The 41,319-nt window shown below is 70.7% G+C and carries 38 protein-coding genes and 1 riboswitch (1 of these 39 cut by a window edge); of the genes, 21 read left to right on the top strand and 17 right to left on the bottom strand.

Translation table 11 applies throughout. The annotated features are described in order from the left end of the window. Window positions 1–146: 146 nt before the first annotated feature. The 10 genes from ACHFIV_RS19450 (at window position 147) to ACHFIV_RS19405 (ending at window position 10,148) form a co-directional block, all read left to right on the top strand. Window positions 147–755 carry a CDP-alcohol phosphatidyltransferase family protein gene (locus tag ACHFIV_RS19450; RefSeq protein ID WP_398970418.1) on the top strand — a complete coding sequence of 203 codons (609 nt, stop codon included), beginning with the start codon at window positions 147–149 and terminating at the stop codon, window positions 753–755. A gap of 110 nt (window positions 756–865) precedes the next feature. Beyond that, window positions 866–3,361, top strand: a complete 2,496-nt coding sequence (locus tag ACHFIV_RS19445) for a sugar phosphate nucleotidyltransferase (RefSeq protein ID WP_398970415.1) — start codon at window positions 866–868, stop codon at window positions 3,359–3,361. 99 nt (window positions 3,362–3,460) lie between these two features. Beyond that, the gene (locus tag ACHFIV_RS19440; protein WP_398970413.1) at window positions 3,461–4,381 is read left to right on the top strand and encodes a DUF881 domain-containing protein; all 921 of its coding nucleotides are present in this window, start codon (window positions 3,461–3,463) and stop codon (window positions 4,379–4,381) included. Further along, window positions 4,378–4,710 carry a small basic family protein gene (locus ACHFIV_RS19435; RefSeq protein ID WP_003970459.1) on the top strand — a complete coding sequence of 111 codons (333 nt, stop codon included), beginning with the start codon at window positions 4,378–4,380 and terminating at the stop codon, window positions 4,708–4,710. Before ACHFIV_RS19440 ends, ACHFIV_RS19435 begins: the two co-directional genes overlap by 4 nt. 5 nt (window positions 4,711–4,715) lie before the next feature. Further along, complete coding sequence (locus tag ACHFIV_RS19430; protein WP_398970410.1) at window positions 4,716–5,564, top strand: DUF881 domain-containing protein; 849 nt, start codon at window positions 4,716–4,718, stop codon at window positions 5,562–5,564. Between the two features lie 190 nt (window positions 5,565–5,754). Continuing rightward, complete coding sequence (locus ACHFIV_RS19425) at window positions 5,755–6,540, top strand: FHA domain-containing protein (protein WP_398970407.1); 786 nt, start codon at window positions 5,755–5,757, stop codon at window positions 6,538–6,540. Between the two features lie 42 nt (window positions 6,541–6,582). Next, a complete protein-coding gene (ftsR, locus tag ACHFIV_RS19420; RefSeq protein WP_398970405.1) occupies window positions 6,583–7,326 on the top strand; it encodes a transcriptional regulator FtsR in 744 nt (247 codons plus the stop codon). Between the two features lie 53 nt (window positions 7,327–7,379). Beyond that, window positions 7,380–7,853 (top strand): bifunctional nuclease family protein, encoded by a 474-nt coding sequence (locus tag ACHFIV_RS19415; RefSeq protein WP_030794342.1) that lies wholly within the window; start codon window positions 7,380–7,382, stop codon window positions 7,851–7,853. 167 nt (window positions 7,854–8,020) lie between these two features. Continuing rightward, window positions 8,021–8,638, top strand: coding sequence for a MerR family transcriptional regulator (locus ACHFIV_RS19410; RefSeq protein WP_398970401.1), 618 nt, complete (start codon window positions 8,021–8,023; stop codon window positions 8,636–8,638). Window positions 8,639–8,711: 73 nt separating this feature from the next. After that, the gene (locus tag ACHFIV_RS19405; RefSeq protein ID WP_398970398.1) at window positions 8,712–10,148 is read left to right on the top strand and encodes a DNA polymerase IV; all 1,437 of its coding nucleotides are present in this window, start codon (window positions 8,712–8,714) and stop codon (window positions 10,146–10,148) included. On the opposite strand, the gene ACHFIV_RS19400 is transcribed toward ACHFIV_RS19405, so the two are convergent. Beyond that, complete coding sequence (locus tag ACHFIV_RS19400) at window positions 10,070–10,441, bottom strand: PRC-barrel domain-containing protein (protein ID WP_398970395.1); 372 nt, start codon at window positions 10,439–10,441, stop codon at window positions 10,070–10,072. The genes ACHFIV_RS19405 and ACHFIV_RS19400 overlap by 79 nt on opposite strands. Window positions 10,442–10,574: 133 nt before the next feature. Further along, a riboswitch (glycine riboswitch) is annotated at window positions 10,575–10,670 on the top strand. 195 nt (window positions 10,671–10,865) lie between these two features. On the opposite strand from ACHFIV_RS19400, the gene gcvP reads away from it, so the two are divergent. Next, entirely contained in the window at window positions 10,866–13,751 is a 2,886-nt protein-coding gene (gene gcvP, locus ACHFIV_RS19395) for an aminomethyl-transferring glycine dehydrogenase (RefSeq protein WP_398970392.1), read from the top strand. Window positions 13,752–13,821: 70 nt separating this feature from the next. Here gcvP and ACHFIV_RS19390 read toward each other — a convergent pair whose 3' ends face one another. After that, window positions 13,822–14,028, bottom strand: coding sequence for a DUF5999 family protein (locus tag ACHFIV_RS19390; protein WP_398970389.1), 207 nt, complete (start codon window positions 14,026–14,028; stop codon window positions 13,822–13,824). A 289-nt stretch (window positions 14,029–14,317) separates the two neighbouring features. Further along, window positions 14,318–14,941: a hypothetical protein gene (locus ACHFIV_RS19385; RefSeq protein WP_398970386.1), complete on the bottom strand. Its 624-nt coding sequence runs from the start codon at window positions 14,939–14,941 to the stop codon at window positions 14,318–14,320. Window positions 14,942–15,432: 491 nt separating this feature from the next. Here ACHFIV_RS19385 and ACHFIV_RS19380 point away from each other — a divergent pair, with 491 nt between their 5' ends. Beyond that, window positions 15,433–16,938: a glutamate-cysteine ligase family protein gene (locus ACHFIV_RS19380; protein ID WP_398970383.1), complete on the top strand. Its 1,506-nt coding sequence runs from the start codon at window positions 15,433–15,435 to the stop codon at window positions 16,936–16,938. A gap of 92 nt (window positions 16,939–17,030) precedes the next feature. Continuing rightward, on the top strand, window positions 17,031–17,810 hold the full coding sequence (locus ACHFIV_RS19375) for a CPBP family intramembrane glutamic endopeptidase (RefSeq protein WP_398970380.1): 780 nt from the start codon (window positions 17,031–17,033) through the stop codon (window positions 17,808–17,810). 24 nt (window positions 17,811–17,834) lie between these two features. Here ACHFIV_RS19375 and ACHFIV_RS19370 read toward each other — a convergent pair whose 3' ends face one another. Then, window positions 17,835–18,656 carry a PhzF family phenazine biosynthesis protein gene (locus ACHFIV_RS19370; RefSeq protein ID WP_398970377.1) on the bottom strand — a complete coding sequence of 274 codons (822 nt, stop codon included), beginning with the start codon at window positions 18,654–18,656 and terminating at the stop codon, window positions 17,835–17,837. Window positions 18,657–18,768: 112 nt separating this feature from the next. On the opposite strand from ACHFIV_RS19370, the gene ACHFIV_RS19365 reads away from it, so the two are divergent. After that, entirely contained in the window at window positions 18,769–19,980 is a 1,212-nt protein-coding gene (locus ACHFIV_RS19365; RefSeq protein WP_398970375.1) for a glycosyltransferase, read from the top strand. A 251-nt stretch (window positions 19,981–20,231) separates the two neighbouring features. Here ACHFIV_RS19365 and ACHFIV_RS19360 read toward each other — a convergent pair whose 3' ends face one another. Continuing rightward, the gene (locus ACHFIV_RS19360) at window positions 20,232–20,798 is read right to left on the bottom strand and encodes a DinB family protein (RefSeq protein ID WP_398970372.1); all 567 of its coding nucleotides are present in this window, start codon (window positions 20,796–20,798) and stop codon (window positions 20,232–20,234) included. Window positions 20,799–21,059: 261 nt separating this feature from the next. Between ACHFIV_RS19360 and ACHFIV_RS19355 the strand changes: the two genes are divergently transcribed. The 3 genes from ACHFIV_RS19355 to ACHFIV_RS19345 all read left to right on the top strand — a co-directional run bounded on the left by ACHFIV_RS19355 (window position 21,060) and on the right by ACHFIV_RS19345 (window position 23,490). Continuing rightward, window positions 21,060–21,656 carry a PadR family transcriptional regulator gene (locus tag ACHFIV_RS19355; protein WP_398970369.1) on the top strand — a complete coding sequence of 199 codons (597 nt, stop codon included), beginning with the start codon at window positions 21,060–21,062 and terminating at the stop codon, window positions 21,654–21,656. A gap of 189 nt (window positions 21,657–21,845) precedes the next feature. Next, complete coding sequence (locus ACHFIV_RS19350) at window positions 21,846–22,388, top strand: Clp protease N-terminal domain-containing protein (protein ID WP_398970366.1); 543 nt, start codon at window positions 21,846–21,848, stop codon at window positions 22,386–22,388. A gap of 67 nt (window positions 22,389–22,455) precedes the next feature. Beyond that, window positions 22,456–23,490 carry an EamA family transporter gene (locus tag ACHFIV_RS19345; RefSeq protein ID WP_398970364.1) on the top strand — a complete coding sequence of 345 codons (1,035 nt, stop codon included), beginning with the start codon at window positions 22,456–22,458 and terminating at the stop codon, window positions 23,488–23,490. 146 nt (window positions 23,491–23,636) lie between these two features. Here the strand turns inward: ACHFIV_RS19345 and ACHFIV_RS19340 are convergent, their stop codons facing one another. Further along, the gene (locus ACHFIV_RS19340) at window positions 23,637–24,332 is read right to left on the bottom strand and encodes a pyridoxamine 5'-phosphate oxidase family protein (protein WP_398970361.1); all 696 of its coding nucleotides are present in this window, start codon (window positions 24,330–24,332) and stop codon (window positions 23,637–23,639) included. Window positions 24,333–24,367: 35 nt separating this feature from the next. Here ACHFIV_RS19340 and ACHFIV_RS19335 point away from each other — a divergent pair, with 35 nt between their 5' ends. After that, entirely contained in the window at window positions 24,368–25,699 is a 1,332-nt protein-coding gene (locus tag ACHFIV_RS19335; RefSeq protein WP_398970358.1) for an aminotransferase class I/II-fold pyridoxal phosphate-dependent enzyme, read from the top strand. Here ACHFIV_RS19335 and ACHFIV_RS19330 read toward each other — a convergent pair. After that, window positions 25,686–26,675, bottom strand: coding sequence for a DMT family transporter (locus tag ACHFIV_RS19330; RefSeq protein WP_398970355.1), 990 nt, complete (start codon window positions 26,673–26,675; stop codon window positions 25,686–25,688). The genes ACHFIV_RS19335 and ACHFIV_RS19330 overlap by 14 nt on opposite strands. Before the next feature lie 73 nt (window positions 26,676–26,748). Between ACHFIV_RS19330 and ACHFIV_RS19325 the strand changes: the two genes are divergently transcribed. After that, window positions 26,749–27,663, top strand: coding sequence for a LysR family transcriptional regulator (locus ACHFIV_RS19325; protein WP_398970352.1), 915 nt, complete (start codon window positions 26,749–26,751; stop codon window positions 27,661–27,663). Here the strand turns inward: ACHFIV_RS19325 and ACHFIV_RS19320 are convergent. The 5 genes from ACHFIV_RS19320 to ACHFIV_RS19300 form a co-directional block, all read right to left on the bottom strand. Then, window positions 27,660–28,130 carry a pyridoxamine 5'-phosphate oxidase family protein gene (locus ACHFIV_RS19320; RefSeq protein WP_398970350.1) on the bottom strand — a complete coding sequence of 157 codons (471 nt, stop codon included), beginning with the start codon at window positions 28,128–28,130 and terminating at the stop codon, window positions 27,660–27,662. The two genes, ACHFIV_RS19325 and ACHFIV_RS19320, sit on opposite strands and share 4 nt — an antisense overlap. An 80-nt stretch (window positions 28,131–28,210) precedes the next feature. Then, on the bottom strand, window positions 28,211–28,666 hold the full coding sequence (locus ACHFIV_RS19315; RefSeq protein WP_398970348.1) for a Rieske (2Fe-2S) protein: 456 nt from the start codon (window positions 28,664–28,666) through the stop codon (window positions 28,211–28,213). 416 nt (window positions 28,667–29,082) lie between these two features. Then, window positions 29,083–29,841, bottom strand: a complete 759-nt coding sequence (locus ACHFIV_RS19310; protein ID WP_398970345.1) for a MerR family transcriptional regulator — start codon at window positions 29,839–29,841, stop codon at window positions 29,083–29,085. Between the two features lie 142 nt (window positions 29,842–29,983). Beyond that, entirely contained in the window at window positions 29,984–31,240 is a 1,257-nt protein-coding gene (locus ACHFIV_RS19305) for an SGNH/GDSL hydrolase family protein (RefSeq protein WP_398970343.1), read from the bottom strand. A gap of 223 nt (window positions 31,241–31,463) precedes the next feature. Then, window positions 31,464–32,714 carry a cytochrome P450 gene (locus tag ACHFIV_RS19300; protein WP_398970340.1) on the bottom strand — a complete coding sequence of 417 codons (1,251 nt, stop codon included), beginning with the start codon at window positions 32,712–32,714 and terminating at the stop codon, window positions 31,464–31,466. Window positions 32,715–33,166: 452 nt separating this feature from the next. On the opposite strand from ACHFIV_RS19300, the gene ACHFIV_RS19295 reads away from it, so the two are divergent. Together ACHFIV_RS19295 and ACHFIV_RS19290 are read left to right on the top strand one after the other, a co-directional pair. After that, a complete protein-coding gene (locus ACHFIV_RS19295) occupies window positions 33,167–33,544 on the top strand; it encodes an effector-associated constant component EACC1 (RefSeq protein WP_398970338.1) in 378 nt (125 codons plus the stop codon). Continuing rightward, window positions 33,541–37,926 carry a caspase, EACC1-associated type gene (locus ACHFIV_RS19290; protein WP_398970335.1) on the top strand — a complete coding sequence of 1,462 codons (4,386 nt, stop codon included), beginning with the start codon at window positions 33,541–33,543 and terminating at the stop codon, window positions 37,924–37,926. Before ACHFIV_RS19295 ends, ACHFIV_RS19290 begins: the two co-directional genes overlap by 4 nt. Window positions 37,927–37,992: 66 nt before the next feature. Here ACHFIV_RS19290 and ACHFIV_RS19285 read toward each other — a convergent pair whose 3' ends face one another. From ACHFIV_RS19285 to ACHFIV_RS19265, 5 genes are all read right to left on the bottom strand, one after another. After that, the gene (locus ACHFIV_RS19285) at window positions 37,993–39,309 is read right to left on the bottom strand and encodes an ABC transporter ATP-binding protein (protein WP_398970333.1); all 1,317 of its coding nucleotides are present in this window, start codon (window positions 39,307–39,309) and stop codon (window positions 37,993–37,995) included. A 48-nt stretch (window positions 39,310–39,357) separates the two neighbouring features. After that, on the bottom strand, window positions 39,358–39,864 hold the full coding sequence (locus ACHFIV_RS19280) for a DoxX family membrane protein (RefSeq protein ID WP_398970331.1): 507 nt from the start codon (window positions 39,862–39,864) through the stop codon (window positions 39,358–39,360). Window positions 39,865–40,015: 151 nt separating this feature from the next. Next, a complete protein-coding gene (locus tag ACHFIV_RS19275; protein ID WP_398970329.1) occupies window positions 40,016–40,669 on the bottom strand; it encodes a lytic polysaccharide monooxygenase in 654 nt (217 codons plus the stop codon). Between the two features lie 82 nt (window positions 40,670–40,751). Beyond that, a complete protein-coding gene (locus tag ACHFIV_RS19270; RefSeq protein WP_398970327.1) occupies window positions 40,752–41,186 on the bottom strand; it encodes a DoxX family protein in 435 nt (144 codons plus the stop codon). Between the two features lie 82 nt (window positions 41,187–41,268). Next, window positions 41,269–41,319: the 3' end of a family 49 glycosyl hydrolase gene (locus tag ACHFIV_RS19265; RefSeq protein ID WP_398970324.1), read on the bottom strand. Its footprint extends 2,316 nt past the window's final position; 51 of the gene's 2,367 nt are visible here — the last part of the coding sequence; its start codon lies off the right edge, out of view; its stop codon occupies window positions 41,269–41,271.

Below are 41,319 nucleotides of genomic sequence, written 5' to 3'. Positions count from 1 at the left end.
TATTGCGGACTAGCCCCGTGCCCTTGTGGCACGGGGCTTTTCTGCGTTCACGGCCAGGCGGCTTCCCACCCCTGTGCATCGGCGTCCTGGGGCTGAGGGTAAGGTCAGGGGGCATCATTGGCACGTTCTTCACAGGAGGCCCCCGGGTGGAGGTCCAGGAGACTCGAGTTCAGACGGACCGAGTACTCACCATCCCCAACATCCTCAGCATGGCTCGCCTTGTCGGCGTACCGCTCTTCCTGTGGCTGATCCTTCGCCCCGTGTTCGGCGGGCCCAACAGTGATGGCTGGGCTCTGCTGGTCCTGATGCTGAGCGGAGTCAGTGACTACCTGGACGGCAAGCTCGCCCGTCGCTGGAACCAGATCAGCAAGCTGGGCCGGCTCCTGGATCCGGCTGCCGACCGCCTGTACATCCTGTCGACCCTCGTCGGGCTCACCTGGCGCGAGATCCTGCCGTGGTGGCTGACCGCCGCACTCCTGGCCCGTGAGCTGATGCTCCTCGTCATGGTGGGAATCCTCCGCAGGCACGGCTATCCGCCGCCGCAGGTGAACTTCCTGGGCAAAGCCGCGACCTTCAACCTGATGTACGCCTTCCCCTTGTTGCTGCTCAGCGACGGAAGTGGTTGGCTTGCTTCGCTGGGCACCATTTTCGGATGGGCGTTCGCTGGATGGGGTACAACCCTCTATTGGTGGGCAGGGATCCTCTATGTGGTCCAGGTCCGCCGTCTGGTCAAGGCGGATCAAGTAGCCGATTAGCTCGTTGACGTGGTGCCGTGCAGAGTCGCCGGCCCGCACCCGACAGTTGTGTGTCGCCCCGACGGGCGAAATCGGCAGACCGTCGTCTCTTCGAGGAGGACGTTACCGATATGAAGGCCGTCGTGATGGCAGGCGGTGAAGGCACCCGCCTTCGCCCCATGACCTCAAGCATGCCCAAGCCGCTCCTGCCCGTGGCCAACCGGCCCATCATGGAGCACGTGCTACGTCTGCTCAAAAGGCATGGGCTCAATGAGACCGTGGTCACCGTCCAGTTCCTCGCCTCACTCGTCAAGAATTACTTCGGTGACGGCGAAGAACTCGGGATGGAACTCAGCTATGCCAACGAGGAGAAGCCGCTCGGCACCGCGGGGAGTGTGAAGAACGCCGAAGAGGCTTTGAAGGACGACACCTTCCTGGTCATTTCCGGCGATGCCCTCACCGACTTCGATCTCACCGACCTCATCGCGTTCCACAAGGAGAAGGGCGCACTCGTCACCGTGTGCCTGACCCGGGTCCCCAACCCGCTGGAATTCGGCATCACGATCGTTGACGAAGACGGGAAGGTGGAGCGGTTCCTGGAGAAGCCGACCTGGGGCCAGGTCTTCTCGGACACCGTGAACACGGGCATCTACGTCATGGAGCCCGAGGTCTTCGACTACGTACAGGCCGACACCTCGGTGGACTGGTCCGGCGACGTGTTCCCGCAGCTCATGAAGGACGGCAAGCTGATCTGCGGGTACGTGGCGGAAGGCTACTGGGAGGACGTGGGCACGCACGAGAGCTACGTGAAGGCCCAGGCCGACGTGCTGGAGCGCAAGGTCGACGTCGAACTCGACGGATTCGAGATCTCTCCGGGCGTCTGGGTCGCGGAAGGCGCCGAGGTCCACCCCGACGCGGTGCTGCGGGGGCCGCTGTACATCGGTGACTACGCCAAGATCGAAGCGGGCGCGGAGATCCGCGAACACACCGTGGTGGGATCGAACGTCGTCGTGAAATCGGGCGCGTTCCTGCACCGGGCGGTCGTCCACGACAACGTCTACATCGGACAGCACAGCAACCTGCGCGGCTGTGTGATCGGCAAGAACACCGACATCATGCGGGCCTCCCGCATCGAGGACGGTGCCGTCATCGGTGATGAGTGCCTGGTCGGCGAAGAATCGATCATCCAGGGCAACGTGCGGGTCTACCCGTTCAAGACCATCGAGGCCGGCGCCTTCGTCAACACCTCGGTGATCTGGGAGTCGCGCGGCCAGGCACACCTCTTCGGAGCCCGTGGCGTCTCCGGCATCCTGAACGTGGAGATCACGCCGGAGCTCGCCGTCCGGCTCGCCGGCGCCTACGCGACGACCCTCAAGAAAGGTGCGACGGTAACCACCGCCCGTGACCACTCCCGCGGTGCCCGCGCGCTGAAGAGAGCGGTCATCTCGGCGCTCCAGACGAGTGCCATCGACGTCCGCGACCTGGAGAACGTGCCGTTGCCGGTAGCCCGGCAGCAGACCGCACGGGGCAGCGCCGGCGGCATCATGATCCGTACGTCTCCCGGCGTCCCCGACTCGGTCGACATCATGTTCTTCGACGAGCGGGGTGCCGATCTCTCCCAGGCGGGTCAGCGGAAGCTGGACCGGGTCTACGCCCGTCAGGAGTACCGCAGGGCCTTCCCCGGAGAGATCGGGGACCTGCACTTCCCGTCGAGCGTCTACGACTCCTACACGGGTTCGCTGCTGCGCAACGTCGACACGGCGGGCATCGCCGACGCGGGCCTCAAGGTGGTCGTGGACGCCTCCAACGGCAGCGCCGGGCTCGTCCTGCCCAGCCTCCTCGGACGCCTCGGTGTCGACGCGCTGACCATCAACCCGGGGCTCGACGAGTCCCGGCCGACGGAGTCCGCCGAGTCCAGGCGCGCGGGCCTGGTGCGCCTCGGTGAGATCGTGTCGTCCGCGCGGGCCGCCTTCGGCGTCCGGTTCGACCCCGTCGGTGAGCGGCTGTCCCTCGTGGACGAGCGTGGCCGCATCATCGAGGACGACCGCGCGCTGCTGGTCATGCTCGACCTCGTGGCCGCGGAGCGGCGAAGCGGACGGGTGGCCCTTCCGGTGACCACCACCCGTGTCGCCGAACAAGTAGCGGCCTACCACGGAACGCAGGTGGAGTGGACGACCACGTCCCCCGACGATCTGACCCGTGTCGGCCGCGAGGACACGACGATCTTCGGCGGTGACGGCCGAGGCGGCTTCATCGTGCCCGAGTTCAGCAGCGTCTTCGACGGTGCGGCGGCCTTCGTCCGGCTCATCGGCCTGGTGGCCCGGACGCAGCTCACCCTCAGCCAGATCGATGCCCGCATCCCGCGCGCGCACGTGCTGCGCCGTGACCTGGCCACGCCGTGGGCCGTCAAGGGGCTTGTCATGCGGCGGGTCGTCGAGGCCGCTGGAGAGCGCAGTGTGGACACCACCGACGGTGTCCGGGTCGTCGAGACCGACGGCCGTTGGGTGATGGTGCTTCCCGACCCGTCGGAGGCGGTCACCCATCTGTGGGCCGAAGGCCCTGATGACGCCTCCGCTCAGGCACTGCTCGACGAGTGGGCGGCGATCGTGGACAGCGCGGGCGACTGACCCGCTGAGCCGTGAGCCCGGAAGCCCGTACGCCGCGGCTTCCGGGCCGACGGTGGGGCCATTCGGCGGCAGCGGGCATGACGTGCGACGATGTGCGGCATGCCGCAGCCGCCCCCCGATCGGAGCAGTGCTCCGCCGCGTCCCCGCCCCGACGCCTCCATGTCGCTGCTGACCACGGTGATGGAACACAGCCTCGACGAGGGATACGCCGAGGCCTCGGCCCGTCGTCGCGCCGAAGGCAGTGACGGCCTGCCACGGACACTCAGGGCGAAGCTGGGTCTCGCCGCGGGACTGGTGCTGGCCGCTCTCGTGGTGACACTCGGTGCCGCCGAGGCCCGGGTGGCGGCGCCGGTCGTGGCCAAGGAGCGCGAGGAGCTCATCGACCGGGTCAACGCCGAGACCTCCACGGCGGACACGCTCGAGAAGCAGGTCGAGGAGTTGCGCAAGGACGTCGGTGAGCGGCAGCGCAGGGCGCTTCAGGAGCACGGTGGGGACCAGGGCGGTCTCGTGGCGCTGCTGTCGGGCGCCACCGCTGTCGAGGGGCCTGGCGTCAAGCTCGTCGTGGACGACGCCGAGGACACCGACGAGGGCGGCGGAGGACCCCGTGAGTCCGCCGGTTTCGCCGACACCGGGCGTGTGCGTGACCGGGACATGCAACGTGTGGTCAACGGTCTGTGGCAGTCGGGCGCCGAGGCGGTCGCCATCAACGGCCAGCGGCTGACCGCCCTCTCCGCGATCCGTGCGGCGGGCGACGCCATACTGGTCGACAACAGGCCGCTGGTGCCGCCGTACACGGTGCTGGCGGTGGGGGACGGGAAGAGGCTCGCCACAGCCTTCCAGGACAGTGCGGACGGCCAGTACCTTCAGGCGTTGCACGAGAGCTTCGACATCCGCACCAGCATCTCCGAGCAGGAGAAGGTGCGTCTTCCGGCCGCGCCCAGCCTGATCGTACGTACAGCAGAGCCTCAGGCCGCAGACACGGGCAGTGGTGCGGCAGACACAGGGAAGGGCACATCGTGATCGCCGTACTGGGCCTCGTCGTGGGAGTCGTGGTCGGACTGTTGGTCCGGCCCGAAGTGCCGGCGGTGGTCGAGCCCTATCTGCCGATCGCCGTGGTGGCCGCGCTCGACGCCGTCTTCGGCGGTCTCCGGGCCATGCTCGACGGGATCTTCGTGGACAAGGTGTTCGTGGTGTCGTTCCTGTCGAACGTCGTGGTGGCCGCGCTCATCGTCTTCCTCGGCGACAAACTGGGCGTCGGCGCCCAGCTCTCCACCGGCGTGGTGGTCGTGCTCGGCATCCGGATCTTCTCCAACGCCGCGGCGATCCGCCGGCACGTCTTCCGGGCGTGAGGCCGATGAACAGCGAACAGAACCCGAACAGCGAACAGAGGCTCGGCGGCGGGGGCCCCGCCGGCGCGCTCCCGGCCGAGGCGCCCGCACCGGCCCCGGTGCCGCCCGCGTCCCCGCCGGACGCGCCCGGGACCGTCTCAGGGCGCCAGCGGCTTCGGGCGGGCCTCTGGCCGCCCAGGGTGAGCAGGGCCCAACTGATCGTGGCCCTCCTGCTGTTCGTCCTCGGTCTGGGGCTGGCCATCCAGGTCAGGTCGAACAGCGACAACAGCGCCCTCCGTGGCGCCCGCCAGGAGGACCTGGTCCGCATCCTCGACGAGCTCGACAACCGGACCCAGCGCCTCGAGGACGAGAAACAGCGCCTCGACGACCAGCGCACGGAACTGGAGAACAGCTCCGACCAGGCGGAGGAGGCCCGGAAGCAGACGCTCGAGAAGGAGCGTCAGCTCGGTATCCTGGCGGGAACGGTCGCGGCGCACGGCCCCGGCATCACGCTGACCATCAGTGACCCGAGCGGCGCGGTGGAGTCCGACATGCTCCTGGACACCATCCAGGAGCTCCGGGCCGCGGGTGCCGAGGCGATCGAGATCAACGGCGTGCGGGTGGTGGCCAATACATACTTCTCCGGTGACGGGGGAGAGTTGAGAGTCGACGGCCGCAGGATCGAGGCTCCCTACGAGTTCGAGGTCATCGGCAAACCGCAGGACCTGGAGCCGGCTCTGAACATCCCCGGTGGTGTCGTGCAGACGCTCGAGAAGGAGCAGGCCACGGCCGAGGTGACACGCGCCGAGGACATCGTCGTGGACGCCCTGCGGCCGGCGGAACAGCCCGACCACGCCCGGTCGTCGTCCCGGTGAGGCGGTGGGGCGCGGTGCTCACAGGACACGCACACCGGGTTGCGGGGGGTCGGCGCAACGGATTGGTGGCGCGTGGTGGAAACTGTCGGGTGGATACGGACGTTGTGAAGATGTCCGGGTCGGCAGGTGTGTTCATTCAGGGTTCGTCCTGCCCCACGGGCGGGTCTATTTCGGTCAAGGGGAAACGCCCGTGAAGTTGTTTGCGAAGTTGTTCGGAAAGAGTGCCCGCGAGGACAGCAGCGCTGCCCGCCACCGCGCTCCGCGTCAGGGTCAGGGCGCCGAGGAGCAGGGCTCGGAGCGCCCGCTCTTCCGTGACGAGGTCCAGGGAGGCGCCGTCGGGTCCGGCGCGTCGTCCGTTGACCCCGGGGGTTCTGGACGCATAGGTTTCGGGGAATCATCGACCTCGAGTACGGGTGGAGGGTACGCCCCCGCTCCGGAGGGCTCGTCCATGCCGGTCTGTACGAGGTGCGGGCATCGGAACGCCGAGGCCAGCCGTTTCTGCTCCAACTGCGGTGCGCCGCTGAGGGGCGGGGTGCCCGAGCGCGCCTCGGAGACGACCTCCACCATCTCGATCTCGGGGATCGAGGCGTACGAGGCCGAGGCGACGGGCCAGACGGTCCTTCCCTCGCTCTCCCCGGAGGCCCAGGCCGCCGTGGACGCGCTGCCGGCGGGTTCGGCGCTGCTGGTGGTCCGGCGTGGCCCGAACTCCGGCAGCCGCTTCCTGCTGGACGGCGACCTGACGACGGCCGGCCGTCACCCGCAGAGCGACATCTTCCTCGACGACGTGACCGTGTCGCGGCGTCACGTGGAGTTCCACAGGAGCCCGGACGGTAGTTTCACGGTGGGCGACGTCGGAAGCCTCAACGGCACCTACGTCAACCGCGAGCGCATCGATTCCGTCGCGCTGACCAACGGTGACGAAGTCCAGATCGGCAAGTACCGGCTGGTCTTCTACGCGAGCCAGCGAGGCGTGTGACCCTTCCCCGGACCACGTCCGGGGGGACCACCAGGAAGGTCCATGCTGCGAACACCGACAGGCGGTGCCGGTCACGGCACCGCCGCCGCGGGCGAGCGTGCGATGAGCATCGGCACGGTGCTCCTGCGGCTGCGCGACGAGTTCCCCGAAGTCACGATCTCCAAGATCCGCTTCCTGGAGGCGGAGGGTCTCGTCGAGCCCCAGCGCACGCCATCGGGTTACCGGAAGTTCAGCTCTGCCGACGTCGAGCGGCTGGCTCAGGTGCTGCGCATGCAGCGGGACCACTACCTGCCGCTCAAGGTCATCCGTGAGCACCTCGAAGCACTCGCCCGCGGAGAACAGGCCGCGCTCCCGTCCGGCGGCGGCCAGGGCGAGTCCACGGAGGTCCTGTGGGACCAGGACCTCGGGCAGAACACCGCCTCCCGTATCGGGCGCCCGGAACTCCTCGCCGCCGCCGAGGCCACCGAGGAGCAGCTCGCCGAGTGGGAGTCGTACGGGCTGATCGTGCCCGCCGCCGGAGGCAGCTACGACGCCGAGGCGGTGACCGTGGCACGACTCGTGGCGGACCTGGGCAGATTTGGTCTGGAACCCCGGCACCTGCGCGCCGTCAAGGCCGCCGCCGAGCGCGAGGCGGGGCTGGTCGAGCAGGTGGTCGCACCCCTGCGCCGGCACAGGAATCCGCAGACCAGGGCACATGCGGAGGCCACCGCGAAGGAGCTGGCGGAGCTCTCCGTGCGCCTCCACGCGGCGCTCGTGCAGACCGCTCTGAAGGTCAGCTTCCACTGAGGGCGGACGAGCCCGACTATCCAAACATGGCGGGCACGTCCTAGGGTTGCTGTGTGAACGAGCTCGACGTTGTGGGTGTCCGGGTGGAAATGCCCTCCAACCAACCGATCGTGCTCCTGCGTGAAGTGGGAGGCGACCGGTACCTCCCTATTTGGATCGGCCCTGGGGAAGCGACCGCGATCGCCTTCGCCCAGCAGGGCATGGCTCCGGCCAGGCCGCTGACCCATGATCTCTTCAAGGACGTGCTCGAGGCCGTGGGCCAGGAGCTCAGCGAGGTCCGCATCACGGACCTCCGAGAAGGGGTCTTCTACGCGGAGCTGGTCTTTGCCAGTGGTGTCGAGGTGAGCGCACGGCCGTCCGACGCCATAGCGCTCGCCCTGCGCACCGGCACGCCGATCTACGGCAGTGACGGGGTGCTGGACGACGCGGGCATCGCCATCCCCGACGAACAGGAGGACGAGGTGGAGAAGTTCCGCGAGTTCCTCGACCAGATCTCGCCGGAGGACTTCGGCACGAACAGTCAGTGACCGTCCCGAGGGGCAGCGTCAGCGCATCCGACAAGCCGTTCCCGGAAATCAGTCACGGGAAACCACCCTCAGGGTGATTATCACTCGGCGTGCCGAGTGTGGCGATCGTTGACGCACCCCTGGTGACTGCCTACCTTCGAGGTGGCAGGTCAAGGACGGAGGTCGGCGTGAGAAGCAGCGGCGACGGTACGGCTGAGGGTGGGCCGTACCGGCAGCACGGCAGTGCGGCCGACCACTCCATCAGACAGCCGGTTCAGCCGGCGGTGGTGGCAGCGGACGGTGTGGCAGTGACAGGGGAGATCGGCTACCGGGGGCCGACTGCATGTGCGGCGGCCGGGATCACCTACCGGCAGCTCGACTACTGGGCGCGTACGGGGCTCGTGGAACCGAGCGTACGTCCGGCGTACGGGTCGGGGACGCAGCGTCTCTACAGCTTCCGGGACGTGGTGCTCCTCAAGATCGTCAAGCGTTTCCTGGACACGGGTGTCGCGCTGCAGAACATCCGCACCACGGTTCAGCACCTCAGGGCCCGGGGATTCACCGACCTCGAGCGGATGACGCTGATGAGTGACGGCGCCACGGTCTACGAGTGCTCCTCGCCGGACGAGGTCGTGAACCTGCTCCAGGGAGGTCAGGGCGTCTTCGGGATCGCCGTCGGTGTCGTCTGGCGGGACGTCGACGCGGCACTGTCCCAGCTGCACGGGGAGCGTGTCGACACGGGGGAGACCCTGATCGGCCCCAACCCCGGCGACGAACTGGCACGCCGACGCAATCGCGCGGGCTGAGACACCGGGGCGGGCGGCGTGGCGCACCCGCCGGGCGGAGCGGTTGTCAGTGGCATAGGGCAGCATCGGCCGTGTGAGAGCCGCGCCCACCATCCTGCATCTGGACATGGATGCCTTCTACGCCTCCGCGGAGCAGGCGGCGAAGCCCAGTCTGCGTGGCAAGCCGGTGGTGGTCGGTGGACTGGGCATGCGCGGGGTGGTCGCCACCGCCTCCTACGAGGCGCGCCGTCTCGGCGTGCACTCGGCGATGCCGATGGCGCAGGCGAGACGGCTCGCGCCCAACGCCGCGTACCTGATCCCGCGTTTCGCGCTCTACCGGACAGTGAGCGACCAGGTGATGGAGCTGCTCGGGCGGCTGTCACCGCTCGTGGAGCCGCTCAGTCTGGACGAGGCCTTCGTCGATCTCGAGGCCGGCGGGGTCGCCGACGACTCGGCGTCCGCGCGCCTGGTCGGTGAGCAGTTGCGGACCGTGATCAGGAGCGTCACCGGACTCAGCGGTTCCGTGGGTCTGGCCGGCTCCAAGATGCTTGCCAAGATCGCCTCGGAGGAGGCGAAACCGGACGGTCTGCTGCTGATCGAGCCCGGCACCGAGCGTGAACTCCTGGCTCCCATGTCCGTGCGGATCCTCCCGGGTGTGGGGCCCGCCACCGGCGACCACCTGCGGCGCGCGGGCATGACCGCCGTCAGCCACCTGGTGGAGGCCGGTGAGGCGGAGCTCGTGCGGCTGCTGGGGAAGGCGCACGGCGTCGCGCTCCACCGCATGGCGCGGGGCTACGACGACCGTCCGGTCGTCGCCGAGAGGGACGCCAAATCGGTCTCGGTCGAGGACACCTTCGACGTGGACCTGCACGACCGTGTGCGCGTGCGCACGGAGGTGGAACGGCTCGCGGTCCGGTGTGTGCGACGGCTGCGGGGCGCGGGGCGTTCCGGCCGCACCGTGGTCCTCAAGGTGCGCCGCTACGACTTCTCGACGCTCACCAGATCCGAGACCCTCCGCGGGCCCACCGACGACCCCACGGTGGTCAGGGAGGCCGCCGCGCGGCTGCTGGAGGCCGTGGACACGACCGGAGGCGTGCGGCTGCTCGGCGTCGGTGTCACAGGGCTTGCGGACTTCACGCAGGAGGATCTCTTCGCGCAGGCCGCCGACGCCGAGCACGCCGCCGAGGAGTCCTCCGCCGCCCCGGACGAGGGAGACGGCGCGGCGAAGACGCCGGAGGGCGGGGAACAGCCGGCCTCGCGGCGCTGGCAGGCCGGACACGACGTACGGCACGACGTCCACGGTCACGGCTGGGTGCAGGGCAGCGGCGTCGGCCGTGTCACCGTTCGTTTCGAGGAGCCGTGGTCACCGCCCGGCCGGGTGCGCACGTTCCGTGTCGACGATCCGCAGCTGCGTCCGGCCGATCCGCTTCCGCTGGTGCGTGACGCGGTCGACTACTCCTCCTGGCCCGCGAGCCTGCCGAAGTCCCTGTCGGGACCCGCCCCGGCGGAGGGCGAGGAGTCCAGCCCGTAGTGCCGGTACAACTGCAGTTCCTGTTCGGGGGACAGATGGCGGCCGACACCGAAGTCGGGCGCGTCCTTGATCAGGGACCGGTCGAAGGGGATCACGAGTGATCCGTCGACGAACTCGCTCGGCTCCAGCGGGACGAACGCGTCCCTGGTGAAGAGACCGGTGCGCACGGCGGCCCACTCGGGTACCCCGGTGGCGTCGTCGAGATAGACCTCGTCCACGGTTCCGATCCTGGCACCTCGACGGTCGAAGGCCTTGCGGCCGATCAGGCTGCGCGGATCGATGTCGGCCTGCACGGTGCCTCCCACTGGTCACGACTGCGTCAAGTGGTCGCGGCTGCTCCACAGGCACTACGAAAGGCCAGATCCGGACCGTCGGCCACTCGAGACAGCCCGCGCCGGGCCCGCTGGTAGGCTGGGACACGGCTGCTGACCCTGTGCGGGAGAGTCCTCCGGAGCGATCCGGCGGCGCCGAAGGAGCAACTCCTCCCCGGAATCTCTCAGGCCCCCGTACCGCACGGACGAGGTCACTCTGGAAAGCAGGGCGGTATCCGTACGGCACGTGCCGCGACGGGCGCCGCCCTCACCGACGGTGAAAGCCGGTACGCCCCAGGGCGTGCCGGTGAAGCTCTCAGGTCGAGATGACAGAGGGGGAGGCCGTACGGGCAGCCACGCCGTGGCGCGCCCCTCGCAGGTCGTGACAGACCAGGAGGCCTCCATCATGACCCCCCGTCGCACTCCGCTCGCCCAGCTGGAGCAGGGCATTCCGTTCGAGCAGCGCCACATCGGGCCCGATGCCGAGGCGCAGGCGAAGATGCTCGCCCAGGTCGGCTACGGCTCCCTGGACGAGCTCACCGCCGCCGCGGTGCCCGACGTGATCAAGAGTGCCGATGCGCTGGACCTTCCCGGTGCCCGCACCGAGGCCGAGGTCCTGGCCGAGCTGCGCAGCCTCGCCGACCGCAACCAGGTGCTCGCACCGATGATCGGGCTCGGCTACTACGGCACCTTCACCCCGCCGGTGATCCTGCGCAACGTCCTGGAGAACCCCGCCTGGTACACGGCGTACACGCCGTACCAGCCCGAGATCTCCCAGGGCCGTCTCGAGGCCCTCCTGAACTTCCAGACGATGGTCGCCGACCTCACCGGGCTGCCGACCTCGGGGGCCTCGCTCCTGGACGAGGGCACGGCCGCGGCCGAGGCCATGGCGCTGGCGCGACGGGTCGGCAAGGTGAAGGACGGCGTCTTCCTGGTCGACGCCGACACGCTGCCGCAGACCATCGCGGTGATCGAGACCCGCGCCGAGCCGACCGGGGTCGAGGTCGTCGTCGCCGACCTCACCGAGGGCATTCCCGCGGAGGTGGCCGAGCGCGGGGTCTTCGGTGTGCTGCTCCAGTACCCCGGGGCCTCCGGTGCCGTGCGGGACATCAGGCCCGTCATCGAGCAGGCGCACGAACTGGGCGCGATCGTGTCCGTCGCCGCCGACCTGCTGGCCCTGACGCTGCTCACCTCGCCCGGAGAGCTGGGAGCGGACATCGCCGTGGGCACCACGCAGCGCTTCGGCGTCCCGATGGGCTTCGGCGGACCGCACGCCGGCTTCATGGCCGTACGCGAGAAGTTCGCCCGCAGCCTGCCCGGCCGGCTCGTCGGCGTCTCGGTCGACGCGGACGGCGACAAGGCCTACCGGCTGGCCCTGCAGACCCGCGAGCAGCACATCCGCCGCGAGAAGGCCACCAGCAACATCTGCACCGCCCAGGTGCTGCTCGCCGTCATGGCCGGCATGTACGCCGTCTACCACGGGCCGGACGGGCTGCGTACGATCGCGCGGCGCACCCACCGGTTCGCCGCCATCCTGGCCGAGGGGCTGCGGGCCGCGGGCACGGAGGTCGTGCACGAGGCGTACTTCGACACCCTCACCGTCCGCGTGCCGGGCAAGGCGGCCGACGTGGTCGCCGACGCGCGGGAGCGCGGGGTGAACCTCCGCCTCGTCGACGCCGACCACGTCTCGGTCGCGTGTGACGAGACCACCACCCGCGCCCGTGTCGCCACCGTCTGGGCCGCCTTCGGCGCAGCCGGCGACATCGAGGCGCTGGACGCCGAGGCGGCCGACGCGCTGCCCGGGGGCCTTCTGCGCACCGATGCCGTCCTCACCCACCCCGTCTTCCACCAGCACCGCTCCGAGACGGCGATGCTGCGCTACCTGCGCAAGCTCGCCGACCGCGACTACGCGCTGGACCGGGGCATGATCCCGCTCGGCTCCTGCACCATGAAGCTCAACGCGACCGCCGAGATGGAGTCGATCACCTGGCCCGAATTCGGTGCGCTCCACCCGTTCGCTCCGGCCGAGCAGGCGCAGGGCTTCCTCACCCTCATCCGTGAGCTGGAGGAGCGTCTCGCCGAGGTCACCGGCTACGACGCCGTGTCCATCCAGCCCAACGCGGGTTCGCAGGGCGAGTTCGCCGGGCTGCTGGCCGTGCGCGCCTACCACCGGGCCAACGGCGACCACGCGCGCACCGTCTGCCTGATCCCGTCCTCCGCGCACGGCACCAACGCCGCGAGCGCCGTGATGGCCGGCATGAAGGTCGTCGTGGTGAAGACCGCCGACGACGGCGAGGTCGACATAGAGGACCTGCGGGCCAAGATCGCGAAGCACCGCGACGAGCTCGCCGTACTCATGATCACCTACCCCTCCACGCACGGCGTCTTCGAGGAGCACGTCGCGGACATCTGCGGCGAGGTGCACGACGCCGGCGGCCAGGTGTACGTGGACGGCGCCAACCTCAACGCCCTGGTCGGTCTGGCCAAGCCGGGCCACTTCGGTGGAGACGTCTCCCATCTGAACCTGCACAAGACCTTCTGCATCCCGCACGGCGGCGGCGGCCCGGGTGTGGGCCCGGTCGGCGTGCGCGCCCACCTGGCCCCTTACCTCCCCAACCACCCCCTCCAGCCCGCCGCGGGCCCGGAGAGCGGCGTCGGCCCGATCTCGGCCGCTCCGTGGGGCTCGGCGGGCATCCTGCCCATCTCGTGGGCCTACGTACGCCTCATGGGGGGCGAAGGGCTCAAGCGTGCGACGCAGGTCGCCGTGCTCGCGGCCAACTACATCGCCAAGCGCCTCGAACCGCACTTCCCGGTCCTGTACAACGGCCCGGCCGGTCTGGTCGCGCACGAGTGCATCGTGGACCTGCGTCCGGTGTCCAAGGCGACCGGCGTCAGCATCGACGACATCGCCAAGCGGCTGATCGACTACGGCTTCCACTCACCGACCATGTCGTTCCCGGTGGCCGGCACGCTGATGATCGAGCCGACGGAGAGCGAGGATCTCGCCGAGATCGACCGTTTCTGCGACGCGATGATCGCCATCCGCGGCGAGATCGACAAGGTGGCCTCCGGCGAGTGGAGCGCGGACGACAACCCGCTGCGCAACGCCCCGCACACGGCCGCGGCGCTCGGTGGCGACTGGGCCCACGGCTACACCCGTGAAGAGGCGGTCTTCCCGTCGGGTGTCACGCCCTCGGACAAGTACTGGCCGCCGGTGCGCAGGATCGACGGTGCGTTCGGTGACCGCAACCTGGTCTGCTCCTGCCCGCCGCTGGACGAGTACGACCAGTAGACAGGCGGAAGACGCGTCGGGGCCGGTGCGGAGTGCTCTCCGGCCGGCCCCCGTGTTCCGTCCGCCGCGATCAGGCGGCTTCCTTCACCTGGCCGCTCTTCAGCGAGCGGTGCGGCGCGATGATCTGCCCGTCCGGGAGCAGCTCACCGGTGTCCTCGAAGAGCAGGACGCCGTTGCACAGCAGACTCCAGCCCTGTTCCGGGTGGTGCGCCGTCAGACGGGCGGCCTCCCGGTCGTTGGAGTCGGCGGTCGGGCAGGGTGGCTGGTGCTGGCACATGGCTGGGTTCTTTCGCTGCGTTGAGTCGAGCGTCCTGCGGCTGGACGAAGTGTTCATGGCCGCCCCCGTATCAAGTCGGTCCGGTCCCAGTGTTGCCCTGCGGGCGTCTCTCCGCAGGTATTTCGCGGCAGCAGGTGTTCTCCTCCCATGACGCATCACCCGGCCGGACGGTTCGACGCAACTGCACTGTCCGTTCGGATGGTTCGGGGTGGCCTGACCGGACTAGTCCGGACGGGTAGGGGTGCGCCCCCGCCGACGAGTCTGCGGGGGCGCACGTACGGAGCGGGGGTCAGGCGGGCGATCCGAGGAGGCCGGGGACCACGGGAACCTCCGGGAGGTCGGGGAGCGGGGGCGGGGTGACGCGCAGTGTCATGACCGGGAGCAGGTCCGCGACCCGGTGCGGGCGGTGGGCCGTGATCCCCGGAGGGGCCGGCGCCAGGGGGACCAGCACATCGGTCGGTGCGAGTACACCGCCGCCGGCGTCGGCATCGACGTCGTGGTGCAGCCACAAGGTGAACATGTAGAGCTCGGGCACCGACAGCAGCCGCGGCTGGTAGGGCGTCGTCGTCGACTCCGCCTGGCGTAGGGCGAGTTCGGTGGAGACGATGTAGGGCCCCTCGAAGAAGTGCGAGAAGGTCCAGCCGTCGGCGGTGAGCATGGTGTCCGCGGCCGCGACCACGCGCTCTCCGCTGCGGATCAGGAAGCGCCAGCCCGCGAGCCGGGTGCGCGGTGCCGCCTCGTTCGGCACGATCCTGTCCAGTACATGGACGGGAAGGGGAAGTTCCGGGCTCAGCGATCCCTGGACGGACCGGAGAGCGGGCGTATGGGCCTCACGGACTGCGGTGGGAGAACCGAGTGCCGCGAGAACGCTGCGCAGTGCGGGCGCTGGGGCCGGAGAAACATGCAGCGGCATAGTGGGTTGCCTCTCACTTCGGAGACACGGTGGTGCGTGGGCGGGTGCAGACGGCGCTGTCGGCGTGCGGGGCCAGAGGAAGGCCGGTGACGGGGCGGACGGGCCGATGCGTCAACTCTCTGCCTCGTTCGCAGAGTTTATACGACAAATGTTCACACGGTGTTTCGGCTAGCCGTCCCGCGTATTGCCCGCAAGGGCGATTTGAGTCTTGGAATTGCGCACTTTATGTGGATCCGGGCCGCCCTCGGCGCCTGCCGCCAGGTACTTTCCCTATGCGGCGGTAGGCTGAAACGCGTCGGCGTTTCCGTCGTGCGACTCGATCACGCACACTGCATATGCCTCATGCCTTCGGAATGTGCCTCCGGCGTCAGTCATCAGACTACTTGGTGCTCGTAGGGCGTGGGGGCGTTACGGATCATCTCGGCGGGGCATTATCGATCGTGACGCGAGCGGCCTGGGCCGCGGGCCGCCCACCCGAGGAGGGACCCCCGATGGGCGAGAAGATCGTGGCGGGCGCCTTTGCCCCGTCCGATCGGCAGGCGTACCGCGAGAAGCTGACCCAGTGCCTGAAGGTGCTGGAGCGGCTCCTGTCGGAGCGGAGGTTCGATCGGCCGAGGAATCTCATGGGGCTGGAGATCGAGCTGAATCTCGCGGGTCCGGACGGCATGCCGAGGATGCGGAATGCGGAGGTGCTCCAGCGCATCGCCAGCCGCGATTTCCAGACGGAACTGGGGATGTTCAACCTGGAAGTAAATATTCTTCCCCACCGGCTGAGCGGCCGGGTATTCGATCAGCTGGCCGAGGAACTGCGCACGGGGCTCGCATATGCCCACCGGAAGGCGACGGAGGTCGACGCCGGGATCGTGATGATCGGCATCCTGCCGACGCTCGGACGGGACGACGTGGTTTCGGCGAACCTGTCGGACGTCGACCGTTACACGCTTCTCAACGATCAAATGGCGGCAGCGCGCGGCGAGGAATTCGTCCTCGATATCGAAGGTGTCGAGCGACTGGTCTCGACCTCTGCGTCGATCGCCCCGGAATCGGCGTGCACATCCGTCCAGCTGCACCTGCAGGTGACACCGGACCGCTTCGCGGACGTCTGGAACGCGGCCCAGGCCGTCGCCTCCGTGCAGATCGCCCTCGGGGCCAACTCGCCCTTCCTCTTCGGCAAGGAGCTGTGGCGCGAGTCGAGGCCGCCGCTGTTCCAGCAGGCCACGGACGTGCGGCCGCCCGAACTCCGGAACCAGGGGGTACGCCCGAGGACCTGGTTCGGTGAGCGCTGGATCAGTTCGGCGTACGAACTCTTCGAGGAGAACCTGCGCTACTACCAGCCCTTGCTGCCGATGTGTGACGAGGAGGATCCGGGGCGCGTCCTCGACGAGGGCGGGACGCCGGCACTGGCCGAACTCGTCCTCCACAACGGCACCGTCTACCGGTGGAACCGGCCGGTGTACGGCGTGGCGGGCGGCGTTCCCCATCTTCGGGTGGAGAACCGGGTCCTGCCGGCCGGCCCCACGGTCGTCGATGTGATCGCCAACGCGGCCTTCTACTACGGGCTGGTACGCGCCCTCGCCGACGAGTCCCGGCCCGTGTGGACCAAGCTGCCCTTCGAGGCGGCGGCCGAGAACTTCGACACGGCCTGCCGGCACGGCATCGAGGCCGAGCTCCACTGGCCGCGCCCCGGGCGCTCCGGCGGCGTGACGAAGGTGCCCGCCGTCAAGCTCGTCCAGGACGAGCTGCTGCCGCTCGCAGCCGCCGGGCTCGACGCCTGGAACATCGAGCCCTCGGACCGCGACCGCTACCTCGGGGTCATCGAGGAGCGTTGCAGACTCCGGGTCAACGGAGCCTCCTGGCAGGTCGACACGTACCACCGCGCGCTGGAGGCCGGCCTGGCACGCGAGGGCGCGCTGGCGGCGACCACCCGGCGCTACGGCGAACTCATGCAGGCGGGGGAGCCGGTGCACACCTGGCCCGTCGGCTTTCCCGCCCCCTGAGGAGGCCGCCCGGTGTCCCGCCGCCGGCACCACGTCGGGCAAGCTATGACCACGCATGGCTGACGGCAGGTGTACAGGTGGAGGCGGGGCGCGTGGCTCAATCCATTCCGCACGAGGGGGTGCCCCGGCGGACCCTGCGGTCGGAGACGCTGCTCGTGCTGGCTCTCTCACTCGGGGCCAGTGGGGTGTCCGCGCTGATCAGCTTCATCGGGTCGCTGACGAAACCGGGAGGCCTCAAGGACCAGGCGGCTACGCTGAACGGCTCGTACGCCCCCGGGCGGCCGTGGCTCGACCTGGCCTGGCAGCTGTTCGGCGTCGCCTCGGCTCTCGTGCCGGTCGCGCTGGTGGCCCACCTCCTCATGAGGGAGGGGGCGGGTCTGCGGACCCTCGGCCTCGACCGTGCCCGGCCCTGGCCGGACCTCGGCCGGGGAACCCTCGTGGCGGCGGGGATCGGCAGCGCGGGACTGGCGTTCTACCTGGTGGCGCGTGCGGCCGGGTTCAACCTGACGGTCGTCCCCGAGTCGCTGCCCGACGTGTGGTGGAAGTTCCCCGTACTGATCCTCTCCGCGGTGCAGAACTCCCTGGTGGAGGAAGTCATCGTCGTCGGCTATCTCCTGCGCCGCCTGGGACAGCTGGGGTGGACCCCGATGGCCGCCCTGATGGCGAGCTCCGTGCTGCGCGGTTCCTACCACCTGTACCAGGGGATCGGCGGTTTCATCGGCAACATGGTCATGGGCGTCGTCTTCGTGCTGCTGTACAGGCGCTGGGGCCGGGTCGGGCCGCTGGTCGTCGCGCACGCCCTGCTCGACATCGGGGCGTTCGTCGGGTACGCGCTGCTCGCGGGCAAGGTGGGCTGGCTCCCCACCCCGTGACGGGGCGGCCCGCTCCGGCCGTTCTCAGAGCCCGGTGAGCAGTTCCCCGTCGATCACCGTGACGGCGCCGCCCGTCAGCAGGGTGCGCTCGCCGCGCAGCGACGTACGCACGAGGCCCGAGCGGGCCGAGGCCTGGAGCCCGGTGAGGTCGTCGCGCCCGAGCCTCGCCGACCAGAAGGGCGCCAGGGCGGTGTGGGCGCTGCCGGTCACCGGGTCCTCGTCGATGCCCACTCGGGGGAAGAATCCGCGCGACACGAAGTCGTATCCGCTCGCGGGGTCCTCGGCGGGCGCCGTGGCGATGACGCCCCGCCGGGAGCAGGCCCCCAGCGCCCGGAAGTCGGGCCGCAGGGCGCGTACGGCCGCTTCGTCGGCCAGCTCCACCAGCAGGTCACCGATGTGTTCCCCCGTGTCGTTGACCGAGAGGGGCGACGCACCCAGTGCGGCCGCCAGGCCGGCCGGGACGGGCACCGGAGTGAGCGGCGCTGTCGGGAAGTCCAGTGTGAGGGTGCCGTCGTCGTGGGCCGTGGTGCGCAGGATCCCGGAACGGGTGGCGTAGCGCACCGTACCGCTCGCGGCGCCGGTGGTGTGCAGGACATGGGCGGTGGCCAGTGTCGCGTGCCCGCAGAGGTCGACCTCGGTGGCCGGGGTGAACCAGCGCAGCGCCCAGTCGGCCTCACCGCCCGGCGCCAGGGGGTGGGCGAAGGCGGTCTCCGAGAGATTGACCTCGGAGGCGACGAGCTGGAGGCGGTCCGCCCGGGGGAAGGCGCCGGAGTGCAGGAGCACGACTCCGGCGGGGTTGCCCGCGAAGGGGCGGTCGGTGAACGCGTCGACGATGCGGATCTTCATGGGACCGACCGTAGGGAGCGCCGTACGTGCGGTCCAAGGCCAATTGCCGATGGGCGGCCCGCGGCACCGGGTACTCCGGCCCCGGGTGGCGCGCGACGGGGAGGATGGCCGCATGCGGATCCTGATCGTCACTGCCGGTTCACGGGGAGACGTCGCCCCCTTCACAGGCCTGGGGCGGCGCCTGCTGGACGCGGGCCACCGTGTCGCCGTGGCCGCCCACCCGTCCTTCGCCGCACTCGTCCGCGGCTGCGGTCTCGAGCACCGGCCTGTGCCGGGGGACCCGCAGGACCTGCTGCGCGCCTGGTCCCGGGCGGCCTCGCGGGAGGAGGCACGGGCGGTGACGAGGGCCTACGTGGACGGGCTCGCCGACGGAGTTGCGGATGCCGTGGCCGCCGGTTGCGATCTGGTGCTCACCGCCTTCGGCCCGGCACCGCTCAGCCGGGCGGCCGCCGAGGCGTCCGGTGTCCCCGTCGTCGGCACCTATCTCACCCCGTCGTTCGCGACCGGGCATTTCCCGCTGCCCGGCGCCCAGGACACCGGCGGCCTGGGGCCGGAGGGCAACCTTGCCGCGGGCCGTGAGGTGGTGAGGCGCGCGGAACAGCTCTTCGCGGGCGCCGCGGCCCGGCTGCGCGCCCGCCTCGGGCTGCCCGCCGGCCCGCCGTCGGGTGGCGGCCTCCGGCCGGTCTTCCACGGCTACAGCGCGCTGGTCGTGCCACGCCCCGCGGACTGGCCGCCCGGGGTCCATGTGGCGGGCTACTGGTGGCCCGCCAGGCCGTGCGGGTGGCGACCCCCGGACGAAGTCGTCGACTTCCTCCAGGCCGGACCGCCCCCGGTGTTCATCGGGTTCGGCAGTATGGCACCGGGGCACGGGGAAAGGCTCACGGAGCTGGTGGCCGCCGCGGTGGACCGGGCGGGTGTGCGCGCGGTGGTGCAGGCGGGGTGGGCCGGACTGAGTGGCTGCGGCCCTGACGTCCTGGCCGTCGGCGACCTTCCGCACGACTGGCTGTTCCCCCGCACCGCCGCCGTCGTCCACCACGCCGGGGCGGGTACCACCGCTGCCGGCCTGCGGGCCGGGGTACCCGCCCTGCCGGTACCCGTCATGGCCGACCAGCCGTTCTGGGCCGCCCGCCTGCACCGTCTGGGAGTCTCCCCCCGGCCCCTGCCGTTCAACGACCTCACCGCCGAAGCCCTCGGCGCCGCGATCAGGGCCTGCCTGTCCGAGCCGGCGCTCCGTCGCCGGGCGGCCGGACTCGCGCACGGCCTCGCCGCAGAGGACGGCGCCGCCGTGGTGCTGGACCACATCGGCTCGGGCCTCTCCGGCTGAGCGGGTGCGGCGGCCGGCAGCTCGCCGAGGAGTCCCGGCGCGGGGCCGGGTCGCCCGCCCGCAGCCACGAGCGCGTTCGCGCAGCTGACCGGTCGCCGGGGCGGTGTCCGTGAAGGCTCCCGGCCATGAATGGTGTGCACCGGCGGCGTCCGGTCGCCTCGACGCGTGACCGGTGCCAGTGATCGCTGACCGATTGCCACTGAAGGATGATCGACGCCGGTCAGTGCCACCGCGGGCTGGTCATTCCGTGTTCAGGTACGCGGGGGCGTGGTGGCTCCGTCCCGCCGGCGGTAGAGGTCGCGCAGCAGGGAGATCTCGGCGCCGTGATGGATCAGCTCCCTGTTGACGTGCAGGACCCTGTTCTCCATGGGAAACCGCTCGGGACCCACCGTGGGCGGACCGGCCAGATCGGCGTCCGAGAGCTCGCGGACCCCCGCGTCCCATTTCCGATACATCTCATCGAGTTGTCCCAGAGCCTCGTCAGCGGTCCCCGCGTAGGCGAATGTCCGGGAGTCGACGTCCTGGCCGCCGAAGTACCATCCGACCCGGTACCCCAGGCACGAGACGACGATGTGCGCCAGCCGCCAGGCGATCGTGGTCACCGGTGCCGGCACCGGGGCAGGGGACGCGGAGTCCATCGTCCATTCCCCCGGGCCTCCCGACATCGGCGCGTTCGACGTGCCACGTGGGCGGATGCTCCAGCAGCCGTGCACCGGCTCCCAGAAGTACTCCTCGTCAGTCAGACCGTCCAGCCGAGGCCGCAGGTTCTCACGCCAGTACCAATCCAACTGATCCGCGAGCCGCTCGCTTCTTGTCATTGCCGCACACTACCGACCCGTCGAGCGGAGTGATCGTCGCCGTCCGCGGTCATCCTCCACGGTCGCAAACCCCGCGGACAGTCATCCCCGACTGGTACAGAAGTCGATCGATCGGCCTTCGCTGACAAGCGGTCGACACCCTCCGACAGGTCGACGCGGCCCGGGGGCGCCTTGTGATGCGGACACTACCGATATATCGTTGAAGCATCGCGACAGTTCGTAGAACAGTCGCGATGCGACTATGCGGAGAGGAGCGCGGTCATGCGTTCACATGGAGAAGGCCACGGACGCGGCCCCGGGCGTCGAGGCGCCGGCTGGGGTGACGTGGAAGGCGGGCGTGCCGCGTTCGGACCGTTCGGGCCGCCTTTCGGCGGCGGCCCCTTCGGTGGCGGACGCGGCCGGGGAGGCGGACGGGGCAGGGCGAGGCGCGGTGACGTCCGGGCGTCGATCCTCGCGCTGCTCAAGGACCGCTCGATGCACGGCTACGAGATGATCCAGGAGATCGGCGAGCGCAGTGGGGGGGCCTGGAAGCCGAGCCCCGGATCGGTGTACCCCACCCTTCAGCTGCTGGAGGACGAGGGGCTGATCATCAGTGCCAGTGAGGGCGGCAAGAAGCTGTTCACCCTCACCGATCTGGGTCGTGGTGAGGCCGAGACCGGCCCCGACGCGCCCTGGGAGGAAGCGGGGCGCGGTGTCGACTGGGAGGGGGTGAACGAGATCCGGCAGGCCGGTTTCGGTCTCATGGAGGCGTTCGGCCAGGTCTGGAGGACCGGCTCGGCCGACCAGCGGCAGAAGGCCCTCACGGTGATCAACGACGCCCGTAAGAAGCTGTATCTGATCCTCGCCGACGAGCACTGAGCCGTGCGGTCCGCGCGAGCCCGGCAGGCCCCCGGCGAGGGGGCCTGTCCACTGTCCGCCGTGCCCGGGGGCGTGGCCTGATCTCATCCGCAAGGATGAGGGCGTCCCCTGTGGTGCCCGCCTTTCGCGGGATGGCGGATGGGCCGCGCCGGGGATGAATACACGCCCCGGGGCTGATGGGGTGGAGAGGTGCACTTCCGGACGCCAGGGATCCCCGACCATGCCCCACCGAACCACCCGTGGGCCGGTGCCGGGCCGGGCGCCACGCTGGCCGCCGTGGTGACAGGTGCCCGCAGGAGGGCGGTACGCGACGGGGACCGCCATGTGGACACCGCTCATCTCCTGCACTCCCTGGTCGAGTCCGACCCCGGGGCGCGGAGGGCCTTCGGCGGCGGACCCCGGCTGGCAAGGGTGCTCGGGTACCTCGTGCAGCGCAGCATCGGTTACGGCCTCCGCTGGCAGGCCGCGCAGGAGGATGCGGGGCACTCCGGAGCCGTACGGACGCCCGGGGGCGAGGGATGGTCGCCCGCGGCGGCGGCCGCACTGGAGTGTGCCGCCCGGAGTGCCCTGGTGCGGGGGGAGCTCCACGCCGACGGGCTCGATCTGCTTGCGGCGCTGGTCGCCGATCCCCGGTCCCGTGCGGTCGAGGTGCTGGAGCGAGCCGGTGTCCCGGCCGAGTGGCTGGGTGCCCGCGCGGCGGACCGGTCGGCCGGGAGAGACCCGCAGGGGTGATCATGAACACGCGGCGGACAGGTGTGACGGGGGTGACGCTGCTGACGCCTGCTGCCATGATGTGCCGATGCACGCGTCTCAGAGGAGAAGTGCCGGTCTGGGCCTCGCCCTCGCCTCGGCCTTCGCTTTCGGTGGTTCAGGGGTCGCGGCCAAGCCGCTGATCGAGGCGGGGCTCGACCCGCTGCACGTGGTGTGGCTCCGGGTTGCCGGCGCCGCCCTGGTCATGCTGCCGGTCGCGTGGCGGCACCGGAACCTGGTGCGGGAGCGGCCCGTCCTGCTGGCCGGGTTCGGGCTGTTCGCCGTGGCCGGGGTCCAGGCCTTCTACTTCGCGTCGATCTCGCGCATCCCGGTCGGCGTGGCCCTCCTCATCGAGTATCTGGCGCCCGCGCTCGTCCTCGGCTGGGTGCGCTTCGTGCAGAGGCGACCCGTCACCCGGGCCGCCGCGGCCGGTGTGGTGCTGGCGGTCGGCGGGCTCGCCTGCGTGGTCGAGGTGTGGGCCGGCCTGACCTTCGACGTGGTCGGTCTGCTTCTCGCCCTCGGCGCGGCGTGCTGTCAGGTGGGCTACTTCGTCCTGTCGGACCAGGGGGCCGGACACGGGGGCACGGCGGGCGCCGGACCTCCGCACCCGGTCGGTGTGATCGCTTACGGGCTCCTGGCCGGGGCGGCCGTGCTCACGGTGGTGGCCAGGCCGTGGGGCATGGACTGGGCGGTCCTCGGCGGGCACGCGGACATGGACGGGCGCGGCGTCCCCGCATGGCTGCTGCTCTGCTGGATCGTGCTGCTCGCGACCGTGCTGGCCTACGTCACCGGGGTGGTGTCGGTGCGGCTGCTCTCCCCGCAGGTCGCCGGCGTCGTCGCCTGTCTGGAGGCGGTCATCGCGACCGTGCTCGCCTGGGTCCTGCTGGGTGAGCACCTTTCCGCTCCGCAGCTCGTGGGAGGCGGAGTGGTGCTGATCGGTGCCTTCATCGCCCAGTCGTCAGCACCCAGGCCGCCGTCCGGGCCGGTGGCCTCCGGGCCGGGTGCTCAGGGGCCGGAAACGACGCGGGCACCCGGACCGGCCGATGCCGAAGACGAGCTGTCCCGGCCGCCCTCCTCCTCGTAGGGAGGGCGGACCACTCGTCCGGCCCCGCTGCCTGAGCGAGGCGCCGGGGCCCGCCTCGCCGAGGCGCACGGCGTTGGGGCGGCCGTCCGCCGCCGGGGCACCCCGGCGGCGGCTTCACGGAACGGGTGGCGACCGGAGGCGGCGGGTCAGAGCGCGGCGAGGTAGTCCGGCACCTCGACGGCCGGATCCAGGTCGCCGGACGGTACGGGCTCCGCGTACCGCCTGGCCACCGGGACGACGCCCGCCCAGTGCGGAAGGGCGAGGTCCTCGGGTTCGTCGTTCGGCCCGCCCGTACGGATCTTGGCGGAGACCTCGTCGAGGTCGAGGCGGATCACCGCGGTCGCGGCCAGCTCCTTCGCGTCCGCCGGACGCGAGTCCTTCGACCTGCCCGGCACCGCCTGGTCGACGATGGCGTCGAGTGCCACGCGCCGCTCCTCCGGGTCGGTCACCGTCCTCGCGATGCCGTGGACCACGACGGAGCGGTAGTTGATCGAGTGGTGGAAGGCGGAACGGGCGAGCACGAGACCGTCCACGTGCGTGACGGTCAGGCAGACGGCGAGGCCCGGGTCCGCCGCGCCCGCCGTGCGCAGCGGGCGTGACCCGGTCGAGCCGTGCACGTACAGTCGCTCGCCGATCCGGCCGAAGAGGGTGGGGAGGACGACCGGCGCACCGTCGCGGACGAATCCCAGGTGACAGAGGTAGGCCTCGTCGAGTATCGAGTGGACGGTTTCGCGGTCGTACGAGGCGCGCTGCCTGGCGCGGCTCGGGACCGTGCGCTCCGTCGGCTCGTAGGCGGCGGTTCCCGGGAGGCCGGTGCCGTCGGGCGTGGAGGTGTCCGGCATTGCGTACTCCATTGCACTAGTGCATAATGTTGTTTGTGCTAGGAGAGTATCGGATCAGTGGGCGGCGTGCATCCGACATCGCCGCGAGCGTGGAACTCGGTGTCGCCTCGGGAGACCTCGCGCCCTGTCATGTGCTGCCGCCGATGCGGGAGTTGGCGGCCACGCTCGGCGTCAATCCCAATACGGTCGCCGCCGCGTACCGGACCCTCCGTGAGCGCGGAGTGATCGAGACGGCGGGGCGGCGGGGGAGCCGGGTGCGGCCCCGGCCCGCGAGCACGGCGCGGGGCTCGCTGAGGGTGGAGGCCCCTCCGGGGGTGCGTGACCTCGGCGACGGCAATCCCGATCCCGCCCTTCTGCCGGATCTGGCGCCGGCGCTGGCGGTGGCCGCGCAGGCCTACGGCCGTGAGCCGGCCCTCTACGGGGACGCGGCGGTCCTCCCGCGGTTCGCGGAGCTCGCGCGGGCCGGCCTGGACGCCGACGGCGTGCCCGCCGGGCCCGTGGCGGTGGCCTCCGGCTCCCTCGACGCGATCGAGCGCGTGCTCGTCGCACACCTCAGACCAGGTGACGCGGTGGCTGTCGAGGACCCGGGGTGGGGCGCGCTGCTGGACCTCGTCCCGGCGCTCGGCATGCGCGTGGTGCCCGTGGCGCTGGACGGCGAGGGCCCGCTGCCCGAGGAGGTGCGACGGGCCCTGCGGGCGGGGGCCAGGGCTCTGGTGGTCACGGACCGGGCACAGAACCCGACCGGCGCGACGGTCACGGCGGGCAGAGCCGACGCGCTTCGGTCCGTGCTCGCCGAATATCCAGCTGTCCTGCTGATCGAGGACGACCACGGTCATGCCATCGTCGACCTCCCGGTGCACCCCCTCGCGGGGGTCACGGAGCGCTGGGCCTTCGTGCGGTCCGCCTCCAAGGCGTACGGGCCCGATCTGCGGGTCGCCGTGCTCACCGGGGACGGTCTGACCGTCGACCGGGTGACGGGCCGTCAGCGACTGGGGCCCGGCTGGGTCAGCGGGCTGCTGCAGCGCACGGTCGCGCACCTGTGGGAGACGGGGGCCGTCGACACGACGGCCGTCGACCGCTCCTACGGGGCGCGCCGGGACGCGCTCGTGCGGGCGCTGGGGGAGCGGGGGATCGCGGCGTACGGGCGGACCGGGATGAACGTGTGGGTGCCCGTGAGCGATGAGACCGGGGCGGTGGCCAGACTGCTGCACGCGGGCTGGGTGGTGGCCCCGGGGGCGCGGTTCCGGATGACCTCACCCCAGGGGATCCGGCTGACCGTCTCGTCGCTGTCCACCGCCGACATCGAGCCCCTCGCGGACGCGGTGGCGGCAGCGGCACCGGCCGCACGGCCGGTCAGCCACGGCTGAGAGGCCGGACGCCGGTGAGCGTGCTCCCCGAGGAGCGCGCCCGGCTCTGGGTGAGTGCGGCGCCCGCGAGGACCACGAGTGCGCCGACCGGGGTGTTCCAGCTCACCTGCTCGCCGAGCAGGGTCACTCCGGCCACCGTGGCGATCACCGGGATGAAATAGGTGACCATCTGCGCCGTGGTGGGGCCGACCTCCTCGACGAGACCGTACTGGAGCAGCACAGCGAGCCCGGTCCCGAGTGCGCCCAGAGCCGCCACGGCGAGTGTGGGCAGCAGCGGGAAGCCATCCGGAACCGGGGTGAAAACCGGTACCACAAGCGCCAGTTGCACGGTGCCGAGGAAGAGCTGGCTGCCGGTCAGCGCCAGGGTCGAGGAGCCGGTGCGCGCCAGGGTGCGCCGGACGTAGATCCAGCCGACCGGGTAGCTGAGAGAGGCGAGCAGTGCCATCGCCGTACCGGTGACGTCCAGTCCCGAGAAGCCCTGCCAGGCGCCCAGGACCGTCAGTACGCCGATGAATCCCAGGCCCAGCCCCGCGACGCGGCGCCGGGTCGGCCGGTCCTCGGAGAGCGCGACGAGGGAGAGTGCCATGCCCCACAGGGGTGAGGTGGCGTTGCAGATCCCGGCGAGTGTGGACGGGATCGTCAGCTCGGCGTACGCGAAGAGCGAGAACGGCAGTGCGTTGAGGAAGAAGGCGGCGACGAACAGGTGGCCCCAGGTCCGGCCGGACCTGGGCAGCCGCTCGCGCCGCACCGCCATCGCGAGGGCGAGGACCGCTGTGCCGGACAGCAGTCGGCCGAAGGTCACCTGGAACGGCGCGAACCCGTCGGTACCGACCTTGATCAGCAGGAAACTGAACCCCCAGATGAGCGACAACGCCGCGAAGCGGATGCGCCAGTCGAAGGCCCGTCGACGCGGCGGGGGCGCGGGCAGGGAGGTGTCGGTGGCGGGAGTCGGCCTCGATGCGGCGGAAACGCTCATGGATCAAGCATGACCAGCGCAACAGCGTAGAACAAGTGAGACTTCATCGGGTGCTTGGCGTAGCATCGCTTACATGTTGAACCTGGAGCGCCTGCGGACCCTGGACGCCCTGGCGCAGCACGGCTCCGTGAGCGGGGCGGCCGAGGGTCTCCACGTCACCACCTCGGCCGTCTCCCAGCAGATGGCCAAACTGGAGCGCGAGGTGGGACAGCAGCTCCTGGCCAGGAACGGGCGGGGCGTCCGGCTCACCGACGCGGGCCGGCTGCTCGCGGATCACGCCGCGAAGATCCTTTCCCAGGTGGAGATCGCACAGTCCGACATCGAGGCGCAGCGGGGGCAGGTGGTGGGGGAGGTCCGGCTCGCGGCCTTTCCGACGGCGGCCCGTGGGCTGTTCCCCGCCGCCCTCGCCACGCTCCGCGCGGAGCACCCCGGACTCACGCTGCGTACCACGGAGCTGGAGCCGGAGAGCGGAATCCGCGCGGTGCTCCAGGGCGATGCCGACCTCGCCGTGGTGCTCGACTGGAGCAACAAGCGTCTGCCCGTACCCGGCGGTCTGGCGCGGGCCGAACTCCTCGACGACGCACCGGACATCGCCATGCCGGCCGGTCATCCCCTCGCCGGCCGGGCGGAGGTGGACATCGAGGACTTCGCCGACGACGACTGGGTGTCCTGGCCGGAGGGCGAGTTCTGCTACGACTGGCTCATGTTCACCCTGCGGTCGAAGGGCATCGAGCCTCGTGTGGCGCACCTCGCGGGCGAGCATCACACCCAACTCGCTCTGATCGCGGCCGGGTTCGGTGTGTGCGTGGCGCCCAGGCTGGGGCGGGGGCCGGTGCCGGACGGTGTGCGCCTGGTGCCCGTGCGGCAGCCGATGCGGCGTCATGTCCACGCGGTGTGGCGCACCGACGCGGACCGCAGGCCGTCGATCCGGGCCGCTGTGCAGGCCTTGCGCTCCGCGGGCAGGGCTCTGCACGCACCGACTTCCTAAGCGGGCCGGGGCAGCTTCCTGAAGTCCCAGGACCTGACGGTCCGTGGCGTGAGGCGGAGCCAGGCGTGCCGCCCATCGTGCGGCAGGGAGTCCGATCCGAGGTATTTCGCCGCGAACAGCCTCTCGGGTTCGGTCAGTTCGTCGCAGGCCGCCCCCGTCCGTGGTATCTCGCCCACGAAGGTGACCTCGCCCGACAGCTCCACGCCGCGGAGCTCGCCGTACTCCTCCCCGTCGTCCACCACCACGGAAGCCCTCGGGTCACGCCGGAGCTGCGCCCAGCGCAGGCTCCGGGTGAGTGAGTAGAGCCAGACGGACGTGCCGTCCCACACGAACCACAGGGCTCCGACGTGCGGCATGCCCTCAGGGGAGACCGTGGCCACCCGGCAGGTGCGCTGTCGCGCGAGGTAGGTGTCCCGTTCCGCGTCGGTCATCATGATCCGACGGCCACGGCGTTGGGCGACGGTCACGGGACACCTCCTGTGGTCCGGCCGGTCCGGAAATCATGGGGGCTCCTCCGCGTCCACGCAATGGTCCCCGTCCCGGACCGTCACGCGAGGGTGATGGAGCCGCCTTCCACCCGGATCCGCTTCTCCGGCAACGGCTGGGTCGCGGGGCCGCCCGTCACCTCACCGGTCGCGGCGTCGAACGTGCTGTTGTGGCACGGGCAGTTGATGACGCCGTCCGCGATCCCCTTCACGGCGCAGCCCTGATGGGTGCACTTCGACGAGAAGGCCTTGAACGTGCCGGCCGTGGGCTGGGTCACCACGACGCCCTTGTCGGCGAACACCACTCCGCCGCCCTCTGGGATGTCGGCCGTCCTCGCGAGGGCCGCGCCGTCACCGTTCGCCGCTTCGCTCCCGTCGCCCGGCTGGACCGTGTCCGAACCCCCGGTGTCCTGCGAGCCACCGCACGCGGTGAGGGCGGCGGCCACTCCCACCGCGCCGACCGCCGCGACGACGGACCGCCGCCCGAAGTGGGCCGGGCTCTCCTGCGGTGCGCTCATGCCGTCTTTCCCTTCGTAGGAGTCACAAGACCTCGCCAGTGGATACGCGCCGCCGGCACCGGCCGTTCACCGGCACCCGGCCCGGAAGAACACTGTGACGACTGCCACAGGGGTCGAGGCGGACCGGTGCAGGTGATCGAGGCGGTGGACCCGCCGGCCCCGGCTCGCCCGCGCGAGACGGACCAGGCAGGCCGGCAGTGCACCGGGCGCATCCGGCCCTGCTGCGGCGGTCCGGCGCGCCGACTGCCCGGGACGCCGCGTCGCGAAGGAACAGGCACGCCCAGCCGCTGCCCGACCCCCTGCCCGGGCCTGAGGCCGGCACCGTGGGACATGGGCCGGACCGGTCCTCGGAGCCGGGCCTGACACGGTGCGACCGCCGCCGCGGCCTGCTCCCGCGACGGCGGTCGCCCTGTGCCTCAGTGCAGCCGGGTGGAGGCGTAGGCCTCGATGGCGTCGCGCTGATACGCGGCCAGGCCGGGGGCGATCGACTCGTACGCGGTCCGCCAGGCCTCGTTGTCCACGCAGGCGCGTCCGATGGCCCGGTACTCCTCGGCGGATACCGTACGCAGCTGGGACAGGGCCCGGTACTGGGCGTCGATCCCGGACTGCACCGGACCGGCGTCGGCCGGGTGGCCCGCGGCCATGAGTTCGGCCAGCCGGATCATCTGTGCCGTGCGCTCGAGGTGCCCGGCGTCGGCGTCCGCCTGGCTCATCGCGGCAGCGCGCCGTCCGACCTCCTCAGCAAGTTCCGGGAAGTCGCGCATGTTCTCCGCGTACTGGGAGGGCCGGACGCCCTCGAAGAGGTTCTCCGGTCGGTTGACGGTCATGGGTCTGCCATCCTTCCTGGACTGCTCCAGTTCGGCGATCGTGCGGGAGACGGTGCCGGCAAGGGCGTCGAGCCGGTCCCGCTCCGCGAGCAGCCGCCGGTGGTGGCCCCGCAGGGCATCCAGCTCGTCGACCTGGGCGGCAAGGATCCGGCCGATCTCCGGAAGCCCCACGCCCAGCGCCCGCAGCACGAGGATCTGCTGCAACAGCCGCAGCTGGTGCTCCTCGTAGTAGCGGTACCCGTTGGCGCCGGTCCTGGCCGGTGGCAGCAGGCCCGTCTCGTCGTAGTGGCGCAGTGTCCGGGCGGTCACGCCCGACATCCGGGCCACTTCAGAGATCGGCCAGTCCATCGCGACTCCCGCACGTGTGTATCGCCGGGCCGGTGTCTCCGGCCCTGGTGACGACGGTAGGAGTTGCCGCAGCGGCAACTGCAACCCCAGGTCGCCCGATCGCCGTGACAGGGGCAGGGCGCCGCAGGCCGCGGCCCCCGCCTCACGACAGCGGGCGCCGGGCGAGCAGTGCGTCCAGGTCGACCGCGTCGGCCATCGCGCGGGTGCCCGCGTCGTTGGGGTGCAGTCCGTCCCCGCTGTCGTAGGCGGGGTCCATCGTCAGCGGGTCGTCGGGCGACGCGGTCGCCGACGCGAAGTCGACCACTCCGTCGAACGCTCCGGAGTGCCGGATCCAGTCGTTGACCACGGCCCAGGTCGCCTGGCGTTCCTGGCTCCACACGAACGATCCGCGGAAGGGGAGCAGTGTTCCTCCGTACACCCGAACGCCCCTGGCGTGGACCTTGTCGATGAAGGCGCGGTACCCGGCGATGATGTCCCCGGCGGACGCGTCGAAGCCGATGTCGTTGATGCCCTCCTGAAGTATGACGGCCCTGACGCCGCTCTGGCCGAGCGCGTCGCGCTCCACACGGGAGACTCCCGACGGTCCGTAGTACGGCTCTCCGTCCCGCTCGGCGATGAGGCGGTTCCCGCCCAGGCCGGCGTTGACCACCGACAGGGTGTGCCCCTTCCGGTCCTGGAGCCTGCGGGCGAGGTGGTCCGGGTAGCGCTGGTTCGCGTTGCCGGTGGTGCTCGCCGTGTCGGTGATGGAGTCACCGAACGTCACCACGGTCCCGGCCGTCCGGGCGCTCGCGCGCACATCGACACCGCTCACCAGCATCCAGCAGGGTGTGTCCGTGTACCGGGATCCCGAGGCGTCGGCGGCGGCGTCCCCGGCGGCGAGGTAGTTGCCCTGGGCGGTGAACGGATGGTTCGTCACCGGGCCCGTGGGCTGGGCCACGTGAACGCTCACCAGGAGGCTGGACAGAGGCCGCACACGCATCGGTACGGGGTCACTGAACAGGTCCTCGCCGGCTGCGACCGTGGTGCGCTCGCGCCCGTCGAAGGTCAGGGTGCGCAGTGTGCCCGGCACGGCCGCCGCCCCGGACCGCTGCACGGCCACGGTGACGTGTTCCACGCTCACCGGCCGTGTACCGAAGGTGTTGGTGAGCCGGACACGGACCCTGTCGCCACCGGCGCTGACGAACAGCACGTTGCGGACGGTCCGGTTCTCCAGACCCGCTCCGGCAGGGCAGCTGTTGCCCGGGATGTCGCTGCCGGTCACCTGGCTCGCGCCCCACGCGGCGACCCACGGCCCGCCGGAACCGTGGGCCGAGGCCGGCGGCAGCTGTGTGACGGACAGGGCGACGGAGCTCACGGCTGCGAGGCACAGCCGCTGGATGGCGGAGGGGCGTGAGCGCATCGGGGTACTCCTTCGTGAGGTGGGACCACGGCGGCGCCCGGCGCCGACCTGACGCATGGCGCGGCATGACGCCTGGCAACGTTGTCATCCGTGAGTGCGGCTGCCGTGACGATGAGACCGGACCCGGCGCACCGGCACAAGGGGTGTTCGCGTCACGCGAGTACCGGCCCGGGGCGCCCCGTCGGCGCACCCCCGGCACGCCCCGGTCGGCGAGGGGCCCGCCTCAGCGCCGCAGGCGCACCGGAAGGGCCCGGACACTGTTGCCCACGAAGGAGGCGTGCCTCGGCAGTTCCGCGTCGGGGACGGCGAGGTCGAGGTCGGGGAAACGCGCGAACAACTGCGACAGCGCCACGGCGCTCTCCATCCGCGCCAGAGGGGCGCCCACGCAGTAGTGCGCGCCATGACCGAGCGAGAGGTGCCGGGTCCCGCCGTCGCGGGTGACGTCGAAGCGGCCGGCGTCGGCGCCGTGGGCCTTCGTGTCGCGGCCCGCCGCGGAGTACCCGGCGAGTACCGGAGTCCCCTTGGGGATCAGGGTGCCGTCGAGCGTCAGATCGCGGGTGGGGTAGCGGAAGGGGAAGTAGCTCACCGGGCTGTCCCAGCGCAGCGTCTCCTCCACCACGTCCGTCCAGTCCGCCGCGCCCGACCGGACCAGGGCGAGCTGGTCCCGGTGGGTGCACAGGGCGCGGACGGCGTTGGTGATCAGATTGAGCGTCGTCTCGTGGCCGGCGACGATCGTCAGCATCAGGGTGCCGATCAGCTCCTGCGGAGCGAGCCGGTCACCGTCCGCCTCCCGGGCCGTGATCAGTGCGCTGATGAGGTCGTCCCTCCGGTCCTCCTCCCGGGCGGTCACCACCGCACCGAGCACCTGAACCATCTCCCGGTTGGCAGCCATCGCCTCCGCGGGGCCGGTGTCGGTGCTGACCATGCGGTCGGACAGGTGGTGCAGTCGTTCGTGCTGTCCGGCGTCGACGCCCAGCAGTTCGCAGATGACGCCCATGGGCAGGGGCAACGCGAAGTGTGTACGCAGGTCGGCGACGCCGTCACCGGCCGTGGCCGCCCGGTCGAGACCGTCCAGGAGCGAGGCCGTCAACGCCTCGACACGCGGCCGCAGTTGCTCCACGCGGCGCGCCGTGAACGCCTTGCTCACCAGGGAGCGCAGCCGTCGGTGGTCGGCACCGTCGGCGGTGGTCATCCCCTGGACCGTCGCGAAGGTCCTCAGCGGCCAGCCGTCGGCGATCTCACCTGCCTGGAGTGCCGCGAAGTGCCGCGCGTCCTTGGCGACATCAGGGTGTGCGAGAAACTCCCTCAGGGCGTCGTGGCCGAGTACCGCCATACCCTCCACCTCGCCGGGCAGGACCACCGAGGTGACCGCGCCCTGGGACAGCAGGCGGGCGTTGGCCGCGTGCGGGCACCCGCCGGCCGGGTCCATGCGGTGCGGACGGCCGGATGCGGAGTTCGCCGGCGAGGTGTTCATCGAGGCTCCAGACCGAGGGGTGGGTGGGTGCGCCCTGCTCGCTTGCCCGCCGGGCGCCGGCAGGACGGTACGAAGATGACGCCGCCCAGGGGTCCAACTGCCCCCGGGGCAAGGACGGCGGGCAGCCCAGGTCAGCGCGGCCGGTCTGTCCGGCGACCGGAGAAGTCACTCCGCCTGCCTGTACCTTCGGGCAGCGGCCGGCCATCGCACAAGGGCGCCCGGGGATTCAGAGGGCGCGAGTACCGGGCGCGGTCGGGGCCCGCGCCGGCGCACCGCCGCGTGTTCCACGCTTCCGGGCGCGGGCCGGACACTCCGCCTGTCCGTCGTGCGGACAGTGCCCGGACCTTGCCGGCGCACTGCTCACGGATTGGCAGGATCCGGTCTCCGGACCACTTCGCCGTGGCTAAGCTCGCGGCCACTACGGCACTTGCACAGCACGGGAAGGGTGGGGGATGAGGATTCGCATTCCGGCGGACGGCGACGAGGAAGCACTCGTCGATCTTCAGGCGTGGCTGGCGGACGACCCCGGATCCGCCCAGATACGGGTGACCGCGGTCGGTGGGCACGGCGGCCCCACCATGAACGCGCTCGAAGCCGTGGACGTGATCCTGGGCAACGCGGTCGACATCGCCGCCTTCGCCCTGGCGTACGTGACCTGGCGATCCGTCAGGCGGGACGAGACACCGGCTCGGAGCGCCGACGAGGGATCAGGCGGACATCGCCTGGTACACGGGAACGTCAGTGTCGACATCGGTCACCTCTCACCCGAGGAACTGGCCGGTCTCCTGCGCCGCCTGGAGGACACACCGGCCGCGGGGGCGGACGAGTGACCTCCGCGCCCGGCCGGTCCCGGGCGGTTCTCTTTGGAGTGCACGAATTCGGCGAGCTGTCACAGCTCAGCGGGGTCCGGCACAACATCCCGGCGTTACGCGACCTGCTCACCAGCGACGACGTCGGCGCGCTGGCGGAGAAGGACTGCACGGTCGTGCCGCCCGACGGCACACAGCAGCAGCTGCTCGACACTCTGCACGACGCTGCGGAGGAAGCCACGGACCTCCTGCTCTTCTACTATGCGGGACATGGGCACTTCGGTGGTCGTGATCGCTCGTTCTTCCTCGCCACCCAGAGCTCCAGTGGCCGACGGCCCTACCACTCGGTGAAGTACAGCGACATCCGAGATCTCGTCGCGGGGTCGCAGGCGCAGCGGAAAGTCGTCGTCATCGACTGCTGCTTCAGCGGCCGGGCGCTGCCCATGTCGGACGAACACACCCCGACACAGTTGGACATGGAGATCACCGGGGCCTGTGTGCTCACGTCGGCAGCGGACACCGAGCGCTCCCTGTGCCTGCCCGAGGGCAGCGTCTTCACCCTCGAACTGACCGCTCTGCTGCGCGACGGGCTCCAGGGCGAGCTGACGGGTGCGCGTAAGGGTGAGCACCTTCCCGACCTGACCATGACCGATGTCTTCAACGCCCTGAACACCAGGTTGCACGGCCGGACGGTGGACGGCTTCCGAGTGCCCCAGCCCAGGATGAGCACGCGCGATCTCGGCCATCAGATCGTGCTCGCCCGCAACCGCGCGTACACGGGCACACCGGAGGGCGGGGCCGGAGGCGGGGCGGAGACGCAGGCCGAGGACCACGAATGGGTGACCGCGGCGCGGGACCACCCGCTGTGGAACTACGTCGCCGACGAGCGCGGGCTGTCCCTGCTCCGCGACACCGCCACCGCACTCGCCGCCCGGGCCGCCGCCGCGACGACGAGGGGCGGTGGGGCGTGCCCCGGGGACCCCTGGTACTCCCTGTCGTACGCCTACCGGGTGGCCGAGTGGACCGACAGCCTGCTCCTCGACAGCAGCGCCCGCCCGGAGGAGCTGGAGCTCTCCGCCGCCGAGGTGTTCCTCCTGGTCACCCACCCGTATCTGCACGCCGCCTTCTGGAAGTACAACGCGAGCCGTTACAGCGCGATCGCTCCCACCGACCTCACCGACGTACAGAGCACCTCCCCGGCCCGGAGGAACTACGAGGTGTTCCTGCGAGGTCAGCCCCGGCTGATGCGCCGGGCGCTGCGTAATCCGGACGACGCCTCCGCCGAGGCCATCGGCTGGTGGCTCTTCCACCGCTGGCTGGTCCGTCAGGCCCGACTGTACGAGCCCGCCTCCGTGGAGACCCTGCTGGACCATCTCGCGGTGCCCCTGGGGAAGCGGTCGCCGAGGGAGAAGCGGCTCGTCGAGGACGTGCTGGAACCGCGGCTGCTGGCCCAGCTCCTGCGTTCCCCCCAGCTCCCGGGCAGAACCGAGGAAGCCTCCGTCGGACCCCGGAGCGTGGGGGTCGCGGAGACCGCACAGCGGGTGCGGGTGCACCAGCTCGCCGATCTGCTGCGTATCGCGCATCTCTTCGCCATCGATCCGATCACACTGTCCGACGTGGTCGTCGACCACATCGGCATCGGTTACGCGGTGGACCTCCCAGGTCTGCACGAGACGCTGGCCGGCGTCCGCTGGGAGTCGAGCGGCCGGACCAGGGTGCTGAGTGCCGTCTGCGGCCACCTCGCGGTCGATCTCGGACTGCGTCAGCACGCGGCGGCACTCGACACCCTGCTGGCCAGGATCGACATCAGCACGGGCGACGAGGAGCGGCCGGCCCTGTTGCGCAACCTTCCGTTGCACGTGACAGCCGAGCGTGTGACGCCCGCGGTCGAGGAGAACGGCCGGCCGGCCTACGAGTCCACCGAGCTGCGGTTCCGTCTGGCAGACGACCGCATCCAGGAACTGCTGATGGGCGAGGAACTGTACGGGGACCCCGCCCTCGCGATACGCGAGCTGTACCAGAACGCCCTGGACGCCTGCCGCTACCGGGACGCGCGTACCCGCTACCTGCGTGCCACCGGTTCGCAGGTGGCCCCGTACGAGGGCCGCATCACCTTCAGGCAAGGAGCCGACGGGGCGGGGCCCTACCTGGAGTGCCGCGACAACGGCATCGGCATGGGGGAGGTCGAGCTCCGCGACGTCTTCTCGCACGCGGGCATGCGGTTCGCCGACCTGCCGGAATACATCGAGGAGCGGGCGCGGTGGCAGGAGCACGGCATCGTCATGCATCCCAACAGCCAGTTCGGTGTGGGAGTCCTGAGCTACTTCATGCTGGCCGACGACATCACCGTCACGACCTGCCGCCTCACCCCTGAGGGACTGCCGGGCGAACAGCTCCGGGTCGAGATCGCCGGTCCTGGTTCCCTCTTCCGGATCCAGCGCCTGGAGCGCTGTGCCGAGGCCTACACGAGCGTCCGGCTCAGGCTCCGGTCGCCGGACGTCGCCTCCTGCGTCGACGTGTTGCGCCGCATTCTGTGGCTGTCCGACGTCGACGTCACGGCCGAGGACGCGCAGGGACAGAGCCTGGCCTGGGAGGCGAACCGCCTCTGCGAGGAAGCCCCGCTCGGCTCGACGGACCCCCACTCCTCCGACAGCGCGCGAGAGGAGGGAGCGGTCACGCTCGCCGGTTCGAATCCCGCCGTCTGGTGGTGCAACACCGGTGGCGCGGTGCTCGCCGACGGCTTGTGGGCCGGTGAGCACCGCTTCGGGGCGGTGGTGAACCTGTCGGGCGGCCATACACCACGTCTCACCGTGGACCGGCGCAGAGTCATCGACCCGGACACGGTCGAGATCGAACGGCTGCTCCGCCAGGAGATCCCCACCCTGCTCGCGGCGAAGGACGCCGTGTTCCAGCATGCCTGGCTGAGGCGGGTCCTGGAGGAGAGCCCCCAGCTCGCGGACGAGATCTTCGCCCAAGCGGTACGCGTCGGCTTCGCGCCCTGGCGGATCGCCGGGCAGGAGGTGGACATCACCAGAGCCGGGTTCTTCGCGGAGGACGAGACCCTGAGCTCCTACCTGGACAACGGTGATCCCTGGTCACCCGTGCAGGACAGCCCTGGCGCCAACGGTTTCCGCGAGCAGGCGCTTACGGACGCCGGCCTCTTCCCGGGATTCGCCGCGGCGGAGCCTCCCTCTAGCGCCCTTCCCGTACCCTCCGACGTCTACCTCCTCATACCTGGCTGGCCCAGCCGTGGCCAGTCGCCGTGGATGGAATCCGTGTTCGCCCACGAGTCCACGATCAGCCTCGGGCTGATCACCCAGGCAGCCCGAAGAACGGGGCGTTCCGCCGACGACGTCGCCTCCCGCCTGCAGGAACTCGGTCTGCCCACACCTACCGCGCCTCTGCCCCGACTGGAGGACGGGGACCTCGACCTCATCAGCGAGTCCCTCAGACCGGGCGGGGGGCCGTGGCTCGACCCTGCCACCCCCGTCGACCCGGTGCGCATCATCCACACCGCACGGCGGACCGGTCGCAGCACCGCCCACGTCGCCAGGCGACTGACCGAACTCGGCTACCGCATGCTCGTCGATCCGCTGCCGGGGGAGGAAGCCGAGGACCTGGCCCTCCTCAGCCGTGATCTGGACGCCGTGGCCCCCTGGCTCGACCCGCAGACCACGGTCAGTGTCGCTCACATCGCGCAGGCGGTCAGCAAGACGAAACGGTCAGCGGAACACGTGTGCGCCCGGCTCGCCGCATTCGGCTTCCGCACCCCCGGCACCCCGCTGCCACCGCTGACAGCCGAGGACCTCCGCCTGCTGAGTGAGAACCACAACGGGGAGGCACCCTGGCTCAGTCCGGACAAGACGATCGGCCCTGCCCACATCATTCAGACCGCCTCACAGCTGGGCTGCTCCACGGACCACCTCACCAGCCGGCTGACCGCGCTCGGCCTCCGCACACCCACCCGCCCGGTGCCGGAGGAGGAACCCGGGGACCTGCGCATCCTGAGCGTGCACGGCAACGGGCGGTCACCGTGGCTGAACATCGAGCAGGTCGTGGCGCCGAGCCAGATCGCCATGGCCTCTTCGGTCACCGGCTACACGGCGGACCGTATCGCCTCCAGGCTGACGCACTTCGGTTACCGCGTCCCGGACGCCCGCCTGCCACCGCTCGAACCGGACGACCTGCACATCATCAGTCGGGACGTCGACGCCGTGGCCCCCTGGCTCGACCACCGCGAGCCGGTTCGGCTGTTCCATGTCGCACAGACCGCCGCCACCCTGAAGCTGCCCATTCACACCGTCGCCAGCCGGCTGCGGGAACTCGGTTTCAGGCTGCCTGACTTCGCCGTCCTGAGCCCGGGGCAGCCTGCTGCGGGACCGGACAGCCCGCAAGCGGGGTAAGGCCACAATCGGCAAGCCTGCGGGCAGGGCGGCCGGTCAGGGCCGGAGTGCGGGTGTCTGCCGTGGTCAGAGTTCCGGTACCCGGGTGGGGTCGGGGCTGACGCGTTCGCCGCGTGCGTCGAAGACGAGCAGGTCACGTACGTCGAGGAGGAGGGGGATGTGCTGGCCCCTGCGATGACGGGCGCCCGGGGTGTCGCGTATGACGAGTTCTCCGATGCCCCTGCGAGCAGGGGGCCGCGCCGGAGGCTGTGTGTCCCCGGGGAGTGCGGGGCGGCGGTCGAAGAGTCCGGTGCGGCGGCGGAGGTTCCGCACGTGGTCGGCGGCGCTTCTGCGAGCCGGTTCCTGGCGGACCCGGGCGGGGAGCTGATCCGGCACGTCGGCCCGTTGTCCGCCGAGTGAGAGGTGGAGCAGGGCTTCGTGGCCTTGGAACTCGGTGTGCTCGACGACCCCGGTCATGGCTCGTTCGAAGGCGGTGGCGTGTTTCTCGTCGGCTATGCGGATGGCTTCGGGACGGAGGCCGATGAGGAGCGGCTGTCCCTGGACGACGCGGAGCATCTGGTGGTCGTGGGTGAGCGGGTAGGACAGGGTGATCCTCTGGGCTCCGAAGTTGAGTGCCATGACGCCGTCGACGGGGGCATACACGGTGCCGTGCAGCAGGTTGATCCTCGGGGTGCCGACGAACGAGGCGACGAAGGCGTTGGCGGGCAGCGCGTAGAGGGTGCGGGGAGTGTCGATCTGCTGGAGGATCCCGTCGCGCATGACTGCCACCCGGTCGCCGAGCGCCATGGCCTCGGCCTGGTCGTGGGTGACGTAGAGCGTCGTCGCACCGGTGCTGCGGGTGACCGCGAGCATTTCGGTGCGCAGGCGGGCGCGCAGCCGGGTGTCGAGACTGGAGAGCGGCTCGTCCATCAGGAAGACCGAGGGACGCCGGACCACGGCGCGGCCCATGGCGACGCGCTGGCGCTCCCCGCCGGAGAGCCGGCCGGGGGCCTGGTCCAGGAGGTGGTCGATGCCCAGGGTCCGGGCGACGGCCTGTACGCGGGCCGTCATCTGGCCGTGGTCCTGCTTCTGGACCGTCAGGGGAAACCCGATGTTCTGGGCGGCGGTCATGTGGGGGTAGAGCGCGAAGCTCTGGAAGATCATCGCGATGTCTCGTTCGCTGGGCCGGAGGTCGTTGGCGATCCGTCCGTCGAGGTGCAGCTCGCCCCCACTGATCGTCTCCAGGCCGGCGATCATCCGCAGGAGGGTGGACTTGCCGCATCCGGAGGGTCCCAGCAGGACGAGGAACTCCCCGTCCTCGACGGTCAGGGAGAGCCGGCGCACGGCCCTCTGGCCGTTGGCGTAGGTCTTGGCGAGGTTGTGAAGGGTGAGGGTGCTGCCCACGGGTGCTCCTGGTACGAGTCGCGCTTGGCGGGGACAGGGACGGGCCGGTCAGTGGGTGAGTTCGTCGGCGGTGATGTGCAGGCAGGCGGCGACCAGGACGACGTTCTTGATGACGTACTGGCCTTCGAGGGTGGGAACGGCCGTGGTGTGCCAGGCCACGTCGGGCAGTACGAGGAGGGAGAGGAAGACTCCGGCCATGTGGAGGAAGAACGCTGCCAGGGCCCAGCGGAGCAGGAAGCCGGTCAGGAGCACGAGTCCGATGCCCGTCTCCAGGACCGCGAGCAGGAGCAGGCAGAGCGGGGCGGGGACGAGCCCGATGGTCATGTCGGTCATGGCATCGGTGGCGAAGTCCTCGGCCGCGCTCGCGCCGGGGAAGAACTTCAGGATGCCGAACCAGCAGAAGACCAGGCCGACGCAGACACGCAGAACGGCGGGGCTGACCCGCGTGTAGCGGTGCGCGTGGGGCGCGAGGCGGCTTCGCAGGGACTGCCGCGGTCCGGCCGGCACGGCGGGTGGCCGGTCGGCGGAGTCGCGGTGGTGAGAGGTGCTGGTCATCGTCGATCCTCCGCTGGAGACGACCTCGGACACGGGGTGCTGGGCGCCTGACCGCGGCGGCTCTCCACCGGTCCGGGGCCACGCGTGGTTCGGTGGGGGAGGGCCCCGCAGGAGGTGGCGCCTCCTGCGGGGCCCGGTCAGCCGGCTCCGGTCAGCTGAAGTTCACGTCGCTGCACAGGAAGTACTTCTGGTCCATGTGCGACGCCTTCCAGATGGTCACCACGACATGGCGTCCGCTGTAGCCGGAAGTGCTGACGTCCGTGACGTAGTGCGGCTGGTAGGCGTAGCGGCCGGTCTTCTTCACCAGCTCGAGGTCGTCCCACCCGATCAGCTGGTACTCCGGGTTGAAGCCCTGCTTGGTGACGTAGACCTCGAGCCAGTCCGCGCCGTGTCGGGCCTCGTCGTAGATGTCGACGGTGAAGTCGGAGCCGATGTCGGTCATCTTCCACGGGCCCGGGCGGTCGAGGGGCCGGTAGTTCGTCTCGCCCTGGCCGCCGGCGCTGCAGATCTCTCCGTCGGGAATGACCTGCTTGTAGTTGTCGCCGGTGTTGTTGGCGTAGACGGCCTTCCACGCGCCGATGGCGTTCGCGTTCTCGTGGTAGGTCCGGTAGCACATGGGGTCCTGGGACTCGTTGGGCTCGGTGTAGCCCCAGCGCTGCAGGCAGCCGTAGTTGCGGGTCTCGGGGGTGATGACGGTGCCGTGTGCGGAGGCCGCCGGTGCCTGGATGACGCCGAGGAGGGCGGTGGCCATTACGGCGGAGCTCAGCGCGACGACGCGGGTCAGAGTTGCGGGTATGCGGTTCATGGTGCTCTTCCTCCGTGTGTGTGTGGAGATCACAGGCCGATTCCGACCAGTGATTTAGGTGCACATGACAGCTCGTGTGGGATCAGTGGTTGCTCGCCTTACTGCTCACCTCCTCTCGCCGGCGCGCGGGCTGGGGCAGCAGGGCGGTCAGGGACCACTGGCCGGGGCCAAGGGCGGCGATGAGCAGGAAGGCCCAGCAGAACAGTGCGGCGCTCTCCCCGCCGTTCTGTATCGGGAACAGTCCGTCGCCCTGGTGGTGGACGAAGTAGGCGTAGGCCATGGAGCCTGAGCACACGAAGGCTGCCGGGCGGGTGCCGATCCCGATCAGCACGAGTGCTCCGCCGGTCAGCTGGATCACTGCGGCCCACCAGCTGGGCCACTGCCCGACGCTGGGCACCTCGCCGTGCGGGCCGCCCAGGACGTCGAAGAGGGTGGCGGCTCCGTGGCAGGCGAAGAGCAGCCCGATCACGATGCGGAAGAGGCTCAGGACGGGTTGCTCGAACCGGGCTGGTGGCATGCGCGGGATGCCTTTCTGCGAGGGGGAGGCGTGGGTTGGTCGCTGGTGGCCGCCACGGTGGCGGCCACCAGGACCGGTGTGGCTAGGCGGTGAGGTTGAACTTCTGGCTGGCCCAGGTGCTGCAGTCCCACAG

The organism is Streptomyces sp. ALB3, from assembly GCF_044385685.1.
Taxonomy (GTDB): Bacteria; Actinomycetota; Actinomycetes; order Streptomycetales; family Streptomycetaceae; genus Streptomyces.
Note: the sequence above shows the minus strand (reverse complement) of the source record. Positions and strands in the feature narration are given on the sequence as shown.

What these genes read in the sequence shown, in the direction of transcription:
- ACHFIV_RS19445 (WP_398970415.1), top strand. Translation starts at nt 866, where the DNA reads ATGAAGGCCGTCGTGATGGCAGGCGGTGAAGGCACCCGCCTTCGCCCC.
- ACHFIV_RS19440 (WP_398970413.1), top strand. Translation starts at nt 3,461, where the DNA reads ATGCCGCAGCCGCCCCCCGATCGGAGCAGTGCTCCGCCGCGTCCCCGC.
- ACHFIV_RS19430 (WP_398970410.1), top strand. Translation starts at nt 4,716, where the DNA reads ATGAACAGCGAACAGAACCCGAACAGCGAACAGAGGCTCGGCGGCGGG.
- ftsR (WP_398970405.1), top strand. Translation starts at nt 6,583, where the DNA reads ATGCTGCGAACACCGACAGGCGGTGCCGGTCACGGCACCGCCGCCGCG.
- gcvP (WP_398970392.1), top strand. Translation starts at nt 10,866, where the DNA reads ATGACCCCCCGTCGCACTCCGCTCGCCCAGCTGGAGCAGGGCATTCCG.
- ACHFIV_RS19390 (WP_398970389.1), bottom strand. Translation starts at nt 14,028, where the DNA reads ATGTGCCAGCACCAGCCACCCTGCCCGACCGCCGACTCCAACGACCGG.
- ACHFIV_RS19385 (WP_398970386.1), bottom strand. Translation starts at nt 14,941, where the DNA reads ATGCCGCTGCATGTTTCTCCGGCCCCAGCGCCCGCACTGCGCAGCGTT.
- ACHFIV_RS19380 (WP_398970383.1), top strand. Translation starts at nt 15,433, where the DNA reads ATGGGCGAGAAGATCGTGGCGGGCGCCTTTGCCCCGTCCGATCGGCAG.
- ACHFIV_RS19370 (WP_398970377.1), bottom strand. Translation starts at nt 18,656, where the DNA reads ATGAAGATCCGCATCGTCGACGCGTTCACCGACCGCCCCTTCGCGGGC.
- ACHFIV_RS19365 (WP_398970375.1), top strand. Translation starts at nt 18,769, where the DNA reads ATGCGGATCCTGATCGTCACTGCCGGTTCACGGGGAGACGTCGCCCCC.
- ACHFIV_RS19360 (WP_398970372.1), bottom strand. Translation starts at nt 20,798, where the DNA reads ATGACAAGAAGCGAGCGGCTCGCGGATCAGTTGGATTGGTACTGGCGT.
- ACHFIV_RS19355 (WP_398970369.1), top strand. Translation starts at nt 21,060, where the DNA reads ATGCGTTCACATGGAGAAGGCCACGGACGCGGCCCCGGGCGTCGAGGC.
- ACHFIV_RS19345 (WP_398970364.1), top strand. Translation starts at nt 22,456, where the DNA reads ATGCACGCGTCTCAGAGGAGAAGTGCCGGTCTGGGCCTCGCCCTCGCC.
- ACHFIV_RS19340 (WP_398970361.1), bottom strand. Translation starts at nt 24,332, where the DNA reads ATGCCGGACACCTCCACGCCCGACGGCACCGGCCTCCCGGGAACCGCC.
- ACHFIV_RS19330 (WP_398970355.1), bottom strand. Translation starts at nt 26,675, where the DNA reads ATGAGCGTTTCCGCCGCATCGAGGCCGACTCCCGCCACCGACACCTCC.
- ACHFIV_RS19325 (WP_398970352.1), top strand. Translation starts at nt 26,749, where the DNA reads ATGTTGAACCTGGAGCGCCTGCGGACCCTGGACGCCCTGGCGCAGCAC.
- ACHFIV_RS19315 (WP_398970348.1), bottom strand. Translation starts at nt 28,666, where the DNA reads ATGAGCGCACCGCAGGAGAGCCCGGCCCACTTCGGGCGGCGGTCCGTC.
- ACHFIV_RS19310 (WP_398970345.1), bottom strand. Translation starts at nt 29,841, where the DNA reads ATGGACTGGCCGATCTCTGAAGTGGCCCGGATGTCGGGCGTGACCGCC.
- ACHFIV_RS19305 (WP_398970343.1), bottom strand. Translation starts at nt 31,240, where the DNA reads ATGCGCTCACGCCCCTCCGCCATCCAGCGGCTGTGCCTCGCAGCCGTG.
- ACHFIV_RS19300 (WP_398970340.1), bottom strand. Translation starts at nt 32,714, where the DNA reads ATGAACACCTCGCCGGCGAACTCCGCATCCGGCCGTCCGCACCGCATG.
- ACHFIV_RS19295 (WP_398970338.1), top strand. Translation starts at nt 33,167, where the DNA reads ATGAGGATTCGCATTCCGGCGGACGGCGACGAGGAAGCACTCGTCGAT.
- ACHFIV_RS19280 (WP_398970331.1), bottom strand. Translation starts at nt 39,864, where the DNA reads ATGACCAGCACCTCTCACCACCGCGACTCCGCCGACCGGCCACCCGCC.
- ACHFIV_RS19275 (WP_398970329.1), bottom strand. Translation starts at nt 40,669, where the DNA reads ATGAACCGCATACCCGCAACTCTGACCCGCGTCGTCGCGCTGAGCTCC.
- ACHFIV_RS19270 (WP_398970327.1), bottom strand. Translation starts at nt 41,186, where the DNA reads ATGCCACCAGCCCGGTTCGAGCAACCCGTCCTGAGCCTCTTCCGCATC.